Genomic DNA, 57671 nt, shown 5'->3' on the forward strand with positions numbered 1-57671 from the left:
ACTTATATTTGCTGCTCTACTACTTACAGCCTGCGGTAGTGCTGAACCGGATTACACAACCGAACAATTTGAAACAGCTCTGAAAAACGGTGAAAATACGGAGGGTAAAAATGTTTCTATAACAGTAGATGAACTCGTTCCAGATAGTGCATTTGGATATAATGTTCAAACGGGTGAACATTTGAACTTTGTATCAAGTAGCAATCCAAATGTAAAAAAAGGCGATGAGATAATCGTGAAAGTCGGAGAAGTAGAAAGCGTTCTTGGCTCGTTTATCATCCAATATAAGAAGCAATAGTGAGAATCGGCCATTTGATCTTCCGGAAGCAAGTAGAAGACTGTGAAAATGTATAAAATTAGGGGTTATCGATCCAGGTGCAGGTATTATGGAAGCAGCAGATAGCGCACTCATTGATTATGAGCTAGAAGAATGGATCGTTGTCTCTTCTTCTGATGCAGCAATGACAGCGTCTTTAATCGGTTACGAGTGGATAATGTCATGGTAGAAAATCATTGATGGAAAAGATGCTAAAGTAGCAGCACAAAACCGGATGGATCCAAATGAATATAAAATTTCTGTGTGGACAGATGGTATCGAAGAAGTAGATGGCGATAAAATCAAATTTTTTTATGTTCCGGGGAATACTAGTGTTGCAAGTACGAATGTAGTAGATCTTGTGTTAGAAGATATGGGCTATAACGTTGAAATGCTACAAGTAGAAGCGGGTACTATGTGGACGTCAGTTGCTGATGGAAATGCTGGTGCATTCTTAGCAGGATAGTTGCCCATTACACACGCAACATATGTAGAAAAGCTTGGAAGTCAATATGAAGATATTGGCACAAGTATGAAAGGCGTTACACTAGGCTTAGTGGTACCAGCCTAAATGGACATCGATTCCATATAAGACTTGAAGTAATAAGCAGATAAAAAATAACTCATTTCCTTAGGGGCATGGGTTATTTTTTATGTTTAAGGTACCAATTTCCGGCACGATTCAGGATCGCGTCAAGTGTTAGAATCGTTACCTGGTACCCTATTAATGTAATCAGATTACGTATTATTACTAGGCTTCAGCGTTTTTCCAATTGATGCTTCTTTATATGATACTGTAAGCTTTGGCGGGTGATTCCCAGTTTACGGGCAGTTGCTGAGATATTCCAGTCTGTCTGTTCTAAAGAAGTTTGGATAAACTGCTTTTTTGACTGATTCAATAAGTTTTTTATCGGTCTACTTGCTTTTGCTTCGCCTGTTCCTTCAAATAGTTGCTGCTCAGAAATAATTTTTCCACGGATATAGGAAGGTAAATGTTGAATTTCAATTACTTTTGCGTCCTCCGGCACCCGCATGACGATGTTTTGCATCAAATGCTCTAACTCTCTGATATTTCCTGGCCACAAATAGCGTAGCAAAGCATCCCGCAAAGAAGGGGAAAGAGGGGGCGTTTCAGTGCCCATTTTTACTTGGAAATATTCCAAAAAGTAATTAATGAAAAATAAAATATCTTCAGGACGATCGCGCAACGGAGGAATAAATAGACTTGTATTCGCAACACGATAAAACAAGTCTAGTCGCATCCGTTCTTCTTCAATCAATCGTTCGGGGTCTTCATTTGATGCACTAATAACTGTACAGCGGACTGGAGTCACGTCGTTAGAACCTACTCGACGTACTAAACGCTCCTGTAATACACGCATGAGTTTCGACTGCAACGTCATCGGCATGGAATTTATTTCATCCATGAATAGTGTACCTTCTCCTGCATATTCAAATAATCCGATTTGGTCTGTAGCACCAGTAAACGCACCTTTGACCGTACCAAATAATGTACTTTCCAATAGGTTTTCTGGTATAGCAGCGCAGTTGATTGCAACAAATGGCTTATCTCGTCGCGGGCTGTGATTATGCATACTTTGTGCAAATAGTTCTTTTCCAGTTCCCGTTTCGCCTACAATCAGTGTATCTGTATTATGTAAAGAAACTGCCTGCGCTTCTCTTAACAATTCTTTTAATACAGCGCTTTGGCCCTTGATATCTTCAAAGGTGAAAATGGTTCCGTTAGAAGAGAATGCTTTCTCTTCCGCAACTTGATATTTACTTCGCTTAGACTCAATCGTTTGGTAAAGTTGATCTTTTAATTTCGATTCATTTGTACTGATAGAGAAGACTCCGATAGTTTCCCCATCTTTCTTTATAGGAAACGTACTATAGCTGACATAATAGGGTACCCCGGCTACTTTAGAATGTGCTCGGTATCTTGAGAAAATGGGTTTACCGGTATTAAATACATGTCGGTGTTCAGAGAACTGCGGGTTATAATTATACGCGTCCCATAAAGGTTTTCCAATTATTTCTTGAGCGTTTAAACCTTCCATCTTTTCTTGTGCTTCATTATAGAGTGTGATTTCCCCAACAGAGTTACTCATCATGACGCCTTCATCTATAGTTTGAATCACTTCTTCTAAGCAGTACAGACGTGCTTCGTTATTGTCCAATTGAAATGCAAATTCTTTTATACATAAGATAGTTAGTAGTTCCGGCTCGTCCAGACACTGTACAGATACCTGAAGTGGTTGGTCCTCGATCTCTATATAAAATTCCTCTTGATGGTTAAATTGCAAATCACCTCGTTTAAATAACTGTTTGATATCAGTTGTCGTATCTATTGAAAAGGTTAGGTTTTCTTGTAATTCAGACCATAAAACTTTATTAGATGGATCAAGGACGATGGCTCCATCTACAAAACTTCTAGCAAAAGAGCCAATTACTTTAGCAAACATTTAATAACCTCCTATATTTATTACAAATTTTATTATATCACGCAGATTTCAGAAAAGTCTGCACTTGCATGCAAAAAATGTCTGCATAGTTAAAAACGCTCCATAGTTCAGATGATTTAGGAAGAAGAGTAGGAATTGCGCGTGCAAAGAAAAAATTTATCTGCAGGGAAGTGGGAAAGATGCTAGTAATCTTTTGCGAGGGTTCTGAATAATTTTACTAGTCATTAACCTTGATGTAATAAGCTTTAAATTAAATGATTTGAATTTGTTTGTTCACCTTTTGAAAGTTGGCATGGTACTTGCAATATATAAAAGCGAGAAACAAAAAAACTATAATATTCAGGGGGAATTCTTCATGACAACAAAACCAGAAATTTTATATTCCGTAAAAGCGCAAAGAGGACCAGAACTTCGCTGTAAAGGATGGAGACAAGAAGCGATTCTTCGTATGTTAGAAAATAACATGGAAAATGCAGAGAAGCCTGAAGAACTTGTAATCTACGGCGGCATCGGTAAGGCAGCCCGTAACTGGGAGTCTTATCATGCGATTGTCCAATCACTAAAGGATCTAGAAGACGATGAGACGTTGGTTGTTCAATCGGGTATGCCGGTCGCGGTTTTTAAAACACATAAATACGCACCGACAGTTGTCATGGCGACAACGAATATTATGAAAGCAGATTGGCCTACATTCTATGATCTACAAGATAAGAACCTAACAATTTATGCAAACTATACTGCAGCACCTTGGGAGTATATCGGAACACAAGGCGTAATCCAAGGAACATTTGAGACATTGTCAGCAATTGCACGCCTTCACTATAACGACTCTCTTGTGGGTAAGATCCTATTGACTGCAGGTGCAGGTGGTATGGGTGGAAACCAAACACGTGCGATGACAATGCATGGTGGCGTTTGTATCTTAGTTGACTCCAATGTAGAAATTATTAACCGACGCATTGAGAAAGGTTTCATTGATGAACTAGCACCTTCATTAGATGAAGCAATAAAAAAGGCCAAAGAATACGCAGCAGCAGGCAAGCCACTTGGAATCGCAGTAGTTGGAAACGCAGCCGACATATTTGAAGAAATACTGAAGAGTGACTTCCGTCCGGAAATTGCAACGTCTATGACGCCAGGTCATGACCCTATCTCTTATCTTCCTTCTGGTTACACAGTAGAAGAAGCAGAACATTTGCGTGATACAGACCGTGACTTGTACTTGGAAAAAGGTCGCGAAACGATGATTCGGGAATTGAAAGCGCTTATTCAGTTTATGGATGAAGGCGTTCATGCATTTGAATACGGTACAAGCCATCGTAAAGAGTGTATAGATGCAGGGATGGATCAAGAAGAGGCGAAGCGTTTGCCAGGATTCGTAGCAGAGTATATTCGTCCATTATTCTGTGAAGGCCGTGGACCTTTCCGTTGGATATGTCTATCAGGGGAAAAGGAAGATCTTCGTAAAATCGATGATATGATTCTTGAGAAATTCGCTGATGACTACTTGGTTACGCGTTGGATTAAATTGGCAAAGGAACATATTCCGATCGAGGCACTACCTGCACGTATTTGTTATATGGGCTTTGGTCAGCGTAAAAAGTTTGCTTTAGAAGTAAATGACATGGTTCGTCGTGGTGAACTAGCGGGTCCAGTTGCATTCTCACGTGACAACTTGGATTCAGGATCTATCGTTAACCCGACATTCGAATCGGAAAACATGAAAGATGGCAGTGATTTAATTTCTGACTGGCCGATGTTGAACGGACTATTAAACGCAGTGGGTATGTGTGACCTTATCGCAATTCAGGCAAACTACTCTATGGGTGAAGCAGTTCACACAGGTGTGACAATGGTTGCAGACGGTACAGCTGAATCAGATATGCGTCTTGAAGTTGCGATGACAGTAGACTCGGGAATCGGTGTGGTACGACATGCACAGGCTGGTTATGAAACTGCACGTGATGTAGCAAACGGTAAAGGTAAATTGACTGAAGAAAGCATCAAAATTCCATTATGGTGGGAGAAAAAAGCAACATTCGGGCCTAAAGATTTGGAAAAGGCAGAAGCGAAATCATAAGTACTAGAGCCTAAGAAAAGCGGGTGGAGGATGTCAAACGCCTATTTGACCTCCTCTCTTCTTGTTTAATGAACTTAAACACTTACTAGGGTGGGTGAAAAGAATGAATGATGTAAAAGATGTAGTTGTTTTGATGGATCCAGACCCTACTGATAAACAAGACAATATTTACACCATGCGTAATATTTCCAGCTTTTTCTTTTTCAGTTTAATTGGTATCTTCATGTTTTTTATTCCAATAGACTTGAATGGGAAAACTTCTATACCCTTAGATCATTTTGTAACATGGATTCGTAATGCTATTCCGACGATTGTCTCCTATTATATTTTGATCATTATGGTTCTTGGCGCGTCCTATCCTTTTTACTCGGGTGTTTGGCGTAAATCCAAAATTGATATAATTTTCTCTGGACTTAAAGTTTTAGGAGCTGTCGCATCATTTCTTGTTTTATTTGAAATCGGTCCTACATGGCTTTTGGCAGATGATATGGGACCGTATTATTATTCAATAGTATTAACGCCTATAGGTGTATTAATTCCGATTGGAGCAATCTTTTTAGCATTATTAGTGGGGTATGGATTGCTGGAGTTTATCGGTATCCTTATGCAACCTATTATGAGACCCGTTTGGAAAACTCCTGGAAAGTCAGCGGTAGACGCTGTTGCTTCTTTTGTAGGTAGTTATTCTATTGGACTATTGATCACGAATCGCATCTATAAAGAAGGGAAATACTCCCGACGTGAAGCGACTATTATTGCGACTGGTTTTTCTACCGTATCGGCAACATTTATGGTCGTCGTAGCTAAGACGTTGAATTTAATGGAGATTTGGAATCTGTACTTTTGGCTAACGTTCCTAGTAACATTTATCGTTACGGCTATTACAGTCAGAATGTGGCCGATCAACAAAATACGTGATGATTACTATACGGGTGAGGGTTCACCTGAAGTACTTATTAAAGAGAAAAGAATCCAGCATGCTTGGTCAGAGTCGATGCTAACTGTTCAAAATGCGCCTAGTCTTTTTAAAAACGTTATATCGACACTGAAGGATGGCATTCTCATGGCGATGAGTGTACTCCCGTCGGTCATGGCAATCGGTCTTATTGGTTTAATTTTGGCAAATCATACGCCGGTGTTTGATTATTTGGCTTATATATTCTTACCGTTAACGTGGATTTTACAAATACCTGAACCTTTTCTAGCTGCAAAAGCAGCAATGATCAACCTCGTGGATATGTTCTTACCATCATTAATGGTGATAGATGCAAGTCTACATACACGATTCATAGTAGGTTCTATTTCCATCTCAACTATTCTATTTTTCTCCGCATTGATTCCGTGTATCTTATCCACAGATATCCCGATTAAAATGCGAGAAATTGTAGCTCTTTGGTTCATCAGAACGGTCTTGTCATTAATAATCGTAACGCCATTGGCATTTTTGTTTCTGTGAAAGCGCTTTCCGTTAAGAGAGACTATGTTATTTAACTGGAGGTTTCTATTGTGACTCAAATGAATGGTAATACAAAAGTCGATTTAGTAATTCGTCATGCAGCAGAAGTTTTGACTTGTGCCGAAGAAGGAATGGCAGGTCTTGGCGTCATTCAAGATGCTTGGGTTGCAGTGAAAGACGGACTTATTGCAGGAGTAGGTTCGGAAAAAGAGGGAAGTAGCACAATCAATCTGGATGATGCCCAACAAATTGATGCTACTGGAAAGGTTGTCGCGCCAGGGTTTGTTGATTCACATACGCACCTCGTCTTCAATGGTACACGAGTAGAAGAGTACGCTGCTAAAATAGCAGGCGGCGATTTGAAGAAGTTGGAGGAAATGGGCATAACGGCAGGACCGAACCGAACTATTGAACTGACTCGACATGCATCTGAGGATGAGTTATTCCAACAGTCAAAAATGCGAATGATGAACATGTTAGCGTACGGCATGACAACAATTGAAAGTAAAAGCGGATATGGGTTAACGACAGAAAGTGAAATTAAAATTTTGGAAGTTGGACGACGTCTGGATAAAGAAACACCTGTTGATGTATACAACACATTTCTAGGGGCCCATGGATTCCCCGAAGGCATGACAAAAGAAGAGTATTTACGGGTCATTATAGAGGATATGATTCCAAAAGTCGGTGAAAGAAAATTGGCGGAGTTCTGCGATGCTTGGTGTGACGACGGTTACTTCACGGCTGAGGAGTCTGAACAAATACTTGAAGCCGGTTTAAAATATGGCATGAAACCAAAGTTACATGCGGATGCCTATTCTTATATCGGTGGATCTGATCTTGCTGTCAAAATGAATATGGTCTCTGTCGATCATTTAAACTACACACCCATTGAAGTAATGGAGAAACTCGCTAAATCGAATGTAACGGGTGTTTTAATGCCAGCATTGGATTTTGCGGTAGGTCATAAGAAACCGTTTGATGCACGTAAAATGCTGGATTTAGGAATGAATATCGCTCTTGCAACGGATCTTTGCCCAGCATGTTATACAGAGTCGATGCAATTTGTAATCAACTTGGCTTGCAGACTGTATAAATTCACAGTGGAAGAAGCAATCAAAGCAGCGACTTACGGTGGAGCATGCGCCTTAGATTTAGATGATAGAGGCGTGATTGCTGAAGGTAAAATAGCTGATCTACAGATTTGGGCTATTCCTTCATATGTCCATATCGCATATGAACTTGGAACAAATATTGTGGAGACTGTATTAAAAGATGGCGAAGTAGTAATAGAGCATGTAAAAGCACAGTGAGAAAAGGAGCGATTCAGAATGACAAACAAACAAGTGAAGAATAACGCAGCAGAATGCGTGGATGAGAAACGCTTACTCGAATTATTCCTGGAACTTGCAAAAATTGATGGCCCAAGTGGAAAAGAACAAAAGGTAGCGGATTACTTGAAAAAGGCACTACCAGAACTTGGTTTTACCATTGAATTTGATGAAGCGCATAAAGAATTTGGCGGAGAAGTCGGCAACTTGATTGCTTACAAAGAAGGCACGGATTCATCTGTCCCTCCAGTGTTTTTCTCTACACATATGGATACTGTACTTCCAACGAAAGACTTAAAGCCAGTAATCAAAGATGGCGTGATCTACTCTGATGGTACAACAATCCTAGGAGCAGACGACCGTGCGGCATTGGCAGCATACTTAGAAGGTGTTCGTGCCGTGATTGAAAGTGGAATCCCACACGGACCGATTGAATTGGTCTTAACGGTCAATGAACAGCCGGGTCTCGTAGGTGCACGTCATTTAGATTACAGCAAACCGAAAAGTACATTCGGATACATTTTTGACAGTAGCGGCGATGTGGGTCAAACGATTTTGAAAGGTCCATATAGCAGTAGAATTTGGATGAATGTTAAAGGAAATGCAGCACATATTGCGCTGAATTCAGAAGAAGGTAATAATGCATTCATTTTAGCGGCGGCTGGTTTATTGGAGCTACATTTAGGTGAGATCGATGAAGAAACCCTAGCGAATATAGGTATTATCGAAGGTGGAGAACTCACTTCCATTATACCGGGTGAAGTGACAGTCGCAGGTGAAGTGCGTAGTTTTTCTAAAAATAAGCTAGATAAGCAGCTGAAACATATGGAAGACGCGATGCGTAAAGCTGTGGAAAATCGTGGCGGCACGGTAGACGTGAAGATCGAGAAAAAGTATAGCGGTTTCGCCATTCCGGAGGATCATATCCTAACGAAAACCGTTTTGGAAGCGTCGGACAATATAAGCGTCAAGCCCTACCTAACTGAAACGCTAGGCGGTGCTGACACAAATGTATTGAATGAAAATGGCTTGATTTGCTTGACGTTAGGAAACGGCTTTCAAAATATCCATTCATTCAGAGAGTGCATCAGCATAGAAAACCTTACGAATACAGGAAGATTGACTGCTGCATTAATTCAGAAATGGTATGAAAGTCAGAAGTAATCTGATGTGAGAAATGGATCAAAAGACGATACTGCAAGTAGAAAAAGTCCGGGGGGATGAGAGTAATGTTAATGAATCCAGTATTCATTTCCGTAATAGTACTAACAGTATTAAGCCTAGCTAGAGTACATGTCATATTTGCAATATTAATGGCAGCAATAACGGCGGGACTTCTTTCCGATTTATCATTAACAGATACAACATCCCTATTCCTTGGTGGAATGGGCGGCCAGTCTGAAACTGCATTGAGCTATATATTGCTAGGAATCTTCGCGGCTATGATCGCCCATTCGAACATTACAAAAATGTTGATAGATAAATTATTGTCAGTTAAAAAAATGAGTAAGTATATGCTACTATTAATGATTGCGGGCTTGACTTGTCTGTCAGGAAATCTGATACCGGTACATATTGCCTTCATACCGATTCTGATACCGCCTTTGTTGATTTTCTTCAATTATTTGCGTTTAGATCGACGAGCTGTCGCTTGTGCTTTGACGTTCGGTTTGAAGATGCCTTATATGTTAATTCCAGCAGGTTACGGATTGATTTTCCACGGAATAATTGTACAAGAAATCAGCACCAATGGCATGCCAGTCTCATTGTCGCAAGTACCTTTAGCAATGGCATTACCAGCAGCCGGTATGTTTGTCGGTTTATTTGTAGCAGTCTTCATTACGTATCGTAAGCCGCGTGATTATGAATCAGCGGAGGAACGTGCTAGCCAGGAAGAATTATTTTCCTCCACCGTTCAATTAGCAGCTACCGAGGAACCGGTTAGACGTAAATTTGATTTAAGAGATATATTAACACTTGTTGCTATCGTGTCGGCTTTAGTCGTTCAGGTTTCAGTACACTCATTAGTGATCGGGGCGTTAGTGGGCATTATCGTGATGTTCGCTGCAAGGGTCGTCACATTGGGTGAAGGTGAAGCGGTGGTTCAAGAAGGTGTGAAGCTTATGGGAGCGATTGCATTTGTCATGCTTCTTGCCTCAGGCTATGCAACTGTTTTAAAAGATACAGGCTCTGTAACAAATTTGGTGACCGCGGTTGAAGGCTATTTCAGCTATGGTAAAGTAGCTGGAGCTGCACTTCTATTATTGATAGGTTTACTAGTAACAATGGGGATTGGAACATCTTTTGGAACGATTCCGATACTAGCCGCTGTATTTGTTCCGATATGTATGGTGATGGGATTTAGTCCTCTTGCGACCATTGCATTGATTGGTACAGCAGGGGCATTAGGCGATGCAGGTTCACCCGCTTCAGACAGTACACTTGGACCCACATCAGGATTGAATGCGGACGGGAAACATCATCATATTTGGGATACTTGTGTTCCTACATTTTTGCATTATAATATTCCTTTATTTATATTCGGAATAGTAGCAGCTGTAATTTTATAAAAAAGAATAAGAGGTGTTGGAATGAGTAAAGATGGGAAGTTGATTCAATTAGACAGAAACTTTACAGATGAAGAAGAGAAGTTGATCCAATTAGACGGTGAATCACTCGATAGAAAACAAATTGAGCGTATAGCTTTTGGTAAAGTGCCAGTAGGGATTACCGATCATGCATTGCAACGTGTACGAGAAAGTCGGGAGCGTATTGAAAAACAATTACGAGATGGGAAAGTTATCTATGGTGTAAATACTGGATTTGGTAAGTTGAGTGATATTCAAATTGAAGATGAAGACATTACGAAATTGCAACTCAATCTCCTTCGTGCGGACGCTGTAGGTGTGGGGGATCCTTTACCACAACCTGTCGTACGGGCCATGATGGTTTTGCGTGCGAATGCGCTGGCAAAAGGTTTTTCCGGAATTAAAGAAGACACACTACAATTATTGGTTCAGTTAATCAATAAAGGCGTTCATCCAGTCGTTCCTTGTAAGGGTTCTGTAGGTGCAAGTGGTGACTTGGCTCCTTTAGCGCATGTGGCGATTGTGCTAATTGGTGAAGGTCGTGCAGAATTTGAGGGAGAGATCTTGTCTGGCGAAGAAGCGCTAAAGCGTGCGGGATTAAAACCGGTCACTTTGCAGGCAAAAGAAGGACTTGCCTTGATTAATGGTACGCAAGCTATGACTGCAGTTGGTGTTATTGGATTAAATGAAGCTGAGCGTGTAGGTCTAGCTGCAGATATGGCAGCAAGTCTGACAATGGAAGCATTGCAAGGGATCATTACAGCGTTTGATAAGGAGCTTCTAGCTGTACGACCGCATAAAGAAATGGAGTTTGTTGCCTCTCGAATGCGTAATTGGCTAGAAGGTAGTAAACGTATTACGAGTCAGGGGCAAATTCGTATGCAAGACGCCTATTCCATTCGCTGTATTCCGCAAGTGCACGGTGCCTCTTGGCAGTCGCTTCAATATGTCGATGATCGATTACGTGTCGAAATGAATTCTGCCACAGATAATCCGATTATACTTGAGAACGGTGAAATTATTTCTGGCGGTCACTTCCATGGACAGCCGATTGCGCTTGCTATGGACTTCATGAAGGTTGGGGCAGCTGAGTGGGCGAATATTTCAGAAAGACGAATTGAGAGATTAGTGAACCCGCAACTTAGTGGACTTTCTCCATTCCTCGCTACAGATCCAGGTCTGGAATGTGGTTTGATGGTTGCACAATACGCTGCAGCTGCACTTGTTTCGGAGAATAAGGTACTTGCCCATCCAGCGAGTGTAGACTCTATTCCAACTTCTGCTAATCAGGAAGACCATGTCAGTATGGGGACAATTGGTTCTCGACAAGCACGTGAAATCATTCATAACAGTTCCCGTGTCATCGCCATTGAACTGATTTGTGCTTCACAGGCAATTCACCTGGAGCAAGTGGAGAAAGAACTTGCCCCAGCAACTAAAGCCTATTTAGAAAAAGTGCGCACTATTTGCCCGCCATTGGAAGCGGATCGTGATATTTCGCAGCAAATTGAAGCCTTGTCTAATTTTATCTTGCGTGATGATACTTTGACACAAGAGATTCAGTGAGATAGTAGCACATGATCGGTCATTAAAAACCTATTCTATATAATGACACGCAGAGTCGTTATATAGAATGATTCATTATTCTCTTTCTACAGCTACAGTTTTAAAGCGCATCGCCATTATCGCGATGCGCTTTTGTCTGTCAAATCCATTGAACTTATATTGTAAAACCATTATTGCATGCTAGATTGATCGTTTGCATGCACAAAACTTTCACGATTGTTTAAACACTCAAGTTAATTTCACGCACAGCGTTTCAAAAAAATTTGCCATAATATATCACTTTATGATATAACATAATTAGATATATCATAAAGTGATATAGTAGGAGGTGGGAAATTGAAATCATTTGAGCCACTGACGGATTCTGTTTTTTACATTATGGCTTCACTTACGGAGCCCCGGCATGGATACGCTGTAATGAGCTTTGTAGAAGAGACAACAGAAGGTGCATTTGTAATTGGGCCGGCTTCATTGTATTCGATTATTAAAAAATTGCTAAAAGAACAGTTAATCGTTCTACATGATGAATCGAACACACGTCGCAAAGTATACAAGTTGACTGAAATAGGCAGACAGACACTTGCAGTGGATATCGCTCGGAGAAAAGTGATGATTCGAATGGCGGAAACAGGACTAGAAAGGGGAGACACTTGATGAAGAAGAGAAAATATATGGTTTCTGCTGGTTTGGCTTTTTCAGAAGCGGGTGATATGAAGAAACTACGAGATCAAGCATTACAGGGTTGGAATTTGAAACGTTTTCGCTGTGCAGGCTACGAATTGGAAAAGGGCGAGAAGGAGGACGTCATTTACAGTATTGATTATCGTCTGTTGGAGCCCACCGAAAAAGAGGAATACTTTGAGACGTTCGCGAATGCCGGATGGACGCTCGTTTGTTCCGAATATAATATGCATATATTTAAGGCGGAAAGAGGAACTGTGCCGATCTATAGCGACAGTGAATCGGCTAGGGATAAGATCAGACGACTAGCCATTCCTGTTAGAACAGTAACACTTTATCTTATCGGAATGATGATTCTATCAGGACTGCTGATGAAATTCACATCTGGTGTAATTCAAACTGTTGGTACCTTCTTCTTTTACGCAGCTTTCGTTCTTGCTGTGCCTTCCGTTATGACATATGTAGCCACACTGTATCATCGATTGAAACAATAGAAAGAGAAAGAAGGGGACTATTGGAAAGTCGTTTAGTCGCCGGGTGTTATTTCTTTTTTTGAAGGTACCAGGTCCCGACACTATTCTGAATTGTGTCGGGACCTGGTACCTTCATCATGGTATACTAAATCTATAGATAATCTAGTGAGTTACAAATCAATTTTAGGAGGTCACCTCATGGAACTATTCAAGCAATACATAGCGGGTATCGATTCCCCGGAACATTGTCAACGTGTAGAGGAAGTGTTGGCGTGGGTTACTACTACATTCCCGAATTTGGAACCGCAAATGAAGTGGAATACACCTATGTTCTCTGACCATGGCACATTTATTATTGGCATTTCTATCGCAAAGCACCATATGAGCATTTCACCTGAACCAGCAGGAATTACACGTTTTGCGGATGAAATTGCAGAAGCAGGCTATAGCGCTACAAGTGGCTTGTTTAGAATTAAATGGAATGAATCAGTTGATTACGGCTTGATGGAAAAATTGATTGAATTTAATATTCAAGATAAGATAAATTGCACAACGTTTTGGCGTAAATAAGATCGTATTAATTTTTAAAAGTGCGTATGTGCGAAACAAACGAGAAGGTGTAAACATTCGTAAAAGTTTCATGCATAGGTGCTTTTTTGATGTATAGAATAGCTGTTTCAGTTTGGATGACGTAATTTGAAAGGTGAGGAGCATGTATGCAAACGGTTAGCTTAGAAGTTCAAGAATTGACCATTAGATCCTTGGAGTCCACTCATAATAAACTTTCGAATGCGTATAAAAGTATGACGGAAAAGGGCTCCAATACAACACTTGTTGAAAAAAGACGCGATGCTATAAAAGTTGGGTTGGACAGCTTACAAGACGTTTGGTATGATGTAGATTTTTTCTATGACAGAAAAGTGACTTTACAATCTAAAGAGATTTTACAAAGTATCATTCCATCTATTGAAAAGCAATTAGCAAAAGCGAAGGATGGTAGTCCACAAAAAACAGTGAATGAGCGTCGTGTAACCGCGCTCAAACTGGCAATCGAATCCTTAGCGGACCGTCTTAAATAAGTTTCTTTTCCTTGGAGCAGCTATAACAAGCATTTTCCATGATATAAAAGAAAGATAATCATATTATGTAAACTGTTTAGAAATCAATGTGTAGGTAATGAAAAAGTCTTCAGAAAATTAAATACCCATTCTTTCTATAATAAGTATATTTCCGGGGTAATATCTAGCTATCGTAGTGGCTAGATGTTATCTTATTTTTTATGGTCAGTAAAAGGTTTGGAGGAAGGTTCAATACATGAAGGATTTAATACAAGAAAAGATAAAAAATAAAGTGCTTAAAGTCGCTCCCATCATGACTGTGCTACTGATTGGTGGGTTTATCGGATTGTTTAGTGAAACAGCGTTAAATATGACGATGAATGACTTGATAAAGGAATTTGCGATTTCTCCATCTACAGCGCAATGGTTAACTACAGGGTATTTACTCGTGCTCGGTATTATCATTCCCGTTTCGGGGTTACTCATCAAACGTTTTCCAACAAGGAATCTTTTTATAACGAGTATGAGTTTTTCAATTGTGGGTGTATTAATTGCCGCTATATCTCCGAGCTTCATCATGTTGTTAACCGGACGGATTATTCAGGCGATAGGCACTGGGTTATTGGTGCCATTGTTATTCCATACCGTTCTGATTCTCTTTCCACCTTGGAAAAGAGGAACTGCGATGGGATTAGTCGGTCTAGTCATGATGTTTGCACCAGCTATTGGTCCGATTTCTGCCGGATTGATTATTGATTATTTCAATTGGCAACTAATATTTTGGATCATCGCCCCAATCCTAGTTTTCGCATTGATATTCGGGATGATTTACTTACCGAATCTATCCGCTGTTCACAAGCAAAAAATCGATGCATACTCCATAATTCTATCTACCATTGGCTTTGGCGGTATCGTATTTGGATTTAGCTATGCTGGCGAAAGTGACGGATGGTCAAGTCCAATTGTGATGGCATCTTTTGCGGCAGGTTTGATTGCTCTCATTCTATATGCATTTCGTCAAAGATCGATTAAGGAACCGATGTTACATTTGGAAGTGTTTAAGCATCCCATGTTTACGTTAGGCATCATCCTTACGTTGTTTGCTAATCTCATTATATTTTCTTCCAATATTTTATTGCCTTTGTTTATGCAAGCAGGACTTGGTTTATCCGCTTCGATAGCAGGCTTGTTACTATTACCGGGTGGTATTTTTAACGGTATTACGTCTATGGTCAGTGGGCGGATTTTTGATCGATATGGTCCAAGGGGCTTGGTTATTGGTGGATTTTCAATGAGTATTGTGGCTACGCTATTTTTTGCCACGATTTCATCGACGACTAGCTTTTACTTAATCATCATTTTCTTTATGCTCTTAATGATGAGTATGTCCATGGTGACGACGCCATCTCAAACAAATGGAATTAACTCGCTACAGCTAAACCGCTATCCTGATGGTACGGCAATCGTGAACTCTACCATCCAAACGTCTGGAGCAATTGGTACCGCGATTGGGATTACTATATTAAATACATCGCAAAATACATTCTTGCGCAATATTAGCGATCCCATTACGGCAGCTCACCAAGCCGAAGCAGTCATTTCAGGTGTACAAAATGCATTTTTATTTGCCACCATCGTATCCATTCTTGGTTTTGTGTGTTCGTTATTTATTAAGCGAATAAAGGTGGTTTAACAGGTTACAAATTGTTCCCGAACGTATTTTTCTTTTTATGAAACTCTTCTAATAATTTGCACAGTAATGTTTCAGATCCTATTACATTCTTATATTCCATATGCTACAATACATATTATAATACTAAGAATTGAAAAGGGGATGTTACGTATGTCAACAACGAACAATGCGTTAGTAAAGATTGCTGCTACAGCGAAATGGGAAGAAGGGGTTCGTTCTACACATATGATCCGTGACTTCGAAGGATTTTCGATGGATGAACCTGTTCATTTAGGCGGCACTGATACTGGGGCGAATCCACTTGAATTCATCGCAGCGGCGTTGAATGGCTGTAAGGCGGTTATGATTCCATTAATTGCTAACGAGCAAGGCTTTGCTTTTACAGCGATTCATTTTGATACGACGGGTATCCTGGATGCTAGAGGTTTGATGGGCGAAGAAGGTGTAAAAACACATTTCCAGAAAATCCGTTTTGTTTGCGAAATTACTACGAATGAATCAGATACAGCGATCGAGCAATTGAAAGCCGAAGTGGAAAGAAGATGTCCCGTATATAATCTATTCGCCGATGCAGGAATTCCCGTAGAGTCGAAATGGATAAAGAAATGATGAAAGCAAAATTAAAACCGCGTGAAATCAAGTTAGCACACTTGGTCTCACGCGGTTTTAAAATTCCTTTTACTAACTAGCTATTATTTTATCTTTCGCAAGCAAATCCATCTTTATCACGATCCATCTTAGGTTGATAAGCGGGATGACTGCTCGGCACACCATTAGGATACGTCTTCCTAAGTTCTGTACAATTTTGAAACCATTCCGTGTTTTGGACAGGTGGTGTTGGCTTGGCTGCAGGTGCTGGTGCAGGTGCAACTGGCTGTTTTGTGGGTGCAGGTGTCGGTTCTGCAGGTTTCTCTTTTACTACTTGCGCGTTAAAGCCTGTGTCCGTAGCATAATCTTCAACTGACCAAATACCCAATTTCTTTTCTTTTGCGATGGCTTGTGCTTTCTCGTAAGGATCTACGTGTCGAGTATTTGGTGGGTAGACGTACGCCACACGGGCTAAACCTTCACTCAACAAGATTTTTTGAATACTTTTTCCGTCGACATATATATAGGCAAGTAAACGGTCGTATTTATCAAAGCGTTCTCCGACATCGAATTCGATTTCTAGTGTACCGCTCTCAATCAGCTCTTTATTTCTAGCTTTGGCTTCATCCCCGAATGGTTGCTTCCCCAGTCTAGGATGATTGGTTTCAGGCGTGTCGATTAACAAGTATCGAACGTTTTGCTCCCTGCCGTTATATACTATTTTAATCGTATCACCGTCTATAACCTTCACTAACTCTACAGGGATTTTCGCAGTGGTACCGCTTGTCTCTGTGGAGTCTTTTAGTTTTTCAGGAGTTACTTTTGAAGAATCATTTTTTTGTGGCACAATGACTGGAACAGGTTTTTCTTCAGTCTCTTTAGAAATTTCCTCTTCCGGCTTTTCTATATCTTCTACAGTGTCTTTTTCAGGTGCTTCCTTCGGTGTTTCAGAAGGTTCATCTATAGGCGTCTGTTTCACCAAATCAGCTTTTTCTACCTCTGGCTCTATATCGTCTGGCACAATGACTGCAGCTACTATGAACATCACAATGCCTACTAAAGCGAGGGTGCCAAACTTTCTCTTCGGTTTTTTAAAGATTACTTTAATAAGTAAGCCGACGATACCTATCACTATAAATAGTAAACCAAATAACGCAAAAAACACAAACATATTATCACTCTCAATTCACTTTAATTACTTAACACTTACTTCCAAGAGTGAGATTATCATAGTTTGTAAGAAAGCGATACGCAACTAAGTGCGTAGTGCTATTAGATCACAAATGATATGTGTGAACGCATAATCTAGAATACATATTTTCATTTATACTACACGGAAACTTACGAGAGAAGATCTTTCAAAGTATCTGAATAGGAGTGGGTCCTTACTAACTGAAGTGAATTAGCAAACAAATAATCATTTTGTTTGCCTTTCATTATTATAAATCTAGTACGGTGAAAATATTCATAAGAATTCATGACAAAATCCGAATATTTCTATTGCGTAAACTCACTCTATATCGTTTAATGAATTGATTGCAATAAATGAAAGGGACTGTGATATATGAAAAAGATGGTGAGTTACTTAACGTTGTCCATGCTCGTTGCCACATCGCTCGTTGCGTGTACGCCAAAAGAAGATTCCTCTAAGGACAAGAAAGAGCCTGTAGAGGACGTGAAGACCATTCCGTTGTCAGACGAGAAAGACAAATACTTGTCAGAAGTAGATGTAGAATATGCTTTTGAATTCGCTAAAGGAATGGAAGAATATAAAACCAATGAGAAGCTTGGCTATCGAACTGCTGGATCGGAAGCGGAACGAAAGACGGGGGAGAAAATTGGAGAAGAAATGAAGAAAATCGGACTGACTGAAGTGACGAAAGATGCATTTATGGTAGATAGTTGGGAGTTCGAGAAGGCTGATTTGTCCTTTACAGATACTGCTGGGAAAGAGTATCTTGCTGTGCTAGGCGGTTATCAAGCCAACTTTGATACGAACGGCGTCCAGGAACTTGAAGTAATCTACGCAGGAAAAGGTACCGCGGCAGATTTGGAAGGATTGGACGTAAAAGGGAAACTCGTATTAATCGATATTAATCAAAGGGAAGAATGGTGGATTAATTATCCTGCCTATCAAGCACATGTTAAAGGGGCAGCTGCAGTAATTGCGGTGCAAGAAGCGGGCTACGGAGAAGTCGATCCCGATGCGTTGAATGCGCAAGACATTTGCGGACCCGATGATGCACCTGCATTTTCGATGTCTCAAACCGACGCGGCCGAGTTGAAGAAAGCTTTAGAGGCAAGCGAAAAAGAGACGCTAACCGTAAAGTTTGATGCTAAATCGACCGTGAAAATGGATCAAGAAACGTATAATTATTACGGGAAAATCGTCGGGAAAGATCCCGATTCCTACATTTTATTGTCCGCCCATTATGATTCATATTTTGCCGGGTTCCAAGACGACAATGCAGCAATTGCATTAATGCTCGGAATCGCCAAAGGGATGATCGACAGCGGCTATCAACCGGAAAAGACTTTAGTCTTCAACGCGCTTGCCGCGGAAGAATGGGGTAAGTCGAATACTCGATATGACTGGTCGACGGGCGCTTACAATCAAATCTTCAAAATTCATCCGGAGTGGGTCGGTAAGACATTTGCGAATCTGAACTTCGAGCTTCCAGCATATGAACATACGACACAAGATGAAATTCGATCCGTCTACGAGTTGAATAACTATTTGACGGAGTTTGCAAAAGAAGTACCTACAGTTGCTGGTGTGTATAAAGACGGAATTTCAGTCGTGTCCCCGTTGCGTACGTGGTCAGATGATTTCTCATTCGGTATCGCAGGCGTGCCAGCACTTCGGAACGATTTCCAAGATAGTGAATTCATGAAAACTCACTATCATTCTCAATTCGACAATGAAGATACGTACAATGACGATGCGTTGAAATTCCACTTAAATCTCTATGGATTATTGACGTTACACTACGATCAAACCGCTGTTGTACCATTGGATTTCACGACACGTTTGCAAGCGATGGAAGACATGATCGACGCGGATGTATTTAAACAGGCTTCTGTGGCGTCGGATAACTTGACGAAAGAGATCGATCAAGCGATATCTAGTGCGAAAGAAGTGAACAAAAAAGTTGCGGATATGAATAAAGAATATGCGGCAGCACTCGAAAATGAGGATGCAGACCAAGCGAAGAAATTATACGATGAAAGTCGTGAGTTGAACAGCGGCTTGTTGGCAGCTTATAAATATGCCGAAGATCAATTTGTGCGATTGACATGGGAAGACGAACCGATTTTCCCTCACGAACATGCGCAAAACAACGTGAAAAACTTAGCCGCTTCCATTGAAGCATTAACTACAGGTGATATCGCCACTCCGCTGGACGAGCACTTATATGCAATTGACAACAATTGGTATGCGTATGACTTTGATCAGGAAGTATTTAACTACTTTACAGACTATGTCATAAAAGCACCAAAAGAACAACTCATGTGGGGGGCTGGCCGAATTGTCGACCATGAAAATCTATTCGATACAATCCAGTCATTGAAAACGAAGAAAGAACAAACAAAGCCGGATTTGTCAGTAGAAATCACTTCGTTGACGAATGCACTCGACAGACAGAAGAAGCTATTGGAACAAACCGTAACGGATGAAACAGCCAGTGTGAAAAAATTAGGTGAGCTGTTGAGTGAATTAAAATAAGAATAGAGAAGTTCCGGTAAATTTTAAAGTTGCTTAGTAGTAACGACCTGTTTAACATATTAGTAAAGCATTCAAAGCATCGCATATCGCGGTGCTTTTTTTTGACAAGATTTTATCAGCTCGCTTAAATTAACTATACCAACGAACCAAACTAAATTCAGAACTTCCACTGTGTTCCATACGGTTGTCTCCATGAGTCTCATAATCCAACCTTTCATGCCATAGGATATACTGCATGAAAATCACTTAGGGGGATTGAAATGAATAGAGACGCCAATAATCAATCAACTTTTGACTATATCGTAGTTGGAACGGGTCCGGCGGGTGCTACTATTGCCAGAAAACTAACAGATACTAAACAAAACTCCGTGCTAGTTTTAGAAGCGGGAGATAATAACAGTAAAGAGCAGCCGATTAGAGATTCATTGTTTGCGCTGCCATCTATTCTCACTGACGACTTTTTCCCGCAATACTTCTGGCAAGGAAAAAGTGTCCCCCAGAAAAATGTAAACGGAAGGTCATTTGATTGGACGGGAGGACGAACATTGGGTGGCGGATCCTCCATTAACAATAACCAGTATGTAAGGCCATCACAGGCGAATATGAAACAATGGGAAAACCTCCTAGGTCCACTTTGGTCACCTGAACAACAGACCTATCAATTTTCACAACTAGAAAACTACAATGGCCAAACGGAAAATCCAAATGCGAGAGGATATAACGGGCAGTTGGATATCAGGCAGGCTCCTGCTAATCCAACCACCATGGCTGAAAAATTAGTTACAGCGATGGAAAAAGCCACTGGTTTCAAAAGAATTTTAGATTATAACGATCCCAATACACCACTTGGCCTCTTTACGAGGTGGCAGCTTTACCAGACCCCCTATGGTCAACGAGAAAGTGCGGATACGGCTTTTCTTTCATCGGATGTTATGACTGAAAATGGTGAAGGAGTAAATGGAAGAAGATTATTAGTATCTTATAATTCAACGGTTCAGCGTGTGATTTTTGATAATGAAAGGCGGGCAATAGGTGTTGAATTTCTTAAGGAAGGAAAATGTTATTACGCATATGCTCGTAAAAAAGTCATTGTGTCGGCAGGAATAAATAGCCCTCAACTATTACTGCTTTCTGGAATCGGACCGTCGGATTCACTCAATAAAGCCGGTATTCCCGTCGTTCATCATAACGCGAATGTGGGAAAGAACATGACTACCCATCCAGTTAACACTACCACCTTTACAACGAATCCGAATGACAAAGCACTCCCAGATGCTGATCCCTTTGCGCTGTATACAGGTGGAGCCTTCTTACCAGATCCAACACCCGGTGCTGACCCCAACCGTCGTGGTGTGCAGCTAATTGGCCAAATCGGCACTGGCGGAATGTTAAGCATCGTCATTATTTTATTGGAACCAAAGAGCCGAGGATCTGTTAGAATCCAAAATGGAGATCCTTTAAAGATTGCACTTGCCGATGCTGACTTTTTGAATAAACGCTCCGACCTAGAAACTATAAAAAATATTTACAGAGTATACATTAAAAATATTGCAAAAGAACTATCAAATATAGATTCGCACTATCAACTCGTTACACCTACACTGGAAACCATTCATGACGATAACAAACTGGAATTGTTCATTCACGAAAACTTGGGTCCAACACATCATATACAAGGCACGCTACGAATGGCACCGAATGAAGAAAATGGTGTAGTGAATGCTACTGGTGAAGTATACGGTGTAAAGGATTTGATTGTTGCAGATGATTCCATTGCACCGTTTGTTTCGGATGGCAATACGTCGGCGCCAGCTTTCTTCATTGGCGGAAACATTGCTGAACACTTAGTGAGACAAGATCGTATGAACTACGGTGAAATACCATGACAAATTAAAAGAGCGCATGAGGCCGTCAAACGTGATGTATATATTTCATTAAGGAGTGCCTGTGTGAAAACAAACATGAGTGTTAAACCATTCATAGTTGTTTTCAAAACAGGTGCTTTTTTAATCACTTCAAATAGTATATAATTAGATAAATATCTAATTAGACAAACGACTAAATATCTCAAGCGAAAGGAGAGACTCAATTTGAATGAAGTTTTTAAAGCCCTAAATGATGAAACAAGAAGACAAATACTAACGCTACTCAGTGAAAAAGGTTCTTTAACTGCCAGTGAAATACATGAAGAATTCGAGATGAGTAAGCCGAGCATTTCAAACCATTTAAACATCTTGCGTAATGCGGGTCTTGTCAGTTCTGAGAAAAAAGGTCAATATATTTACTACACTCTCCACACAACGGTTCTGCAAGATTTGCTCGTATGGATGATAAAATTGAATAAATAAATATGTTGTGAGAAATTACTTTCCCTTGAACTAATGAATACATAGCTATGTACTAAAGTTATGAGCTATAGATAGAAGATAGAGAAGCGTGAGTAAGGTATTGAGACTAGAGTGATGTTACTTTCATTCTCTATATACTACAAGGACAAACAAAATTAAATTTTGTTTGTTATTCTGTTTTATGCTATATCGATTGTTTAAGGAAAAATAAAAAGTGCACTTGAGCCAGTAAAGAATGTGGATGTTCAACCATTCATATTTATTGCAGACACAAGTGCTTTTTTTCAAACAGAAAAGAATGTTTAATTAACTTTCAGTAAGGGAATTTACAAGGATAAGATGAGCGGTATACATGTCCGATGAAATCATGTTTCCACCACTAGAAGAGTGTACTATTAAAAAGGAGTAAGATAAAAATGGATCAATTAAATGTACAAACGATGCGATTGAATGATCGAACGAGCCTTCCTTCAATTGGTTTTGGAACCGTAAAAGTAAAAGGTGCGCAAGGTGTCGTCAGTACACTAACAGCAATCGAAGCGGGATACAGACTGATTGACACATCAACGAATTATAATAATGAAGGAATGGTAGGGGAAGCGATTCGGCGTTCATCTGTACCTAGAGAAGAATTGATAATAAGTTCCAAACTTCCTGGTGCTTCACATGATTACGAACGAGCAATTCTTATGATTCAAGAGTCATTGTATCGTATCGGAATCGATTACTTTGATAAATACTTGATTCATTGGCCGCTTCCAAAACAAGATCGATACGTAGAAGCATGGCAAGCGTTAGTCGATGCGCAGAAATTTGGACTGATTAAGACGATAGGTGTATCTAATTTTTTACCAGAGCATCTGGAGCGGATCATTGAAGAAACAGGTGTAACACCGGCTACCAATCAAATTGAACGCCATCCGTATTTTACTAACAACGAACTAGTGGAATACAATAAAAGTCGCGGTATTGTAACGGAGGCATGGAGTCCTTTAGGGCGCAAATTAAACGACGTGTTAGAGAATGAAACAATTGTATCCATCGCTAAAAAATACAATAAAGAACCCGCGCAGATTATTATTCGTTGGAACTTACAGAATGAAGTCTTAACCGTCGTGAAATCATCTTCTTATGATCATCAAAAAGCAAACCTTGATGTATTCGATTTTGAATTAACCGAAGAAGACATTAGACAAATTGATTCCTTGGATAAAGGTGAAGCGGGAAGAGTAGAAGGACAGCATCCGAACGAATATGAAGAGTTTGATTAAATATTAATAAGTTTAATAATCCGGATACCTTCAATCGTATAATCAGCGTACCAGACTTTGAATTTCTAATGAAATTAATATAAATCCCCATCAAAAAAATGACCCACCTCGATCCACATTATAAAGTGGCGAGGTGGGTTTTGTTGTTTTTATTGCACCAACAATTTTTCTAGGAAACACAAAGAACACAATGGCCCTTTTTGAATGGCAGAACATCTATTAATAATGAACACTCTCTATTTTCAAGCATTTCAAGCATTTCCTATAGGTGAAGGTTTCGGTATATTCGTGTATACATTGTGCTTGCAAGAGTGCCAACTGTTCTTCTAATTGATGAAGATTTCGACGTTTTACAGTAATCTGATGAATTAACTGTTCAGTTGTCATCACTCAATTCACTCCTCATTAAAGATAGATTTCAGCACCGGATTTTTTGAATTCTTCAGCTTTCTCTTTCATGCCACTTTCCATTGCAAGCTTCTCTTCTAAACTATTTTCATCCGCATATTTTCTAATGTCGTGCGAAATACGCATACTGCAAAACTTCGGCCCGCACATTGAACAGAAGTGGGCGACCTTTGCCCCTTCAGCCGGCAATGTTTCATCATGGTATTCCATCGCGCGTTCAGGATCCAGACTTAAATTAAATTGATCTCTCCAACGGAATTCGAAACGGGCTTTTGACAATGCATCGTCACGTTTGTATGCGTCGGGATGACCTTTTGCTAAATCAGCTGCATGTGCTGCAATTTTATACGTGATGACGCCTTCACGCACATCTTCTTTATTCGGGAGACCGAGATGCTCTTTAGGCGTTACATAGCATAACATCGCGGTCCCGAACCAACCGATCATAGCCGCACCAATAGCAGAAGTGATATGGTCATAGGCAGGAGCAATATCTGTCGTCAAAGGACCGAGTGTATAGAAAGGGGCTTCTTGACAAATCTCCATTTGCTTGTCCATGTTTTCCTTGATTAAATGCATAGGCACATGTCCAGGACCTTCTACCATGACTTGCACATCATGGGACCAAGCAATTTTCGTTAGTTCTCCAAGTGTTGCAAGTTCAGCGAATTGCGCCTCGTCATTGGCATCCGCGATAGATCCTGGACGTAATCCGTCTCCTAATGAAAAAGCAATATCGTATTGTTTCATGATTTCACATATATCTTCAAAGTGTGTGTAGAGGAAACTTTCTGTATGATGCAACATACACCACTGGGCCATAATAGAACCACCTCGTGAGACAATGCCAGTCACACGATTAATCGTCATGGGAATATAACGAAGTAGAACACCTGCATGGATTGTAAAGTAACTGACACCTTGCTCGGCCTGCTCAATCAAAGTGTCACGGAATACTTCCCATGAGAGATCCTCCACTTTGCCGTTTACTTTTTCCAACGCTTGATATAACGGAACCGTTCCCACTGGGACAGGCGAGTTGCGGATAATCCATTCGCGTGTTGTATGGATATTCTTTCCCGTTGATAAATCCATGATATTATCTGCACCCCAACGTGTAGCCCAGGTCATCTTTTCCACTTCTTCAGCAATGGATGAAGAGACAGCAGAATTACCAATATTCGCATTAATTTTCACATGGAATTTACTGCCGATAATCATCGGTTCCGCTTCAGGGTGGTTAATATTCGACGGGATAATGGCTCGGCCCCTTGCGACTTCATCCCGTACAAGTTCTGGCGTTATATTTTCACGAATAGCAATGAACTCCATCTCAGGTGTAATGATTCCTTTGCGTGCATAATGCATTTGTGTAACATTCATGCCACTTTTTGCTCGTAATGGTTTGCGTTTCAACAATGGAAATTCTGCATCATTTTGCATTTGTTCCATTGAACGATACCCGTTATCCCGCGGCTTTACTTGTCTGCCTTCATATTCTTCCACGTCATTTCGTTCTACTATCCAGTTCTTCTTGATGTTCGGCAGTCCTTTTTTAATATCAACTGTATAACCAGTTTCCGTATATTTACCGCTTGTATCGTAGACACGAAAAGGTTCATTCGGTATTTCGCCTTGATCAGTTACAGTGGGTGATAGCTCAATTTCGCGCATCGGTACAAGTATGTCTGGACGACTTCCTTGTACGTAAACCTTTCGACTTGCTGGAAAGCATTCATGGATATAGATTTCTTCTTTCTTCTCTTGCATTTTGTCATCGTCTCCTTTTGAGGTTTGACCATGACTCGATTCAAGTAAAGGGAATCGGCAACAAAAAAGACCAGTTCCGTAGATAGGACCTGGTCTTCAAAACGCAAAAATACGCGTCGCTGATAAAATGAAAACTTCCCTACGCTGGTACGAGCCAGATCAGGTCCAAAGAGTCCGGAATGCGTGTACTATCATTCCATCTCAGTCCAATAACGTTGGACACCCCTAGTTATAGTATTAAATTGTGTGAACAGGAATAGTCTACCATATAATTAGCTGTTTTTAAAGAGTTAGTATACTTTTGATTTCCATAACTCAAAAAAGTAGATTCTAATGAGAAATGAATATCTTTGTATGACTTGAAGGATGCATTAGCAGTGATGACGTGAGATAATCAAAAGTGATAAACAAAGAAGGAAAGATCGTTGTAGTGGAGCTGACGTCGTATAAAATATTAGCGATTGAGAACAATGAAACCTATGGGTATATAAAATCAAATTCCTATGGTGTTATGGGTCATTGTGAATGTAACAAGTCGCATCATATGTGCAGTAATTGGACAAAATATTTTATCGACTAGAAATTTCATTCCCTTGGAGGAGGTAATCAATAAATGTCCTATATTTTATTAATAATTGGATTTATATTATTAATAAAAGGAGCCGATTATTTCGTAGATGGCTCTTCAAATATTGCAAGGCTACTGCAAATTCCCCCTATTTTGATCGGGCTAACCATTGTAGCGCTCGGAACTAGCTCACCAGAAGCGACGGTCAGTATTATTGCAGCGATGGGTGGAAATGCAGACGTCGCAGTGGGGAACGTAGTGGGAAGTAATATTTTCAACATCACCATCGTGGTCGGAATAGCAGCATTCCTGTTTCCATTGAAAGTACAGAGCGAAACCATTCGGAAAGAAATTCCGTTCACTTTACTGGCAGGTATTGTCATGTTGGTGTTGATGAGTGATATGGCACTGCAAGGCTTCAGTAGCAATGTGCTCACGCGCAGTGATGGAATGATTTTCTTGCTATTCCTCTCGATCTTTATGTACTATGTGATTGAACTTGGGCTTCGAAGCCGTCAAAATTCCACGCTTACACAAGCTACTGAGAATGTGAAGTGGGGGAAGAATATCTTCATTACGCTAGTCGGGCTGGCGGCGATTATTTTCGGAGGGGATTTGGTCGTCGATCATGCTACGAAGATTGCTTATTCTCTTGGCATGAGTGAAACATTGGTCGGTCTTACGATCATCGCCATCGGTACCTCTCTACCTGAATTGGTTACGTCGATTTCAGCGGCTTTGAAAAAAGAAAGTGAAATCGCTTTGGGGAACATCGTCGGGAGCAATATTTTTAACATCCTGTTTGTTCTCGGGGCTTCCTCTGTCATTACGCCGATCGCAGTGAACGATAAAGTATTTATTGACGTTGTCATTATGCTAGTATTGACCTTAGTATTGTTACTGTTTGCAAGAACTGGTTTCAAAATTGGTAAGCGTGAAGGTCTGATGTTAGCTGTAGCATACGTCGTGTATCTTGTGTATGTTATTTTGCGTAATTGAGTAATAATTTGCTGATGGTCTGCTTCTTTATATGAAAGAAGCGCTTGATTTCATAAAGAAAAGGCAATTTTCCATTCGTGGAAAGTTGCCTTTTCTGACTTTATGGCATGGTGTGATTAGAGGGGTCCGTGTTATCTCCACTTATACCCGATCCCCCAAACCGTCACCAAAATCTCTTCAATAGGAAAATTGGATTTCCACAATTTATCCCGTAGATTTCGAATATGAGAATCGACTGTCCGAACTTCTGTATACGTGTCATATTCCCAAGCTACTTGAAGCAAGTCTTCCCGTGTGAACGTCCGATTTGGCCGGTTCATCATCGCTTCTATGATATAGAATTCCTTTAACGTAAGTCGAACTTCATGCGTGTCATATAGGATGGAATAGGACTCCAAGTCAAGAGTAAATGGGCCTTCCTGAATAGCCTTTGGTTGATTTTCACCCTCTGTACGCCGTAATGCCACACGCACTCTTGCTGTGAGTTCGCGTTCGTCAAATGGTTTCGTAATATAATCATCCGCACCTTGGTCGAGTCCTTTCACAATATCTGATTTGTCGGATCGAGCAGCACGAGATGTACATCCTCCATCCAAGTGAATAACTGCGGTTTCAAACGGATTCACTAGCCACAAATGCCGTCACACAATCTTCGGATAATGTTCGATCTTTTCATAGCATCTCATTAATCACCAAGTTAATTATTAGAAGATTTGAAATTTTGTGTTGACAATGAATTTATTTAGAAGTATGATATGACCATATAGAAACATTGTTTTCTATATAAAACAGGGGACTTCTTTGAATAAGCGTTTTCGTCAAGAGGTCTAAAAATAGGGAGGAAGAAAACATGGAGTTCACAACAGTAGAGGATTTTGAAAAGAAATATATTGCGAGATTGGGAGATAGAAAGTTGGACTGGAACGTTTTAAAGTTCCAAGAAGAATTAGATCCGAGATATCGCCGTGCACAAATGCGCTATATTGGACGTGGTGCAACAGCAAACAAAGATTCAAATGTAATTGAAGCAAACAACTTCACATTAAGCACGATGGTTTTACCAGCTGGTTCAATTGGTCCATTGCACTTACACTCAGACGTAGAAGAAGTGTTCTTCATTTTGGAAGGTGAAATGACGGTCCTTTTAGAGTATGAAGGAAAAGAGTATGAGATAAAAATGAATAAGCGCGACTGTGTCAGCGTACCACCTGGCATTCAGCGTGGTATCCGCAACGATGGAAAAGAAGATGCGATGATGCTTGTTATGCTAGGTGCGGCAAAACCACAACTACCGACTTATCCAGAAGGCAGCGAACTTGAAAAGATTCGCATTGAGCGTGCGAAAGAAAGAGAAGCGATTGTTGCGCAGGCAGACCGCTAATTTATCGATGGATCAACTGATCTTCAATCAAAAAATATTTTTGCACAGAATGTAGAGGCGTCTACCATAGAAGACTTTCATCTCTAAAAGTGACAAAATGATAGCGCTTTAATTATCCAGTTTAGCAGGTCATCCAAACTCTAGATGACTTGCGTTCTTAATCTGGATGCAATTACGCCTCGGCGTAATTGATTACATAGTTTCATATTTTACTTAACGGTAGAGGTGCATCGACATCAATCGAAGGAAAGTGAGGAATTTAAAATGAAAATCGATGAGAAAGTATACGACATCACAATAATTGGAGGTGGCCCTGCTGGGTTGTTTACTGCATTCTATGGAGGAATGCGGGAAGCTAGTGTGAAGATTATAGAAAGTTTACCTCAGTTAGGTGGCCAGTTGTCAGTACTCTATCCGGAAAAGTATATTTACGATATTGCTGGATTGCCGAAAGTCCGTGCCCAAGAATTGATCGATAATTTAAAGGAACAAGTGAATATGTTCCCAACGACAATCTGCTTGGAGCAAGCTGTACAAACGGTGGAAAGTCAAGAAGACGGGATTTTTAAACTCCAAACGAATCAAGAAATTCATTTTTCAAAGACGATCATTATTACGGCAGGGAACGGAGCATTTGCAGCTCGTCGCTTAGGGATTGAAGGCGCGGAGCAATTCGAAGGGAAAAACCTTCATTATTTCATTGACAACTTAAATAGGTTTACGGATAAAGAAGTGGCAGTATGTGGCGGGGGAGACTCGGCGGTCGACTGGGCATTGATGCTCGAACCGATTGCGAAAAAAGTTACCATCATCCATCGACGCGATAAATTCCGCGCTCACGAACATAGCGTGGAAAATTTGAAAAAATCCAGTGTGGAAATCAAAACCCCTTATGTTCCGTCTGAACTGATCGGAGATGAAGGTGGTATTAAACAAATCGTCATCGAAGAGCCTAAAACTGAAAACTGTGAAGTGATTGATGTCGATGACTTTATCGTCAACTATGGATTCGTTTCCGCACTCGGTCCAATTAAAGATTGGGGATTGGAGATTGAGAAAAACTGCATAATCGTTAACAATAAAATGGAAACGAACATTCCTGGCATTTATGCTGTGGGTGACATTGCAACGTATGAAGGGAAAGTAAAACTGATTGCCACCGGATTCGGTGAGGCACCGGTCGCAGTTAGTAATGCAAAGCAGTACATTGACCCGAATGTACGTTTACAACCGAAACATAGTACGGCAATCTTTGCATAAAGTTTTACGATAATATATATGTTGAAGTTATTTTGGCTATAACTATCGGCTTACTGTCCGAATTGCTATCTATCGTAATTTTATCGACAAAAATCAGCGGTTGAATGTTAACTTATATGATTTTAACAGTAACCGTGCTAAAAGGGGCAGATTTCATGAAAACAGATCTTTCGTGGAAAGTGGGAGGACAGCAAGGGGAAGGAATTGAAAGTACGGGTGAGATTTTCTCCAAAACTCTGAACCGGCTCGGTTTTTATTTATATGGATATCGCCACTTTTCATCTAGAATTAAAGGTGGTCATACGAACAATAAAATTCGCGTTAGTACTGAAAAAGTCCAGGCAGTTGCCGATAATTTAGACATACTTCTTGCATTCGATCAAGAAACGATTGATCTAAACTATCATGAATTACATGAAAAAGGTGTTATCATTGCTGATACGAAATTTAAACCAGTGAAGCCGGAAGACTCGAAGGCTGAACTATATCCTGTTCCATTTACTGATATCGCTTCCGACCTCGGCACTTCTTTGATGAAAAATATGGTAGCGATCGGTGCTACTTGTGCCGTTATGAATTTGGAGGTTGAGGATTTCTCTGTTGTTATCGAAGAGATATTTAATAGAAAAGGCGGAGATATGGTTCAGAAAAATATGGAGGCTATTCAAGAAGGGTATATCTATATGCAAAATAGCCTTGGAGAAAAAGCCTCAATTTTATTTCTTGCAAAGGCTGAAGGTACTCATAAACGTATGTTTATGATTGGTAATGATGCGATTGGGCTAGGGGCTTTGACAGCAGGGGTTCGCTTTATGCCCGCTTATCCAATCACACCAGCCTCTGATATTATGGAGTATTTAATTAAAAAGCTTCCAAGAGTCGGTGGGACAGTCATTCAAACAGAAGATGAAATTGCCGCTGTGACAATGGCAATCGGTTCTAATTATGCGGGTGCTCGTTCTTTCACTGCTTCATCTGGACCTGGATTATCATTAATGATGGAAGCGATTGGTCTTTCCGGCATGACCGAAACACCTCTTGTTGTTGTTGATACACAGCGTGGTGGACCATCTACTGGATTACCGACAAAGCAAGAACAGTCTGATTTAATGGCGATGATCTATGGGAATCATGGAGAAATTCCAAAGGTTGTCATTGCTCCAAGTACAGCTGAAGAGGCTTTTTACGATACGATAGAAGCATTTAATATTGCAGATGAGTACCAGTGCCCTGTTATTTTATTGTCCGATTTACAGCTTTCGTTAGCGAAACAAACCGTAGAACCTTTTGATTTTGATAAAGTACACATTCGACGGGGGAAGTTAATTACAATAGATATTGAACAAACGGAAGAAAAGGACTATTTTAAACGCTATGAAGTAACAGAAGATGGTGTCTCTGCACGTGTGATTCCAGGGGTGAAAGGTGGCATTCATCATGTAACTGGTGTCGAGCATGACGAAACAGGTAGACCAAATGAAACTGCAAGTAATCGTAAACAACAAATGGATAAAAGAATGCGTAAATTATCCGACTTGACAGAACGATTCCCAAATCCAATCACAGTGAATGTTCCAACAACAGAAACAGATCTTTTACTAATAGGATTTAATGCAACGCGTGGTGCTATTGAAGAAGCTGTCCACCGTCTGAGAGAAGAAGGATTGAACGTAAATCACTTGCAAATTCGACTCATTCACCCATTCCCGACAGCAGCTATCAAGCCTTATATAGACGGGGCAGATCATGTACTTGTTGTAGAAAGCAATGCGACGGGGCAACTTGCCAATATTATAAAAATGAATGTTGGTCATGTCGATAAAATTAAAAGCATGTTGAAATATGATGGTGATCCATTCCAACCACACCATATTTACGATGCGAGCAAGGAGTTGTTAGAACATGTCTACATCAACAATTAAAGATTTTAGAAATGGTTTGAAGCCAAATTGGTGTCCAGGTTGTGGAGATTTCTCTGTACAAGCAGCGATCCAGCGTGCTGCAGCTAATCTAAATCTTTCTCCAGAAGATCTGGCGGTTATCTCTGGAATTGGCTGTTCCGGTCGTATTTCAGGCTATATTAGATCATACGGTCTACATGGAATCCACGGAAGGGCGCTTCCGATTGCTCAAGGAGTAAAGATGGGGAATCGTGATCTTACTGTCGTTGCGGCTGGAGGAGATGGTGATGGTTTTGCAATTGGGATTGGACATACGATTCATGCGATGCGGCGTAATATGGATATTACTTATATCGTAATGGATAATCAAATTTACGGATTAACAAAAGGTCAGACATCACCGCGTTCAGAGGATGGGTTTATTACATCATCGACACCGGAAGGATCAATTGAAAAAGCAATATCTCCAATGGAGATGGCGATAACTAGTGGAGCTAGCTTTGTGGCACAATGTTTCTCAGCGGATATTAAGGAATTGACTGCGACAGTGGAAGCAGGAATACAACATAAAGGTTTTTCAATTATTAATGTCTATAGTCCATGTGTCACATACAATAAAGTGAATACGTATGATTGGTTCAAAGAGAATTTGACCAAATTGAGTGATCTAGAAGGATATGATTCTTCCAACCGTGAAATGGCCATGAACACTTTAATGAAACATAATAGCCTGATAACTGGAATTGTTTATCAAGAAGAGAAGCCTTCTTATCAAGAGTTAGTAAAAGGGTATGCAGAGCAACCCTTGGCCCATATGAACCTCGATTTACAACCTGAACTTTTTAGGGAACTTGTAAACGAGTTCATCTAATTTTTTTACACAAGATTGAAAGACATAAATAAATCTAATTGTGCGGAGGCGCAATTGACAATAGAAGATGAAAGGGGAATCACGATATGAAGAAGTATACATTAGTAGAACAAGAGACTTGTATCGCTTGCAGTGCGTGTGGAGCTACTGCCCCCGATATATTTGATTATGATGATGATGGGCTATCTTATAGTATTCTCGACGATAATACAGGTGTTACGCCAATAGGAGAAGATTTAGTAGATGATCTTATAGATGCTTGTGAGGGATGTCCAACAGACTCGATACAAGTAGCAGACGAACCGTTTCTACTTGTAGTAGAAAAATAATATCTCAAGATAGAAGTCTCCCTTCTTATAGTGTAATGACGATGTAGATTCACTATTTCAATTATAGATGGGGGAAATAAGAGGTCGCTTCTTATTTCCTTTTTTGATTGTTTTAAGACATTATTTGAATATAGTGTATTTTGGTAATAGTCAGTTTGGAACTTAGGAGTCGCTTGACTTTACGAAGAAAAAGTACGTACAATTAATATTAATATCGGGAACTTTGTTTTATTGATAAAACATAGAAAAAACGATAAAAATGCTTGAGGAGGGGTTTTATGTCGAAAGTGGAGTTGGTGGATCTGCCTATTCATTATCTCAGTAAAGGAAGTGGACCACCGCTTGTCTTATTGCATGGCTTAGGAAATAACTCGAAGTCATGGATCCATCAATTGGAAGGGCTGAAGAAAGATTATACGGTAATTGCTTGGGATGCTCCCGGTTACGGTCAAAGTGCGGACCCTGTTCCAGAATTACAACATTTTTCCCAGTTTGCGGATCATTTAAAGAAGTTTCTTGATGATCTTCTATTAGAGGAAGTTTATTTGTTAGGGCATTCGATGGGGGCGGCAATTGCGATCGATTTTGCGATAAGATTTCCTGAAATGGTTACCAAATTGATGATTGCTGCACCGACCCGGGGAGCGGCTGGGCTCAATGAAGAAGAAAATATAAAGAAAAGAAAAGCTCGGCATGATCTCGTAGAAAATACTCCACCAGAAGAATTAGCAAGACAAAGAACGTCTGCACTGCTCGCTGCAAATGTAGATTCTTCAATTTTGGAATATGCGCAAAACATTATGGCTGAAGTCCGACTGGCAGGTTATAAATCAGTTGCCAACAGTTTATACCACTTGAATCAAATGGATGAGTATTCAAAGGTTATGGTTCCGACACTTGTCATTTGTGGAGAAGAGGACCAGGTGACGCCTGTCAGCGAGTCGGAAATTATTGTCGAAAGGCTGAAAGACGGACGTTTGAAGACAATAGCGGATGCGGGCCATCTCAGTTACTTGGAAAAACCGGAAGTATTCAATAAATATGTATTAGATTTTTTAAGAGAAGAGGAATAGATAGTGGAGATCACAAAAAAGAAATTGGAAAAGCAAAAAAGTGATAATGAAAAATATCTTTCAAATTCCATTTTACGTGGATTGGAAGTTTTAAAGATGTTCAGTGTAGAAAATCAGACTTTGTCCTTGGCAGAAATTGCAAGTAATTTAGGTGTCAGCCGAACAACGCCTTATCGCATCTTGTATACATTGGAAGAGTGTGGTTACATTTATCAAGATAGTCATACGAAGCGCTATGGACTTAGACCGAAAGTACTTGAACTAGGCTACACTTATTTGAACAGTCTCGAACTACCAGAACTAGCGGCGCCTTATTTGGAGAAGTTAAGAGATGAAACGGGCATGTCTTCACATATGGGGATATTGGACGGGAATGACATAGTGTATATCGCCAGGTATCCGGCTAGAAGTGTCGCTACGATTACAATTAACGTCGGATCACATCTGCCTGTCCATGCTACAGCGATGGGGAAATGTCTATTGGCACATTTACCCGAAGAAAATAAAGAAGAGTTGTTGTCAAAGCTGCAAGTATTGCAGATACCCGATGCACCGATAGTGGAAGTCAAAAAATTGCGTGATGAATTACAATCCATTAAAGAAAAAGGCTACGTCTTCCATAAAGGGGAGTTTGAAACAGGAGTTTGGTCTGTCGCTTGCCCGATCTTTGGGAAAGACAATAAAGTGATTGCTGCCATAAACATAGCGATTACACAACATGCGGCCGACGAAGAGCTGATGGAAGAAAAGATTATCCCGGCAGTTTGTCAAGTAGCTAGAGAAATATCCTCATTTATGGTTCTGACTATCTAATCTGTATTACAAAAGAAGTCGCACTCTACTAGGCATATACATCATTTGCGTCTTTCAGCAAATTGTAGCTGTGCCTAGTTACTGATTTTAAGTTAATTTTTGATAAGTCTGAAAACTGTATTGACAAAAATGCACAAGTAAGATAATGTGATTATTAGTATTAGAAACAATGTTTCCTATGCAAAACGAAGGATATTGTAAAAAAACCGCTTGAGTAAAAAAATTACTATTCTATGTCATTTAGTAAAGAAAGATTGGAGAGGTGGGAAACTCAATGCTTGAAATAACACATTTACGCCACATAAGTTTAATAACACCTAACCTGGAAGAACAAATCGAATTTTATAGGGATGTATGGGGATTGGATGTTGTCTCACAAGATGACAATCATGTCTATTTCCGCGGTTCAAGTCCTGAACATCATATCCTTCATCTGCAACGAGGAGAAAGAAGAGGTCTCCATCACATTGCATTTGGAATGGTGGACAAAATAGCAGTAGACAAAGCGGCGGTCTTTCTGAAAGAGAAAGGCGTGGAGATCATCCAACAGCCGGGCTATCTAGATGAAGTGGGGGGCGGTTATGGCCTTCGTTTCGTAGACTATGAAAACCGTTGCTATGAACTTTCAACATGGGTAGACATCCATACAGAACCATGGCAAAGAAAAGTCGATTCGAACCCGCTTTACTTGAACCATATCGTCTTAAACACAACTGATATCCAACGGTCAACGGATTTCTTCACTGAAGTGCTCGGCTTTATGGTTTCAGATTGGAGTGAGGATCAGATGGTGTTCCTGCGGTGCGATAAAAATCACCATGAAATTTCGTTTAACCGGGCTGAACATGCATCGCTCAACCATATCGCCTATGAAGTGGAAGGTGTGGATGAAGTGATGCGTGGAATCGGCAATGTCCGGAAGAAAGGATACAAAGAGATTTGGGGACCGGGAAGACACGGACCAGGCAATAACATCTTCTGTTATTTCCAAGATCCAGGCGGGTTTGTCATGGAGTACACATGCTATGTAGATGTGATTGAAGATAAAAAAACATGGCGCGCGCAAGTTTGGAAGCGAGTACCGCATTTATCGGATAGATGGGGAATTGCAGGACCGCCTTCGCCAGAAACTAGAGTGAAGATGGCGGGAGAGCCGGATCCCGGTTGGGCTTTAGTAAATACGAAGTGATGGAAAAAAGGGGTGGCTGAGTAGTATGGATTTAAATTTAAAAGACAAAGTTGTTGTCGTCATGGGCGGCACGGCGGGTATCGGTTTTGAAACAACAAAGATGCTACTGGAAGAGGGGGCGAAAGTCGCTATTTGCGGACGGAGCCAAGATCGCTTAAACCAAGCAGTCGAAAAGTTGACAAACGATTCAAATCGGGAAAATCTATTCGGCCTAACATGTGATGTTTCCAAGCGTGAAGACGTAGAAGCATTCATTAATGCGACGGGCAAACATTTCAAACGAATTGACGTACTTGTCAATAATGCAGGGCGGAGTATTATGTCACACTTCTTCGACATTACGGATGAGCAATGGCAAGAACAAATCAATCTGAAATATTTTGCAGTCATTTACGCGGTCCAAGCAGTTGTTCCATTCATGAAAGCACAAGGGGAAGGTCGAATTATCAATATGAATGCGACACTTTCCAAAGAGCCGGAACCACACATGGTTGCAACTGCCGCAACGAGAGCGGGATTGTTGAATATGACGAAAAGTTTGTCGCATGAGTTGGCGAGAGATAATATACTCATCAATACAATTAGCCTTGGGTTGATCAAAACGGACCAATGGGAACGCCGAAGATTGGAACGTGCACCAGATGTGGATCCGGAAGTGTATTATAAAGAGTTGGCGGAAAATAGAAAAATCCCACTGGCTCGGGTCGGTTTACCTGAAGAAGTCGGAAATGTCATTTTATTTTTAGCGTCGGAACGTGCCAGCTATGTCACAGGTGCAAATATAGAAGTATCGGGTGGGTTAAGTAAAGTTTTATAGGACAAGGGGGACTTGGAGTGGAAAGTACACAATTGCAGTTTACGGTAGCAGATGCAATAGTAAAGGAATTAGTCAATGCGGGTGTTGAAACCGCTTACGGGATTGTGAGTATTCATAATATGCCGATTTACGACGCGATTTTACGTGAAGGAAGTATTGAATTAGTTTGTGCACGTGGAGAGAGTGGCGCAGTGAATATGGCTGACGGACATGCAAGATCGACTGGCAAGCTAGGCGTGGCAATTACAAGTACAGGCACAGGCGCAGGAAATGCAGCAGGTGCTTTGGTGGAAGCCTGGAGTGCCGGTGTCCCCCTATTACATATAACCGGTGAAGTTTCTTCTGAACAGATTGGGACAGGTAGAGGTTATATCCACGAATGTAAAAATCAGCTTCAAATGATGGAGGGAGCTTGTAAAAAAGCTTACCAACTAAAGGTTCCGGAGCAGGCAACTGGGTTTATCCGAAAAGCGATCAAGGAAGCATTTCAAGTACCATCAGGTCCAATAAGTGTTGAAATACCAATTGATTATCAATCAGCCATTATTCCAGATACTCCGATTTACGATGAATTGGCAAATAGTTCTTCAATACAAGAAAAATTCATTGTACCTGAAGCGGTTGTGCAGGCGATGAAAGAAGCGAAGCGACCAGTATTATGGGTCGGAAACGGAGCGATTTTGTCAGGTGCTTCCGAACAAATCAGACAGTTGGCGGAAATGACGGGCGCGCCTGTCATTACGAGCCAATCAGCTAAAGGAATCATTCCGGAGGATCATCCGCAATGTATTGGACATTTTGGGGCTTCTCCAGAAACAAAGCAATTTTTGGCGAATGCTGATGTACTCATTAGTATTGGTGTACGTTTCCGGAGTAATGAAACTGCCGGCTGGTCAGTTGAAGTACCGGAAAACCATATTACAATTGATGCCGATTATTTGGCGGTCAGCCGAAATTATGAAGCGAAGTATGGGTTAGTCGGAGATATTAAAACGGTCGTAGAGAGTCTTGTCACTCAACTAGAAGAAAGCGGTTACACAATGCCGAGCGGTGAATATAGTGAAAATGTGCAAGAATTGCGTGAAACGCTCAGAGCCAAGTTACGCAAAACATTAGGACCTTATGAAAACATTTTGGACAGTATGAGAAACAGACTGGACGAAGAAACAATTTTTGTAAGGGACGTTACCGTTCCAGCGAATGTTTGGGGAAGCCGACTGTTCGAGATTTATAAACCACGCCATTCGATTCATGCCTCGGGAGGCGGAATTGGCCAAGCCTTACCGACAGGAATCGGCGCACAAAAAGCAAACCCTGATAAACGGGTTGTCGTATTAGCAGGGGATGGCGGCTTCATGGTCAATATTGGTGAACTTGCAACAGCAGTCCAAGAGAACCTTTCGATGATCATACTTGTGTTTGACGATAGCGGTTACGGTGTACTTCGAAATATTCAAGACGCAGCATATGGCCGACAAGTCGGTGTCGATTTGGTCAGTCCGGATTTTGTACAGCTGGCACATTCGATGGGGATAGGGTCAACGAGAGTAGGTTCTGCCGATGCATTTGACCAAGCATTGGAGAATGCTACAGGGTCAGATAAGATGACTTTGATTGTCGTCGATATGGAAGCAGTAGGACCGATGGCTAAACCATTCGGGGGGCCCCCGGGTGTCGCTTCGTCATTTCAACCGAAAAGAATAAAATAAGATCGTTAAATGGAAATGAGGGAGACAAATTGGTCTATAAAACGGAAGCAACTTTGCAAATTTCAGGAAAGATATTAGTGAACGGTGAATGGAAAACGTTAAATAGGCACAAAGACGTCATCAATCCTGCCGTCACAAGTGAAGTCGTCGGTTTTATCGGGCTGGCATCCGAAGAAGATGTAGACCGGGCGATTACGGCAGCGGCAGATGCGTATCCAACATGGTCGCAAACATCATTGGATGAACGAATTGAGCGTGTTCACCAAGTATGGGAGCGTGTGAAAGACCGTGTCGATGAATATACGACTTTATTTGTCAGAGAAAATGGTAAAACTCTGCAAGAAGGCAAGTTAGATATTCAAAGATGTGTACAGATTTTAAATGAGTTGCCGGAAAACCTGAAAAACTGGTATGAGCCAAGAGATTTGTCCGGACAGGCCCAACAGGTCGAAATTCGGAGACGTCCAAGAGGTGTGACGGCAATCATCACCCCATGGAATTCCCCGATGATCTTAACGTTCAAGCGGGTCATACCGGCTATTTTGACAGGAAACACAGTCGTTTTCAAACCTGCGACAGATTGTCCATTGACAATTATGGTCTTCATGAAAGAGCTTGCTGACTGTCTACCGCCAGGGGTATTGAACGTTGTGACAGGTTCGGGTGGTCTTATTGGAGATCGAATCGCGAAGGACGAACGGGTCCGGACAATTGCGTTTGTAGGTGGCACAAATACAGGAAAAGTATTGATGGAAAAGTCTTCGTCTACTTTGAAGAAATTGAATATGGAACTGGGCGGTAATGACCCTGCCATTATATTGGCCGATGCCGATTTGAACACGGAAACAATCCTAAAGTTAAGAAATGGAGTTTTGAAAGGTGCTGGGCAAGTATGTTCTGCCATTAAGCGCATTTATGTCCACGAAACTCGATACGAAGAGTTGTTGGATAAACTAAGCGAAGAATTTAACAAAACAATTGTCGGAAACGGGATCCAACCGGATGTCAAAATGGGCCCATTGAATAATGAATCACAATTTCGTTTCGTGAAAGATTTGATTGACCATGCAGAAAAAGAAGGTGCCAAAGTGCATTATTTTGGTAGAAAACTAAACGAGGATACATGGGAAGACGGATATTTCATGCTTCCGGCCATCGTTACAAATGTGCATCAGGAGAGTGAGATCATGAGAGCGGAGCAATTTGGTCCTGTCATTCCGGTGATGTCGTTCAATGATACCGAGCAAGTAATCAAATATGCGAATGATTCGGAATATGGATTAAGGGCATCCATTTGGACAACTGACATCGAAGCAGCAAAACGGTTGGCTGATCGTATCGAAGCTGGCGCCATATTCTTTAACAATCATACGATTTTCAAAGATTTACGCCTCGATTTTCCAGGAATCAAAGAAAGTGGTCTATCGAGCGTGACAGAATTTGGCGGCTTTGAACATTTCACTGATTCATATGGATTTGCCGAATAAGGAGTTGTCTGAATGAACATAGGTATTATCGGAGCCGGTTCCATTGCGACATTCATCATAAAAGAAATACAGCAAATGCAGTTGGACGGATTGAAAGTGAAGAGCTTATTTGTCCGCAACTTAAAAAAATATGAACAGCTAGCTGCTGATTATGGAGTCCAGTTGTTCAATGATATCGATCAATTCCTCGAATCCGATATAGACATCGTAGTGGAAGCAGCCAACGTAGCAACGGCTCATCAGCACGTTCCAAAGGTGCTCGAGAAAAAAGAAGTGATCATCATTAGTATCGGAGCACTAGCTGATGAGGCATTTTTAGAAGAAGTTAAATTTTTGGGAAAAAAACACAAACATTCAATTTATTTACCATCCGGTGCAATAGGAGGAATAGACGCAATCCAAAATGCAAATGGATTAGGAGAATTGAAAAGGGTTTCATTAACAACGAGGAAACCGGCGCATTCATTTGGAGAGGACATCGTAGGGGAAAAAGTGATTTTCCAAGGATCAGCTGCAGAAGCGATTGAAAAATTCCCTAAAAATATCAATGTTTCGATTGTATTATCACTCGCTGGGATCGGAGTGGAAAATACGAAAGTTGAAATTATTGCCGATTCGACAGTGACGAAAAATCATCATCAAATTCAAGCGGAAGGTACTTTTGGGTCTATGACGTTTCAAATTGAAAACGAGCCGATGCGTACGAACCCTAACACGAGTATGTTAGCCGCTTTAAGTGTGCTAGGTACATTGAAAAAGTTGCAATCTACTATAAAGATCGGCTTATAAAAATAAGGAGGTCGTTTGTATGACTACTACGAGTACTAAACAAGTTCCGCGGCTAGACGAAATGACAAGAAGTGAATTGATTCAATACTTAAAAGATACAGTTAAGCCAGAAGAAGGCTTGATTCCATCTTATATTTTCTCACATCCAAAAGTTTATGAGCTTGAGATGGAGAAAATTTTCTTAAAGGACTGGCTATTTGTCGCCCATAAGTCGGAAATACCGAACATAGGAGATTTTGTGACACGGGAAATGGGCGGACAGAGCGTCATCGTCACACATGGTGCAGATGGTGAAATTCATGTGTTGCTAAATGTTTGTACACATCGCGGTATGAAACTTTGCCGGATGGATAACGGAAATCAAAAAAACTTTACGTGTCCTTACCATGGGTTCAACTTTAAAAACACTGGTGACTTGATCGGGATTCCGTTCCAGAAAGTCGTTTACGGTGAAACGATGGATAAAAGTAAAATGGGCTTGAAGGAAATTCGTCATGATGTCTATGCAGACTTGATTTTTGCAACGCTTAATTCTGAAGCTGTTTCCCTCGAAGAATTTTTAGGAGATATTAAATGGTATCTCGACCTGGCATTTAACCGAGCAGAAATGGAGGTTGTAGGTCTTCCACAAAAATGGAATGTAGATGGAACTTGGAAACTGGGATCAGACAATACAATTTCTGACTCTTACCATACATTGGTTTCTCACGGATCGATTGCAAAATTAGGCCTTGTTCCGACAGGGGACTATTCAAAATATGGTTACCAGATTTATACGGGGAACGGGCATGGATTGAATTTAGGCATGCCGAACCCTGACGGTTTTGCCTTTCCTGAAAGCTTAATTGATGAATATAAAGAACGACTCAATGAAGATCAATACGATATTTTGAAGCAGATGAAGAATATGATTGTTTGTGTCTCTCCGAATATTATGATTCTCATTTCTTCGATGGATTTAAAAGGCCAGAAAATCTCTCATACATCCCTTCGTATCTGGAAGCCGACGGGACCAGACTCCATGGAGATATCATCATGGATGCTTGTTGAAAAAAATGCAACAGAAGAATGGAAGAGATTATCAGAACAAGCTTTTACACTAACGTTCGGAGCTTCTGGAATTTTCGAACAAGACGATACAGAAAATTTTACAGATATCACACAAAACAGTAAAAGTCCATATCATTTACATGAGAACATTGTCTTTAACTACACGATGGGTATGCATCAAGAGCCAGTAGAAGACTTCGTTGGACCTGGTATTGTTTATAAAGATAAATTTAATGAAGCGAACTCCAGAGCATTTTTCAGAAACTGGCTTGATCAAATAACGGCTGAATAAGAGGTGAATGGGATGCATGAGGATATTATATTGCAACATGAAATTGAGCAATGGCTTTATAAAGAATCAGAGCTTTTGGATCAATTGAATTTTGATGGTTGGTATGAACTGTTGTCTGAGGAAATCAGTTATACAATGCCTTTAAGAATCAATCAAATGGAAAAGTCAAAACCTGATTACTCAGAAGCTACCTTACTATTCGACGATGATTCGACAACTTTGAAACTTCGAATCGATCGTATGAAAACAGATATGGCGTGGGCTGAATTGCCACCATCACGTACAAGAAGGAATGTTTCGAATGTGAAGATCAAAGAAGTGTCGGAAAATGAAGTGGCTGTCCATAGTAATTTGCTGTTGTATAGAAGTAGAAGTACAGATACGACTGCTGACTTAATCTCGGGAGAGCGTAAAGACGTACTCCGCAAAGAAAATGGTGATTGGAAGTTAGTATCACGCTGGTTCTTAGCAGATCAGACGTCTTTAGGAACAAGAAACTTGGCGATTTTTGTTTAATAGTCATTCAATATGTAGCTACCCGTTAAAATTAGGGTAGCTACAGTTGTTATAAAAAGGATTAACTTTATAGTGGGGAAGTGTAAAAGTGATGGAATCATTGGATGGAAAAGTTGCAATTGTGACAGGTGGAACGAACGGCATTGGGGAAGCAGTCGCAAGAGAGTATATACATCAAGGTGCTAAAGTTTGTATTTTGGGAAGGTCAGAAGAGAAGCTGAATGCGTTACAAGAAGAATTTAAAGACAATATTTTAACAGTGAAAGGCGACGTAACAAAATATTCAAGCCATCAAGAAGTTGTCCGAAAAACGGTGGAGAAGTTTGGAAAACTGGATATATTAGTTTCCAATGCAGGCGTATTCGATGGCTTTGTCACATTGGAGCGACTGCCAGAAGAGCATCTGGACGAAGCGTTTTCAACTATTTTCGATATAAATGTAAAAGGGGGCTTATTGGCGGCAAAAGCTGCTGCTGAAGAGCTGAAGAAAACGAAAGGGAATATCATCTTCACTGTTTCCAATTCCGGGTTTTATCCGAATGGCGGAGGCCCTATTTACACGGCAAGTAAGCATGCGATTGTAGGGCTTATCCGAGAGTTGGCTTATGAGTTGGCTCCTGAGATTAGAGTAAATGGCGTGTCACCTGGTGGAACGGTCACGGAAATCACTGCGATCCCATGCCTGCAAGATAGCGTAAAACAGATAGATAAGGAAACGAGAAAGAAAAATATTGCAAGTAGAAATCCACTGCAAATTGCTCAGGAAGCAAGTGATCACAACGGCGCCTATGTCCTATTGGCATCTGATAACGCTAAGGCGATAACAGGAACCATCATAGAGAGTGACGGAGGGCTTGGTGTGAGAGGGATGCCTGGTACGACTTTCTGATAATAGGTCGTTCTAAGGCGAAATTGATTACTGAGATATGGTGCAGTCTTGATAAATGAATGCTCGGAACAATTCAATAGAACAAATCGATTTCATCGTAAAGGATATAGATCAAGCCATATCATCATTCAGCAAGTTGCTTGGCTTTATGGAACCGGAATATTTTTTGGCAGGTGCCCATGACCAATCGCAAGTGTTTCATAAAGGAGTCACCTCAGATACGCAGAGTAAGTTTGTACTCATTGACACACTGTAAATCCAAATCGAACTGATGGAAGTGAATGATGAACCAAACACGATGAAAGATTATTTGGTGGGATACGGAGAAGGGATTCATCACCTTGCTTTAGTTGTAGACAAAATTGCTCCTTGTCTCGAAACTTTTGCTACAAGAGTTTATCCGTTGCTACATTCAGGTAAATTCACATCTGTAAACAAAGGGCGTTATGCCTATTTAGATACAGAAGCTTCGTTGTAAACTGTATTCGAATTGCTTGAAAGAGAAACGCCCCAGCCTAAAAAAGTGGGGATGATATTGCCGAGCTACTGTTTGGCTCACGGACTATCACACAAATTGCATTCATAGTGGAAGACATCAATGCGTCTGCTGCCCGCTTAGGGGACTTGCCAATCTTGGAGATTCCCCCAAAAATCGAGTCGGGGGTTGCGGAGTGACTCAAGTAGCATATAAAAGAGAAGCAAAAGAGGCTGACGTAGGATTCATTTTTTTGAAACACCAACAATCAAGGTGAAGCTCATTCAACCAGGAAAAAGCCTGGGTGTTTGGAAGGGGTATTTGGAAGAAAGGTTACCTGACTTTCGAGAATAGGACTATGACGTCATCCAACAACGCAAGTATTGGAATGGGCAATATGCATATTTGGACACCACAGAAGAGTTTAAAGTAGTGTTAATCTTATTTGCAGGTCAATCTCATTAAATTCAAAGACAGATGGTTTTGGAACCATAATTTGTCTACATGCAGTCAAATTTAAAAAGACTACATTTCGATTAGGAACGAAATGTAGTCTTTTTCTTATGATTGATTATCCCTATCCATGCACTTTAAGTTGGGAAGGACTACAGGGTTTATTACAAAAATTGCAATATATACTTTCTAAAAGCCGAAATAATATTTTATTCTCAATATCGACTCGCTGTCAGATATACAATGCGTTAATTATAGTGGAAGGCATAGTAAGAAGTCAGTACGATGAACCTACGATCAAGATTCTTTTTTTATTTAAATGACTGCATAAACCGGTCTGCTAATAGACGATTCTTCACATAAAGTGTTATAAGAAAACTATATTAATATCTTATTTTATCTTATTTTATCTTATTGACATTAAATTCAGAAGAGTGTAAAATTTAATTATAGGATTTACAAAAACATGTTTTGTATATAAAACATATAAAAAATCCTGTTTTGTCATTATTCATTCAGGTTTAATGAAAGCGGTTACAATGGGGGCGGAATTTTGTGGGAGAAATACAACAGAAAATTGGAGGAATGAAAATGAAGAAAATGATTGCAGGTTTTGTCTTCGTATTGATGATCGGACTATTGGCTGCATGTGGTTCTGCTGATCAACAAATTGGTAAAGCTTCAGCTGAAGGAGAAAAAGGGAATGGACCGGTTGAAATTAAATTAGGCGTCGGCTATGCAACAGAAGAAAACTTATGGCTAATTAAAGTGGCATCCGATCTGGCGCCGAATTATGGAGAGAAATATACATTAGACCTTCAGCAATTTAGGGCGAATACTGATCGATTGAATGCTTATCGAGCTGGGCAAATTCAAGGGGGATCAATTGGACAAGGGGCAGCGATTATGTCGGCAGCTCAAGGGATCAATTTGAAAATTGTTGCAAACATAGCTAAAGAAACACCTGGGGAAGGATTCAACTCGGCATTCATGGGGCTGAAAGATGCTGGCCTTGAATCAGCGGCCGACTTAAAAGGCAAAACAATTGGTATCCCTGATTTCAAATCACCTACTGATATGTGGGCACGTTCGGCTGTGAAAGCAGCAGGGTTAGATCCTGATAAAGATGTAAAGTATGCGGTGCTTCCAACTCCGGCAGTGGAAGAAGCGGTGAAAAGTGGGAAGATAGATGTCGGTTTATTTCCACAACCTTTCTATGAAATGGCACAAGAAGCCGGTGAATTAAAAACAGTGTTCACTTCCAAAGATGGTGTTCCGATAGACGAAGATTTCCTGAATCTCTTTTTACATCCCGACTTTATTGCAGAGCATGAAGAGGCGGTTCGTGCACTCGTGGAAGACTTACAATATATGACAAGGTACTATGTGGAGAACAAAAAAGAGGCTCGTCAAAAGTTGCTGGATGCTGAATTTGTTCTTTCTGAACCGGAAATTTATCTCAATCTAGTCGATTATAACCGTTCGATCGATAGTTCACTTACGAAAGAAAGCTGGGAGCTTGTCCAAGAAATTTTGCTGGAAGACGAATGGATTGAACAGAAAGTTGACTTAGATGAATTGATTGATGACTCATTCTTAGCCAAATAACTTGGCCAATCAGGGGTGGGGTGAATGACAAAAGTATTTAAATTTAGAGGGAGTCCGAAATAGACTCTCTACAAATTTAGTAAAGGGAAGCTACAATGCTGGCCGGTAGCCATTGTCACAAAGATGCGACGGTTTTAGGTTAACTATGTCACTTACTTAAGACACAAGTAGACCGAAGTATAATTGTTTAGGATGGTCTGTATTTGAAAAAGTTCAATGTTGGATTTCTATCGGAGGTGGCGAAAATGAGTTTTGGATCCGTAATGACAAGAGTTGTTCCCGTAAATAAGGTAGAGCCAAAAGAGAGTGCGATTAAAATATCTAACTTGCGTAAGGTCTTTGAACGTAAAGGTGAAGAGATTGAAGCAATCAAAGGGATTGATTTAGATATAAAAGAAGGCGAGTTCGTAAGTGTTGTCGGCCCGAGTGGTTGTGGGAAGAGTACATTCCTTCATATTGTTGGCGGCTTTATTGAACGGACATCAGGGGTGGTAAGTGTCCGAGGAGAAGAAGTTGGCAAACCTGCTCCGGACAGGGGAATGATGTTCCAAGAGTCGACCCTATTCCCTTGGCGCAAAGTTTACGACAATGTGGCATGGGGGTTGGAAGCACAAAAGTTTCCCAAAGCTGATATCAAAGAGCGGGTGGAATACTTCTTAAAACTTGTCGGACTTTGGGAATTCAAAGACAATCTGCCTTCCGAGTTATCGGGAGGCATGAAGCAGAGAGTATCTCTTGCTAGAGTGCTTGCTTTTGACCCTAAAGTACTGCTTATGGATGAACCATTCGGTGCACTTGATTCCCAAACTAGAGAGACGATGCAAGTGGAACTTCAAAGGATCTGGTCGGAATCGAAAAAAAGCGTGATATTCGTTACACATGATATTGAAGAAGCGGTTTATTTAAGTGATTACGTCGTTGTTTTGACGAAACGTCCCTCGGTAGTTAAGGAAATCTTGAAAATTGAATTACCAAGACCCCGTGATGTATCGATTCGAAAGTCTTATGATTTTATTGATTACCGGAATCATATTTGGGATCTTTTGCATGAGGAGGAAAATGTGAAAAGTATAGGAGGTCAATCCAATGCTGAGTAGCTTTAAGAAAAGTCGCTTTATAGTTATTTCTTTAGTGGAGCTTCTCCTTTTCTTATCGTTATGGCAACTACTGTCAATGACGGATTGGTTTCCTACCTATGTCTCCAGCCCGGCAGTTGTTCTTGGGATTATTAGTGAATTTTTTATGACAGGTGAAGTATTTCCACACATAGGAATCAGTTTATATCGATCGATTGTCGGGTTTTTGCTGGTTGTTTTATTCGGAACAGGGTTGGGAATCTTAGCAGGATTTTTCCAACCGATTGGAAGGTTTTTTGATCCGGTCGTATCTTTTTTCAATCCGATTCCTAAAATTGCTTTACTTCCTGTGTTTTTAGTTTGGTTCGGTGTGACAGATACGACAAGGATTCTGATTATTTTCACGAGTGCTTTTTTCCCTTGTTTTATTGCAACATTGGATGGTGTTCGAGGAATTAATAAACTTTATCTATGGTCAGCGGAAAATATGGGAGCTTCTAAGTTCAAAATGTTGTACCGTGTTGTACTTCCAGCGGCCCTCCCTAAAATATTTGACGGTTGGCGTGTTGCTCTTGCGTTAACTTTTGTCATGATGTTTTCATCGGAAATGATTGGTTCATCAACTGGTAAAGGCTTAGGATTTATGATTCTGAATGCTGATGCATATGGCCGTACGGATATTGTTCTTGCTGCAGTCATAGTTATCGCAGCGTTAGGTTTTCTTTTCGATCGATTGTTAATCGGTCTGAGGGGGAGGGTCTTATGGTGGCAAAATCGATAGTAGATCGATTGTTGTCACGAAATCTTGTAGCGCTATAGACACCAGGACATAGAGGGAGGACGCATATGAAAGCGATAAAAAAATTTATTGTGAAATATTTAGCGTTAATACTAATAGCTCTATTGTGGCAAGGGTTCGTGTTGGCAGAACTTTTTCCAAGACAGTTATTCCCTGGTCTTGGAGAAATTCTATTGGTATTTGTTGAGCTGCTTGCCACAAGCGATCTATGGACAAATATGGGAGTTACAATTTATCGGATCTTGGTAGGTTTCTTACTTGCAGCAATCGTTGGAATTCCAATTGGGATTCAAATGAGCCGGTCATCATTTATTGATGACCTTATGCAACCAATTTTCACGGCAGGTTATCCTATACCAAGAGTGGCTTTATACCCTATATTTGTACTCCTATTCGGGTTAGGTTCTGGTTCTAAAATATTTACCATTTTTCTCGAGTGCATTTTCCCTATAGTAGTGAGTACATACTACGGTGCGAAAAGTGTAAATCATTTGTACGTTTGGTCTGGTCAGAATATGGGGGCGACCGATCGAAAGCTGTTTTGGAAAGTGTTTTTGCCAGGAACGATGCCATCAATTTTCACAGGTTTCCGAATTGCGCTCCCAATAGGGGTGGTTATTGCTGTACTGACAGAAATGATCAGTTCAAATAATGGAATTGGATATTTTCTCGTTTATTTATCGGCCACCTTATCCCAAAGCAAAGTGTTGGCAGTCGTAATTTTTATATCACTCTTTGGTTATGGGTTAGATCGCTTACTACTATATGTAAGAAATCGATATGTTTACTGGTAAGAGATAGGTATTTTAGATAATTAACTAAAATTAAATTCAATAAAGTGAACCGTATACAAGTTTAGGGTCTCCAATTGTGAAATTCCTTAATAAGATAGTATGGGAGGAACGAAAATGAATATTAAAAACAACAAACGATGGTTATATATAGCGACGCCTATTTTCTTTCTATGGTTTTTCGGACAAATTGACAAGTTAGGAATTTCCATTGTCCAGACTGATCCACAGTTTCTAAGTGATCTTGGAATGACAGGAGCCAATGCGAATGCGAAGATTGGCTTCTTAACCTTTATCTTCATGGTAGCGTATGCAATCTCCAACTTTTTCTGGGGATTCTTCATTGATAAGTTCGGAGCCCGCAAAACAGCAATCATTGGAGTTTCGATTTGGACAGTGACAATGCTGCTAGGCGGATTTGCCACCACTTATGAAATGTTCATGGTGACACGGATTGTCTTAGGAATCGGGGAAGGGATGATGATCCCGGTCTGTGGGAAATTCATCGCTACTTGGTTCAACAAAAACGAATTGGGCCGCGCGCAGTCTTCCTGGATTTCGGGTAACTATGCAGGACCTGCCATCGGTGCAGTTTTCATTTCATTGATCATTGCCACGCTCAGTTGGCATGCGACGTTCTTTATATTGGCTGGGTTGAATTTACTTCTTGTATTGCCGATGTTGATTTTCTTAACTAGAAATGAACCGGAAAGCCATCCGGGCGTCAGCAAAGAAGAATTGTCGTACATAAGACAAGATGATACTCCGGTTACTGAAGAAAAGAAGAAAAGTTACGTTCAAGATTCCCGTTACTGGATTGTTTGGTTCGGTATGGTGATCACTTCTTTCTTATTTTTCGGCATTAGTATTTGGCTGCCAACGTACTTGATGCAAGCCAGGAATTTTGATGTAGATGCTATGACTGGAATCACATCCTTATCTTGGTTGTTTGCACTTGGCTTCGTTCTGATCTGTGGTTATTTAGCAGATAAAACGAAGCGCCCTAGTTTAATAGCAACGATCTTGTTTGCTTCCTGTGCAATCTTGTTGACGGTTTCCACACAAGTCTCGGTCGCCATCATATCCGCTTTGGCATTAGGACTTGCAATGGGAACATTGGGAGGAATCTTTCATTTAAGTAACTTATTTATCGTACAATTTTCAACGCCAGAAACTGCTGGTCGTGCAGCGGGGCTCATGGGTTTCACGAACATATTCGGCGGATTTTCTAGTTATGTGATGGGATGGATGCGCGATATTAACGGAGGAGACTTCGGTCCGTCGCTTATCATGTTGATTGCTATCACCGCTTTGGGGTTCATCGCTTACTTATTTACGCTTAAAACAGAAAACAAAGAAGTTCAGGAGGCTAAGAAAAAGATTCAAAATCAATCAGAAATGCAGGCGATTTGATCATTGCTTAGCTATTTTTTAGTCTCCTGATTTGGCTTTTATGAAGTGGTTTTGAATTTGGTGGTCAAACTAAGTAGGTAATGGTAGTATGCAAAAATATTAATCGCTACAACTATTCTTATAGAAATAATATACTTCCTTAACTTACAAGATTTTAATTCATAGTAAAACTAATTTTTTGAAACTTCACGGGAAACCTAATTATCTGTTGAAAACGATGTTTGTATGGTGTGCTTTTCCCTAATGTGAACCTTCTGGAAATAGTAAAATTTAATTAATAAATGGTTTTGCTAAGAATTTAAACATCTTTATGTATTGAGGACTCTATTAAGTCTGATCTGTGTAGTGACTTTAATTTCTATATATAATTTCTACTTACACAATTTCTTATAATTAGACTAATCTGAATTAATTATTGACAAAGAATAAAACAATGTTAATATTTAGTTATAAAACAAAACTTAGTTTTGTAGATGAAACTAAGTTGGAGGAGGTTTCAACTATGGCGGATAAAAAGTTTTCAATTGAAGAATTCAAAAAAAAGTATGTAGCTAAATTGGAAGACAGGACTTTGGATTGGAATGTATTAAAATTTCAAGAGGAGATTAACCCGAAATACAGGAGAGCACAAATGAGGTATATAGGTCGTGGTGCAACAGCAAACAATGATTCCAATATTATTACTGGAGAGAATTTCACTCTCAGTACAATGGTATTACCCGCTGGTTGCATTGGTCCATTACATTTACATGATGATGTAGAAGAAGTATTCTTTGTCTTAAAGGGTAATGTCACTGCATTAATTCAAGAGAATAGTGAAGGTGAAGTACATGAAATTAAATTAAATGCTCGGGATTGTATTAGTAGTCCTCCTGGTATATATAGGGGCGTTAGAAATGATGGGGATGATGAAGCTCTTATGTTAGTAATGCTAGGTGCAATTAAGCCCAATTTACCTACCTATCCTATTGGAAGTGAGCTAGAAGTGCTTAGAAAGTCTAGAGCTAAAGATCGAGAAGCAATTATTAAATAAAAGTAATATAGTAGACTGACATAGCGATTTGAGACATCTATAAAACACCTTAATTAGGCTGCTGCGACACCATACTTTACCGGTGTCAGGTAGCCTAATTTTTTTGGATACGTTCTTTATTAAAATAATTCAAGTAGGCGATTACTCGTACAACTACATCTTGATTTTGTAGTGAATTAAATTTAACGTATTGAAATTCTTAAGATTTCAGACTTGAATGAAATGATTTAATCACCGCATTGTCCCAACAGTTTCCTCGACGTGACATGCTAGCAATTAGGTCGTTATCCTTAGCCACCAAGGTCACATGGGACACCATCAATATGGAGGTTTCAACCGTTTTTGAAATTAGATTCGCTTTCAATACGTATGTAAGACATTAAAATTCAGCTATCAAAACAAATGGAATTGTATGGTCATTCCGTATCTACACAGTCTGGCTTTTGCAGACATTGTTCTTTTGCCATTGAATGTTAACGAAAGTTCAGTAGTTATTAATATGTAGAAACAACACGCACCGGCGGGAATTTCTGTCGGTGTTTTTATATTTAAGTAAATTGAGGTGAGATTTACAAAACAGACAGAAAAAAGGAGATTCTATTGATTTACTCTTTTTCACGCTTAAATCTTTATACAACGTGTCCTGTTGGAACCTGGATGAAATAGTATCGTGCAAATGAAATTTATCATTTTGATCAACTGATAGGTAATCAATATACCTTTGTTCATGGACCAGAACTTTCGAGTGAAGCGGACAAGAAAGAACGACTGATGTATCATTTGAAAATGGAGAATGAAATATGGCTTCCGCGTAATGACACATTCACTGTCACGATCAAACAGGACACGAAAGAAACCGTATCAGAAATCACTACATTCGATGGGGATAACCTATGCATCACGACTATGCGTTTGGAGTGATTTCGAAAGTGTTCTATCTCGAACTTCCTATTAAAAACACCTGTACCGCAAACATTTACGTTTTGCGGCACAGGTGTTTTTTGTGTATTTAGATTTGATTAGCATAATGTAATTGAGCAAATGTACCGTTTTGACGTAATAAATTTTCATACGTTCCTTGCTCTTCGATACCATCTTCTGTCATCACGATAACCTGATCAGCATTGCGAATCGTTGTGAGGCGATGCGCGATGATCAGTGTGGTGCGATTAACGGCTAGTTCTTCAAGTGATTGTTGAATGATACGTTCCGTTTCTGTATCCAGTGCGGAAGTTGCTTCATCTAGAATAAGAATCGGTGGATTTTTCAAGAACATTCGAGCGATTGCGAGGCGCTGCTTTTGTCCACCTGAGAGTTTTAATCCGCGTTCACCAATTTGCGTGGCATAGCCATTCGGCATACTATCGATCAAGTCGGTTAGATGGGCTTTTTCTGCAGCTTCAAATACTTCTTCGTCAGTTGCATCTAATTTACCGTACGCGATATTATCTCGAATCGTTCCTGTAAATAAGAAGACATCTTGTTGGACGATCCCAATTTGACTACGTAATGATTTCTGCGTCATTTCCCGAATATCTACTCCATCAATTGAAATGGAACCTTCATTGACTTCATAGAAGCGAGGGATAAGTGAACAAATGGTCGTCTTTCCAGCACCCGACGGACCAACGAACGCAACGGTTTGTCCAGCGTGAATCGTTAAATCGATATTGCGTAACACAGGTCGCTCGGCGTCGTAACCAAATGTCACATCGCGAAGTGTAATATCTCCGCGTAACTGATCGACTACTATTGCATTTTTCACATCTTTAATTTCTGGATCTTGGTTAATTAACGCACGAAAACGACTAAAACCTGCCATCCCTTTTGGATATAGCTCAAGCAACGCGCTAATTTTATCAATAGGTTTAATCAAAATATTGCTGAATAAAATAAAGCTGACAAGTTCACCATACGATAATTTGTCATTCACTGTGAACCAAGCACCGACAATTAAAATAACGAGTGTGACGAGGCGAGTGAGCATATACATCGAAGACGTAGCCCAAGCCATGACTTTATACGCTTTAAGTTTAGCCAAGCGGAACTGATCATTGTCTTGCTGGAAACGACGTAATTCAAAGTCTTCATTCGTAAAAGACTTCACTACGCGTGAGCCAGACACTGAATCCTCAACCCGTCCATTGACCTCCGCGATATTTTGATACATTTTATGCCATGCTGCATTCATCTTCTTGTTAGAGTAAGAGACAACTACCGCGAGGAGCGGAACCATCACGATGGCGATCAAAGCGAGCTCAGGGTTGATTGTATACATAATTCCAAATGCGCCTAGAATAGTCATGACCGCGATGAACGCATCTTCTGGTCCATGGTGAGCCAATTCACCAATATCGAATAAATCAGTCGTGATGCGCGTCATGATGTGGCCTGTTTTGGTATTGTCAAAAAATCGGAAAGATTGTTTCTGCACATGTTCGAACAATTCACGGCGCATATCAGTTTCGATATTAATCCCAAGCTTATGCCCTAAATAGCTAACAATATAATGAAGGAACGTACTCACCAAATAGACGAGCAATAGTAAAAAGCTAACCGTGATAATTCGGTTCCAGTCCCCTGACGGCAGTAGTCCGTCGATAAACCACTGAACAGCAAGAGGAAATGCCAGTTCAAGAAGTGCTACAAAAATCGCACTAAAAAAATCGATCAAGAAGAGGCGCCGATGTGGCTTGTAGTAGGAGAAAAATTGTGTAATCATGAAGTAATTCCTTTCCGTTGATGTACTAGTAGTATAAGAGAAGACGGAGAAAAAATCATCTAGTAATAAATTAAAAGCCAATGAAATTAAAGGCGGAAGAAGAGCCACACCTGGTATCGTCCAACTAGTAGTATATTGGTAGGGTTTCTGTGAAAATGATAACCGTCAGATAAAGTTTGGCAAAGTATGCTTTTCATCTGCCAAAAGGGGTATCTTATATTCGGCATGGAGTAGAAGTGAAAAGGAAAGAGTTTCAATATATGTATAACTTCGTTGGTACTATTTTCCTGCTTGTACCATTCCTTGCATAGTTATGGTACTTTGTTAAAATGCACCGCACACCTACGAGATATACATCGAGCTTCAACGCCAATCAATGTGTGTAATACTGTTCCAAATAGAGGCGCATGTAATGTATAAGTACAAGATTATTAGCAGAAAATTTGATAATAGGGCAACGAACAAACTTTGGAAACATGTACTATGACCTGAATCAATATGTCACTAAAGTGAATGAAAATAGGTGGGGCGATATGGAAGACAGAAAAAAAGAGAATCAATCGATGCAAGTGATGAAAGAAGGAAAGTTTTTTGCTTTTCTTTTAGAATCTCTTAAAGGGATATCCCAAATCATTTATCTTGAAAATGTCATTACAGGACTTCTAATTTTATTAGCCATTACGGTTTCTTCATTTTCATTAGGAATCATTGCGCTTTTATCCGCCATGATTGGTACGCTGGTTGCGAAAGTAGGCGGTGCAGATAAAATATTGGTCAGTAAAGGTTTGATGAGCTACAATTCTGTGCTTTCTGGATTAGTACTACAAACATTTTTGACAGGACCTTATGCCTGGATTGTGGCGTTGGTAGGAGCAGCGATCACCGCAGTCATTACAGCGACGCTTATGTATTTCTTAGGCAACTTCGACATTCCAATCTTAACATTACCATTTATCCTATTCACTTGGTTTGTACTGCTTTCATCTTATAAACTCGATAGTATCAAGTTAAGTGACTCACTGTCTCCGCAAAGTTTGGCTAATTGGGAATTGCATATAGAAGGCAAAATCAACCTATTGCGAGCCGCTTTCAATGGAATTGGTCAAATCTTTTTCGTCACTGAAGCGATACCTGGTCTTTTATTATTCATTGCGGTGTTTTGGGCTAGCAGGAAAATGGGCATATATTCGGTCATCGGTAACGTAGTCGCTTGTCTTATAACCCTTGCTTTAGGCGGGGAACATACGTTGATCATGTTAGGGTTATATGGTTATAACGCTATTTTAACCATTTTAGCTGTATCAGTTGTCTACAACAAAAAGGAAAACCGCTATGCACCTATTACAGGAGTGGTGGCGGCATGTATGACAGTTCCCTTAATGGCGAGTGTCAGCATTTGGTTATTACCGTTCGGACTTCCTGCATTGACGATGCCGTTTGTACTGAGCACTTGGTTGATTTTGGGGGCTAGGAAAGTTCTACCGAATTTATAACGTTCTATAATGAAAAATATAAATCGTTAGACAGGACAAATGTATACAAACATGAAATAATTATAAAATGTGGTAAATTTAACGAGAATAAAGGAGAAACTAATGATTACATTGAATAAGAAAATGCTTGTACTTTTTATGGTACTTGTAGTGATGGTGGCAGGTTGTAATAAAAAAGAGAATGTAGAAAAATCAACTCCATCTAAAGAGAATCGCCTCATTTATGCTTCCGAAGAGGAGTTCGAAGGGCTAAACCCGATTCTCGAAGAAACGAACCTAGATGCATTGTTGTTTCGTGGAGTCATGCGATTTGATGAAAATAATAAAGTAGTTACGGATATCGCGGACTCGTTCGATGTATCAGAAGATAAACTTACGTATACGTTTACGTTAAAAAAAGGTATTACATTCCATGACGGGAAAGAACTTACGGCAGAAGATGTTGTGTTCACGATAGAAAGTATTCTGGATGATCAAAACGCTTCATTTTTGAAGTCCGATTTTGAAGAAGTGGAATCTACCAAAACGCTGGATGATAATACTGTAGAAATTACATTAAAGCAGCCATTTACACCGTTACTCGACAAGTTAACTGTACCGATCCTTCCGAAACATGTTTTTGATGGAGTCGATATGAGAACGGCTGACTTTAACAGCCATCCGATTGGTGCAGGGCCGTATAAGTTTGATAATTGGGATCGCGGCAATTCGTTGACATTACAGGCGTACAGCGACTTTTTTGGAACGAAACCTTCGATTGAAAAAGTGATTTTTAAATTTATTCCTGATAGTAATGTTCGGGCACTGCAGTTAAAATCGGGCGAGGTGGATGTTGCACTCTTGGATCCTGTACAAGTAGAAAATTTGAAAAGAGAAGAGAATGTAACGATTTACGATATAGAATCGGCGGATTACCGCGGTATTTTATTCAATATGAATTTGGATCTTTGGAAAGATGTCAATGTACGTCGTGCATTTAGTTATGCCACCGATCGAGAGCAAATAGTAAAAGGGATTCTAAAAGGACATGGCTCTGTTGCCTACTCACCATTGCAAAACCATGAATTCAATAATGATCAAATTGAAAAGTACATCTATGACGTGGAAAAAGCGAATGCGTTGTTAGATGAAGCAGGTTGGAAAGAAAATGAGGAGGGTATCCGTACTAAAGACGGAGAAAAATTAGCATTTACGATAACTGCTCCTGCAAGTGATACCGTTCGTGTCAATATGGCGAATTACGTTGCTGAAGGTTTTAAGGATATTGGGGCTGATGTAAAAGTAGCTGCACTCGACTGGAGCGCGATTACGATCGAAGACGCTGATGCGTTCATGGTGGGTTGGGGCAGTCCCTATGACGCGGATCATCATACGCACATATTGTTCCATACGAATGAATCGAGTATCAATAGCTCCGGTTACAACTATGGTAGTTATTCGAATGAAAAAGTGGATGAACTCCTTGCAAAAGGACGCACCACGACGGATCCGGAAGAACGTAAAGCGATTTATATGCAGTTCCAAGAAGAACTTGCGAAGGATCCCGCATTTGACTTTATTGCCTACGTGAATGCGGTGTATGGTATTAATAAAAATGTGAGCGGTGTGAAAGAACGAACGCTAGGTCATCATGGATCTGGTTTCCTCTGGAACGTTGAGGAGTGGAAGTGGAATGATCGGTAAATGGATTGGGAAGCGAATGGTGATGGGGCTCATAGTCCTCCTCATCGTTAGCTTCCTCTCTTTTTTCATTATGCAAGCAGCACCTGGAGATCCTGCAATAGCCTTCTATGGAGGAAATGCGCAGACGTTAACTGCAGCCGAAAAAGAACGCATTACCCGTGCGTATGCATTAGACCGTCCTGTTGCAGAACAATATGTTGCGTGGCTAGGAGAAACAGTTAAAGGGAATTTAGGAACTTCCTATAAAGAAGGCAGACCCGTGTTTGAAATCATTATGGAACGACTACCGAATACGTTGCTATTATTTGGCGTGACGATGTTTTGTATTGTCATGGGTTCCTTTTGGCTCGGTACAGTGGCCGGTATGAAGGCA

Annotated in this window: 51 protein-coding genes and 1 riboswitch (2 of these 52 cut by a window edge); of the genes, 46 read left to right on the top strand and 5 right to left on the bottom strand. The window is 40.3% G+C overall.

Annotation, left to right across the window (positions count from 1 at the left end; genetic code table 11):
- Both CSV75_RS02925 and CSV75_RS02930 read left to right on the top strand, forming a co-directional pair.
- Positions 1–298: the 3' portion of a putative periplasmic lipoprotein gene (locus CSV75_RS02925; protein WP_099674679.1), read on the top strand. Its footprint begins 17 nt before the window's first position; only the last 298 of its 315 coding nucleotides appear in the window; its start codon lies off the left edge, out of view; its stop codon occupies positions 296–298.
- A 253-nt stretch (positions 299–551) separates the two neighbouring features.
- Positions 552–782 carry a glycine betaine ABC transporter substrate-binding protein gene (locus tag CSV75_RS02930; protein ID WP_099674680.1) on the top strand — a complete coding sequence of 77 codons (231 nt, stop codon included), beginning with the start codon at positions 552–554 and terminating at the stop codon, positions 780–782.
- 292 nt (positions 783–1074) lie between these two features.
- Here CSV75_RS02930 and CSV75_RS02935 read toward each other — a convergent pair whose 3' ends face one another.
- Complete coding sequence (locus CSV75_RS02935) at positions 1075–2781, bottom strand: sigma-54 interaction domain-containing protein (RefSeq protein ID WP_099674681.1); 1707 nt, start codon at positions 2779–2781, stop codon at positions 1075–1077.
- A 355-nt stretch (positions 2782–3136) separates the two neighbouring features.
- On the opposite strand from CSV75_RS02935, the gene hutU reads away from it, so the two are divergent.
- The 12 genes from hutU (at position 3137) to CSV75_RS02995 (ending at position 16316) form a co-directional block, all read left to right on the top strand.
- A complete protein-coding gene (hutU, locus tag CSV75_RS02940) occupies positions 3137–4861 on the top strand; it encodes a urocanate hydratase (protein ID WP_099674682.1) in 1725 nt (574 codons plus the stop codon).
- Between the two features lie 103 nt (positions 4862–4964).
- Positions 4965–6317 (top strand): YjiH family protein, encoded by a 1353-nt coding sequence (locus CSV75_RS02945; RefSeq protein WP_233191572.1) that lies wholly within the window; start codon positions 4965–4967, stop codon positions 6315–6317.
- A 59-nt stretch (positions 6318–6376) separates the two neighbouring features.
- Entirely contained in the window at positions 6377–7630 is a 1254-nt protein-coding gene (gene hutI / locus CSV75_RS02950; RefSeq protein ID WP_233191612.1) for an imidazolonepropionase, read from the top strand.
- A gap of 18 nt (positions 7631–7648) precedes the next feature.
- Entirely contained in the window at positions 7649–8812 is a 1164-nt protein-coding gene (locus CSV75_RS02955) for a M20/M25/M40 family metallo-hydrolase (protein ID WP_099674684.1), read from the top strand.
- Positions 8813–8877: 65 nt separating this feature from the next.
- Positions 8878–10218, top strand: coding sequence for a Na+/H+ antiporter family protein (locus CSV75_RS02960; protein WP_099674685.1), 1341 nt, complete (start codon positions 8878–8880; stop codon positions 10216–10218).
- Positions 10219–10239: 21 nt separating this feature from the next.
- On the top strand, positions 10240–11802 hold the full coding sequence (hutH, locus tag CSV75_RS02965) for a histidine ammonia-lyase (RefSeq protein ID WP_099674686.1): 1563 nt from the start codon (positions 10240–10242) through the stop codon (positions 11800–11802).
- A gap of 336 nt (positions 11803–12138) precedes the next feature.
- Entirely contained in the window at positions 12139–12456 is a 318-nt protein-coding gene (locus tag CSV75_RS02970; RefSeq protein WP_099674687.1) for a PadR family transcriptional regulator, read from the top strand.
- The gene (locus CSV75_RS02975) at positions 12456–12977 is read left to right on the top strand and encodes a DUF2812 domain-containing protein (RefSeq protein ID WP_233191573.1); all 522 of its coding nucleotides are present in this window, start codon (positions 12456–12458) and stop codon (positions 12975–12977) included. The genes CSV75_RS02970 and CSV75_RS02975 overlap by 1 nt, the downstream gene beginning before the upstream one ends.
- Before the next feature lie 177 nt (positions 12978–13154).
- A complete protein-coding gene (locus tag CSV75_RS02980; protein WP_099674689.1) occupies positions 13155–13526 on the top strand; it encodes an iron chaperone in 372 nt (123 codons plus the stop codon).
- Between the two features lie 146 nt (positions 13527–13672).
- The gene (locus CSV75_RS02985) at positions 13673–14035 is read left to right on the top strand and encodes a hypothetical protein (RefSeq protein ID WP_099674690.1); all 363 of its coding nucleotides are present in this window, start codon (positions 13673–13675) and stop codon (positions 14033–14035) included.
- A gap of 235 nt (positions 14036–14270) precedes the next feature.
- Positions 14271–15707 carry a DHA2 family efflux MFS transporter permease subunit gene (locus tag CSV75_RS02990; RefSeq protein WP_099674691.1) on the top strand — a complete coding sequence of 479 codons (1437 nt, stop codon included), beginning with the start codon at positions 14271–14273 and terminating at the stop codon, positions 15705–15707.
- Positions 15708–15857: 150 nt separating this feature from the next.
- On the top strand, positions 15858–16316 hold the full coding sequence (locus tag CSV75_RS02995; protein ID WP_369825339.1) for an OsmC family protein: 459 nt from the start codon (positions 15858–15860) through the stop codon (positions 16314–16316).
- Positions 16317–16404: 88 nt separating this feature from the next.
- On the opposite strand, the gene CSV75_RS03000 is transcribed toward CSV75_RS02995, so the two are convergent.
- Complete coding sequence (locus tag CSV75_RS03000) at positions 16405–17466, bottom strand: thermonuclease family protein (protein WP_099674693.1); 1062 nt, start codon at positions 17464–17466, stop codon at positions 16405–16407.
- Positions 17467–17859: 393 nt separating this feature from the next.
- Between CSV75_RS03000 and CSV75_RS03005 the strand changes: the two genes are divergently transcribed.
- From CSV75_RS03005 to CSV75_RS03020, 4 genes are all read left to right on the top strand, one after another.
- Entirely contained in the window at positions 17860–20022 is a 2163-nt protein-coding gene (locus CSV75_RS03005) for a M28 family peptidase (RefSeq protein WP_199171287.1), read from the top strand.
- 260 nt (positions 20023–20282) lie between these two features.
- Positions 20283–21908 carry a GMC family oxidoreductase gene (locus CSV75_RS03010; RefSeq protein ID WP_099674694.1) on the top strand — a complete coding sequence of 542 codons (1626 nt, stop codon included), beginning with the start codon at positions 20283–20285 and terminating at the stop codon, positions 21906–21908.
- 204 nt (positions 21909–22112) lie between these two features.
- Positions 22113–22370, top strand: a complete 258-nt coding sequence (locus CSV75_RS03015) for an autorepressor SdpR family transcription factor (protein ID WP_099636381.1) — start codon at positions 22113–22115, stop codon at positions 22368–22370.
- 416 nt (positions 22371–22786) lie between these two features.
- Positions 22787–23641 carry an aldo/keto reductase gene (locus CSV75_RS03020; RefSeq protein ID WP_199171288.1) on the top strand — a complete coding sequence of 285 codons (855 nt, stop codon included), beginning with the start codon at positions 22787–22789 and terminating at the stop codon, positions 23639–23641.
- Between the two features lie 405 nt (positions 23642–24046).
- On the opposite strand, the gene thiC is transcribed toward CSV75_RS03020, so the two are convergent.
- The gene (gene thiC / locus CSV75_RS03025; RefSeq protein ID WP_099674695.1) at positions 24047–25819 is read right to left on the bottom strand and encodes a phosphomethylpyrimidine synthase ThiC; all 1773 of its coding nucleotides are present in this window, start codon (positions 25817–25819) and stop codon (positions 24047–24049) included.
- A gap of 119 nt (positions 25820–25938) precedes the next feature.
- Positions 25939–26056: riboswitch (TPP riboswitch) on the bottom strand.
- Between the two features lie 376 nt (positions 26057–26432).
- Between thiC and CSV75_RS03030 the strand changes: the two genes are divergently transcribed.
- A complete protein-coding gene (locus CSV75_RS03030; RefSeq protein ID WP_099673927.1) occupies positions 26433–27386 on the top strand; it encodes a calcium/sodium antiporter in 954 nt (317 codons plus the stop codon).
- Between the two features lie 131 nt (positions 27387–27517).
- Here CSV75_RS03030 and CSV75_RS03035 read toward each other — a convergent pair whose 3' ends face one another.
- Complete coding sequence (locus tag CSV75_RS03035) at positions 27518–28012, bottom strand: response regulator transcription factor (protein ID WP_233191574.1); 495 nt, start codon at positions 28010–28012, stop codon at positions 27518–27520.
- A 224-nt stretch (positions 28013–28236) separates the two neighbouring features.
- On the opposite strand from CSV75_RS03035, the gene CSV75_RS03040 reads away from it, so the two are divergent.
- The 24 genes from CSV75_RS03040 (at position 28237) to CSV75_RS16535 (ending at position 52321) form a co-directional block, all read left to right on the top strand.
- Positions 28237–28767, top strand: a complete 531-nt coding sequence (locus tag CSV75_RS03040) for a cupin domain-containing protein (protein ID WP_085130871.1) — start codon at positions 28237–28239, stop codon at positions 28765–28767.
- Between the two features lie 264 nt (positions 28768–29031).
- Entirely contained in the window at positions 29032–30027 is a 996-nt protein-coding gene (locus CSV75_RS03045; protein WP_099636377.1) for an NAD(P)/FAD-dependent oxidoreductase, read from the top strand.
- Between the two features lie 155 nt (positions 30028–30182).
- Positions 30183–31949 carry a 2-oxoacid:acceptor oxidoreductase subunit alpha gene (locus CSV75_RS03050; RefSeq protein WP_099674697.1) on the top strand — a complete coding sequence of 589 codons (1767 nt, stop codon included), beginning with the start codon at positions 30183–30185 and terminating at the stop codon, positions 31947–31949.
- Entirely contained in the window at positions 31930–32799 is an 870-nt protein-coding gene (locus tag CSV75_RS03055; protein WP_099674698.1) for a 2-oxoacid:ferredoxin oxidoreductase subunit beta, read from the top strand. Before CSV75_RS03050 ends, CSV75_RS03055 begins: the two co-directional genes overlap by 20 nt.
- Before the next feature lie 86 nt (positions 32800–32885).
- A complete protein-coding gene (locus CSV75_RS03060) occupies positions 32886–33128 on the top strand; it encodes a ferredoxin (RefSeq protein WP_085130867.1) in 243 nt (80 codons plus the stop codon).
- A 278-nt stretch (positions 33129–33406) separates the two neighbouring features.
- A complete protein-coding gene (locus CSV75_RS03065) occupies positions 33407–34201 on the top strand; it encodes an alpha/beta fold hydrolase (RefSeq protein ID WP_085130866.1) in 795 nt (264 codons plus the stop codon).
- Positions 34202–34204: 3 nt separating this feature from the next.
- Complete coding sequence (locus tag CSV75_RS03070; RefSeq protein ID WP_232319183.1) at positions 34205–35014, top strand: IclR family transcriptional regulator; 810 nt, start codon at positions 34205–34207, stop codon at positions 35012–35014.
- 274 nt (positions 35015–35288) lie between these two features.
- A complete protein-coding gene (locus CSV75_RS03075; RefSeq protein WP_085130865.1) occupies positions 35289–36203 on the top strand; it encodes a VOC family protein in 915 nt (304 codons plus the stop codon).
- Positions 36204–36228: 25 nt separating this feature from the next.
- Positions 36229–37020, top strand: coding sequence for an SDR family oxidoreductase (locus CSV75_RS03080; RefSeq protein ID WP_099674699.1), 792 nt, complete (start codon positions 36229–36231; stop codon positions 37018–37020).
- A 17-nt stretch (positions 37021–37037) separates the two neighbouring features.
- On the top strand, positions 37038–38729 hold the full coding sequence (locus tag CSV75_RS03085) for a thiamine pyrophosphate-binding protein (protein ID WP_233191575.1): 1692 nt from the start codon (positions 37038–37040) through the stop codon (positions 38727–38729).
- A 29-nt stretch (positions 38730–38758) separates the two neighbouring features.
- Entirely contained in the window at positions 38759–40216 is a 1458-nt protein-coding gene (locus CSV75_RS03090) for an aldehyde dehydrogenase family protein (protein WP_233191576.1), read from the top strand.
- A gap of 12 nt (positions 40217–40228) precedes the next feature.
- Entirely contained in the window at positions 40229–41005 is a 777-nt protein-coding gene (gene nadX, locus CSV75_RS03095; protein ID WP_099636370.1) for an aspartate dehydrogenase, read from the top strand.
- Between the two features lie 19 nt (positions 41006–41024).
- Positions 41025–42347 (top strand): aromatic ring-hydroxylating oxygenase subunit alpha, encoded by a 1323-nt coding sequence (locus tag CSV75_RS03100; protein WP_099628001.1) that lies wholly within the window; start codon positions 41025–41027, stop codon positions 42345–42347.
- A 12-nt stretch (positions 42348–42359) separates the two neighbouring features.
- A complete protein-coding gene (locus CSV75_RS03105) occupies positions 42360–42863 on the top strand; it encodes an aromatic-ring-hydroxylating dioxygenase subunit beta (protein ID WP_085130860.1) in 504 nt (167 codons plus the stop codon).
- Positions 42864–42954: 91 nt separating this feature from the next.
- Positions 42955–43752, top strand: coding sequence for a 3-(cis-5,6-dihydroxycyclohexa-1,3-dien-1-yl)propanoate dehydrogenase (hcaB, locus tag CSV75_RS03110; RefSeq protein WP_085130859.1), 798 nt, complete (start codon positions 42955–42957; stop codon positions 43750–43752).
- A gap of 55 nt (positions 43753–43807) precedes the next feature.
- Positions 43808–44008, top strand: a complete 201-nt coding sequence (locus CSV75_RS03115; RefSeq protein WP_099674701.1) for a VOC family protein — start codon at positions 43808–43810, stop codon at positions 44006–44008.
- 42 nt (positions 44009–44050) lie between these two features.
- The gene (locus CSV75_RS16090) at positions 44051–44230 is read left to right on the top strand and encodes a VOC family protein (RefSeq protein WP_233191577.1); all 180 of its coding nucleotides are present in this window, start codon (positions 44051–44053) and stop codon (positions 44228–44230) included.
- 1041 nt (positions 44231–45271) lie between these two features.
- Complete coding sequence (locus CSV75_RS03120) at positions 45272–46288, top strand: ABC transporter substrate-binding protein (RefSeq protein WP_157111211.1); 1017 nt, start codon at positions 45272–45274, stop codon at positions 46286–46288.
- A 203-nt stretch (positions 46289–46491) separates the two neighbouring features.
- A complete protein-coding gene (locus tag CSV75_RS03125) occupies positions 46492–47385 on the top strand; it encodes an ABC transporter ATP-binding protein (protein WP_233191578.1) in 894 nt (297 codons plus the stop codon).
- Positions 47375–48145, top strand: coding sequence for an ABC transporter permease (locus CSV75_RS03130; protein WP_099673498.1), 771 nt, complete (start codon positions 47375–47377; stop codon positions 48143–48145). The genes CSV75_RS03125 and CSV75_RS03130 overlap by 11 nt, the downstream gene beginning before the upstream one ends.
- Before the next feature lie 65 nt (positions 48146–48210).
- Positions 48211–48957: an ABC transporter permease gene (locus tag CSV75_RS03135; protein WP_085130849.1), complete on the top strand. Its 747-nt coding sequence runs from the start codon at positions 48211–48213 to the stop codon at positions 48955–48957.
- A gap of 114 nt (positions 48958–49071) precedes the next feature.
- The gene (locus CSV75_RS03140) at positions 49072–50367 is read left to right on the top strand and encodes an MFS transporter (protein WP_085130847.1); all 1296 of its coding nucleotides are present in this window, start codon (positions 49072–49074) and stop codon (positions 50365–50367) included.
- 502 nt (positions 50368–50869) lie between these two features.
- Complete coding sequence (locus CSV75_RS03145; RefSeq protein ID WP_099674703.1) at positions 50870–51400, top strand: cupin domain-containing protein; 531 nt, start codon at positions 50870–50872, stop codon at positions 51398–51400.
- A gap of 771 nt (positions 51401–52171) precedes the next feature.
- Positions 52172–52321, top strand: coding sequence for a hypothetical protein (locus CSV75_RS16535; RefSeq protein ID WP_233191579.1), 150 nt, complete (start codon positions 52172–52174; stop codon positions 52319–52321).
- A gap of 88 nt (positions 52322–52409) precedes the next feature.
- Here CSV75_RS16535 and CSV75_RS03150 read toward each other — a convergent pair whose 3' ends face one another.
- Positions 52410–54122, bottom strand: a complete 1713-nt coding sequence (locus CSV75_RS03150) for an ABC transporter ATP-binding protein (protein WP_099674704.1) — start codon at positions 54120–54122, stop codon at positions 52410–52412.
- A gap of 533 nt (positions 54123–54655) precedes the next feature.
- Between CSV75_RS03150 and CSV75_RS03155 the strand changes: the two genes are divergently transcribed.
- From CSV75_RS03155 to CSV75_RS03165, 3 genes are all read left to right on the top strand, one after another.
- On the top strand, positions 54656–55615 hold the full coding sequence (locus CSV75_RS03155; RefSeq protein ID WP_099674705.1) for an urea transporter: 960 nt from the start codon (positions 54656–54658) through the stop codon (positions 55613–55615).
- A 102-nt stretch (positions 55616–55717) separates the two neighbouring features.
- Positions 55718–57298: an ABC transporter substrate-binding protein gene (locus CSV75_RS03160; RefSeq protein WP_099674706.1), complete on the top strand. Its 1581-nt coding sequence runs from the start codon at positions 55718–55720 to the stop codon at positions 57296–57298.
- Positions 57288–57671, top strand: partial view of an ABC transporter permease gene (locus tag CSV75_RS03165; RefSeq protein WP_099674707.1) — the 5' portion only. 585 nt of this gene lie beyond the right edge of the window; 384 of the gene's 969 nt are visible here — the first part of the coding sequence; its start codon is at positions 57288–57290; its stop codon lies beyond the right edge, outside the window. Before CSV75_RS03160 ends, CSV75_RS03165 begins: the two co-directional genes overlap by 11 nt.

It is taken from the genome of Sporosarcina sp. P18a (assembly GCF_002743135.1).
In the GTDB taxonomy this organism is placed as follows: domain Bacteria; phylum Bacillota; class Bacilli; order Bacillales_A; family Planococcaceae; genus Sporosarcina.

Bases quoted from the DNA above. Each gene is read 5' to 3' on its own strand.
- CSV75_RS02930 (WP_099674680.1), top strand. From the start codon at position 552: ATGGATCCAAATGAATATAAAATTTCTGTGTGGACAGATGGTATCGAA.
- CSV75_RS02935 (WP_099674681.1), bottom strand. From the start codon at position 2,781: ATGTTTGCTAAAGTAATTGGCTCTTTTGCTAGAAGTTTTGTAGATGGA.
- hutU (WP_099674682.1), top strand. From the start codon at position 3,137: ATGACAACAAAACCAGAAATTTTATATTCCGTAAAAGCGCAAAGAGGA.
- CSV75_RS02945 (WP_233191572.1), top strand. From the start codon at position 4,965: ATGAATGATGTAAAAGATGTAGTTGTTTTGATGGATCCAGACCCTACT.
- hutI (WP_233191612.1), top strand. From the start codon at position 6,377: ATGAATGGTAATACAAAAGTCGATTTAGTAATTCGTCATGCAGCAGAA.
- CSV75_RS02955 (WP_099674684.1), top strand. From the start codon at position 7,649: ATGACAAACAAACAAGTGAAGAATAACGCAGCAGAATGCGTGGATGAG.
- CSV75_RS02960 (WP_099674685.1), top strand. From the start codon at position 8,878: ATGTTAATGAATCCAGTATTCATTTCCGTAATAGTACTAACAGTATTA.
- hutH (WP_099674686.1), top strand. From the start codon at position 10,240: ATGAGTAAAGATGGGAAGTTGATTCAATTAGACAGAAACTTTACAGAT.
- CSV75_RS02975 (WP_233191573.1), top strand. From the start codon at position 12,456: ATGAAGAAGAGAAAATATATGGTTTCTGCTGGTTTGGCTTTTTCAGAA.
- CSV75_RS02980 (WP_099674689.1), top strand. From the start codon at position 13,155: ATGGAACTATTCAAGCAATACATAGCGGGTATCGATTCCCCGGAACAT.
- CSV75_RS02985 (WP_099674690.1), top strand. From the start codon at position 13,673: ATGCAAACGGTTAGCTTAGAAGTTCAAGAATTGACCATTAGATCCTTG.
- CSV75_RS02990 (WP_099674691.1), top strand. From the start codon at position 14,271: ATGAAGGATTTAATACAAGAAAAGATAAAAAATAAAGTGCTTAAAGTC.
- CSV75_RS02995 (WP_369825339.1), top strand. From the start codon at position 15,858: ATGTCAACAACGAACAATGCGTTAGTAAAGATTGCTGCTACAGCGAAA.
- CSV75_RS03000 (WP_099674693.1), bottom strand. From the start codon at position 17,466: ATGTTTGTGTTTTTTGCGTTATTTGGTTTACTATTTATAGTGATAGGT.
- CSV75_RS03005 (WP_199171287.1), top strand. From the start codon at position 17,860: ATGAAAAAGATGGTGAGTTACTTAACGTTGTCCATGCTCGTTGCCACA.
- CSV75_RS03010 (WP_099674694.1), top strand. From the start codon at position 20,283: ATGAATAGAGACGCCAATAATCAATCAACTTTTGACTATATCGTAGTT.
- CSV75_RS03020 (WP_199171288.1), top strand. From the start codon at position 22,787: ATGGATCAATTAAATGTACAAACGATGCGATTGAATGATCGAACGAGC.
- thiC (WP_099674695.1), bottom strand. From the start codon at position 25,819: ATGCAAGAGAAGAAAGAAGAAATCTATATCCATGAATGCTTTCCAGCA.
- CSV75_RS03030 (WP_099673927.1), top strand. From the start codon at position 26,433: ATGTCCTATATTTTATTAATAATTGGATTTATATTATTAATAAAAGGA.
- CSV75_RS03040 (WP_085130871.1), top strand. From the start codon at position 28,237: ATGGAGTTCACAACAGTAGAGGATTTTGAAAAGAAATATATTGCGAGA.
- CSV75_RS03045 (WP_099636377.1), top strand. From the start codon at position 29,032: ATGAAAATCGATGAGAAAGTATACGACATCACAATAATTGGAGGTGGC.
- CSV75_RS03050 (WP_099674697.1), top strand. From the start codon at position 30,183: ATGAAAACAGATCTTTCGTGGAAAGTGGGAGGACAGCAAGGGGAAGGA.
- CSV75_RS03055 (WP_099674698.1), top strand. From the start codon at position 31,930: ATGTCTACATCAACAATTAAAGATTTTAGAAATGGTTTGAAGCCAAAT.
- CSV75_RS03060 (WP_085130867.1), top strand. From the start codon at position 32,886: ATGAAGAAGTATACATTAGTAGAACAAGAGACTTGTATCGCTTGCAGT.
- CSV75_RS03065 (WP_085130866.1), top strand. From the start codon at position 33,407: ATGTCGAAAGTGGAGTTGGTGGATCTGCCTATTCATTATCTCAGTAAA.
- CSV75_RS03075 (WP_085130865.1), top strand. From the start codon at position 35,289: ATGCTTGAAATAACACATTTACGCCACATAAGTTTAATAACACCTAAC.
- CSV75_RS03080 (WP_099674699.1), top strand. From the start codon at position 36,229: ATGGATTTAAATTTAAAAGACAAAGTTGTTGTCGTCATGGGCGGCACG.
- nadX (WP_099636370.1), top strand. From the start codon at position 40,229: ATGAACATAGGTATTATCGGAGCCGGTTCCATTGCGACATTCATCATA.
- CSV75_RS03100 (WP_099628001.1), top strand. From the start codon at position 41,025: ATGACTACTACGAGTACTAAACAAGTTCCGCGGCTAGACGAAATGACA.
- CSV75_RS03105 (WP_085130860.1), top strand. From the start codon at position 42,360: ATGCATGAGGATATTATATTGCAACATGAAATTGAGCAATGGCTTTAT.
- hcaB (WP_085130859.1), top strand. From the start codon at position 42,955: ATGGAATCATTGGATGGAAAAGTTGCAATTGTGACAGGTGGAACGAAC.
- CSV75_RS03115 (WP_099674701.1), top strand. From the start codon at position 43,808: ATGAATGCTCGGAACAATTCAATAGAACAAATCGATTTCATCGTAAAG.
- CSV75_RS16090 (WP_233191577.1), top strand. From the start codon at position 44,051: ATGAAAGATTATTTGGTGGGATACGGAGAAGGGATTCATCACCTTGCT.
- CSV75_RS03120 (WP_157111211.1), top strand. From the start codon at position 45,272: ATGAAGAAAATGATTGCAGGTTTTGTCTTCGTATTGATGATCGGACTA.
- CSV75_RS03130 (WP_099673498.1), top strand. From the start codon at position 47,375: ATGCTGAGTAGCTTTAAGAAAAGTCGCTTTATAGTTATTTCTTTAGTG.
- CSV75_RS03135 (WP_085130849.1), top strand. From the start codon at position 48,211: ATGAAAGCGATAAAAAAATTTATTGTGAAATATTTAGCGTTAATACTA.
- CSV75_RS03140 (WP_085130847.1), top strand. From the start codon at position 49,072: ATGAATATTAAAAACAACAAACGATGGTTATATATAGCGACGCCTATT.
- CSV75_RS03145 (WP_099674703.1), top strand. From the start codon at position 50,870: ATGGCGGATAAAAAGTTTTCAATTGAAGAATTCAAAAAAAAGTATGTA.
- CSV75_RS16535 (WP_233191579.1), top strand. From the start codon at position 52,172: ATGTATCATTTGAAAATGGAGAATGAAATATGGCTTCCGCGTAATGAC.
- CSV75_RS03150 (WP_099674704.1), bottom strand. From the start codon at position 54,122: ATGATTACACAATTTTTCTCCTACTACAAGCCACATCGGCGCCTCTTC.
- CSV75_RS03155 (WP_099674705.1), top strand. From the start codon at position 54,656: ATGGAAGACAGAAAAAAAGAGAATCAATCGATGCAAGTGATGAAAGAA.
- CSV75_RS03160 (WP_099674706.1), top strand. From the start codon at position 55,718: ATGATTACATTGAATAAGAAAATGCTTGTACTTTTTATGGTACTTGTA.